This is a genomic window from Pseudogulbenkiania subflava DSM 22618, assembly GCF_900177275.1.
Classification (GTDB): domain Bacteria; phylum Pseudomonadota; class Gammaproteobacteria; order Burkholderiales; family Chromobacteriaceae; genus Pseudogulbenkiania; species Pseudogulbenkiania subflava.
In genome coordinates this window covers 57672-115342 of the sequence record NZ_FXAG01000005.1, presented here as the reverse complement: position 1 = coordinate 115342, position 57671 = coordinate 57672, and the positions used below count along the sequence as shown (strand labels likewise).

The 57671-nt window shown below is 63.8% G+C and carries 41 protein-coding genes and 2 pseudogenes (2 of these 43 cut by a window edge); 29 read left to right on the top strand and 14 right to left on the bottom strand.

Annotation, left to right across the window (positions count from 1 at the left end; translation table 11 throughout):
- From B9N72_RS06525 to B9N72_RS06510, 4 genes are all read right to left on the bottom strand, one after another.
- Positions 1-1153 carry the 5' portion of a coniferyl aldehyde dehydrogenase gene (locus B9N72_RS06525; RefSeq protein WP_085275621.1) on the bottom strand. 281 nt of this gene lie to the left of the window's left edge, so only the first 1153 of its 1434 coding nucleotides appear in the window; its start codon is at positions 1151-1153; its stop codon lies off the left edge, out of view.
- 162 nt (positions 1154-1315) lie between these two features.
- Positions 1316-1648: a hypothetical protein gene (locus B9N72_RS06520; RefSeq protein WP_085275738.1), complete on the bottom strand. Its 333-nt coding sequence runs from the start codon at positions 1646-1648 to the stop codon at positions 1316-1318.
- Positions 1649-1847: 199 nt separating this feature from the next.
- Positions 1848-4853, bottom strand: coding sequence for a DNA translocase FtsK (locus tag B9N72_RS06515; protein WP_085275620.1), 3006 nt, complete (start codon positions 4851-4853; stop codon positions 1848-1850).
- Between the two features lie 377 nt (positions 4854-5230).
- A complete protein-coding gene (locus B9N72_RS06510; RefSeq protein WP_085275619.1) occupies positions 5231-6124 on the bottom strand; it encodes a LysR family transcriptional regulator in 894 nt (297 codons plus the stop codon).
- 506 nt (positions 6125-6630) lie between these two features.
- On the opposite strand from B9N72_RS06510, the gene B9N72_RS06505 reads away from it, so the two are divergent.
- A complete protein-coding gene (locus B9N72_RS06505) occupies positions 6631-7623 on the top strand; it encodes a TRAP transporter substrate-binding protein (RefSeq protein ID WP_085275618.1) in 993 nt (330 codons plus the stop codon).
- Between the two features lie 185 nt (positions 7624-7808).
- Here B9N72_RS06505 and B9N72_RS06500 read toward each other — a convergent pair.
- Positions 7809-8744: pseudogene (locus B9N72_RS06500) on the bottom strand (LysR family transcriptional regulator).
- 224 nt (positions 8745-8968) lie between these two features.
- On the opposite strand from B9N72_RS06500, the gene B9N72_RS06495 reads away from it, so the two are divergent.
- From B9N72_RS06495 to B9N72_RS06470, 6 genes are all read left to right on the top strand, one after another.
- Positions 8969-9622, top strand: a complete 654-nt coding sequence (locus tag B9N72_RS06495; protein WP_085275617.1) for a hydrolase — start codon at positions 8969-8971, stop codon at positions 9620-9622.
- 207 nt (positions 9623-9829) lie between these two features.
- Positions 9830-11680, top strand: coding sequence for an amidohydrolase (locus tag B9N72_RS06490; RefSeq protein ID WP_085275616.1), 1851 nt, complete (start codon positions 9830-9832; stop codon positions 11678-11680).
- Between the two features lie 19 nt (positions 11681-11699).
- Positions 11700-11927: a XapX domain-containing protein gene (locus B9N72_RS06485; RefSeq protein WP_085275615.1), complete on the top strand. Its 228-nt coding sequence runs from the start codon at positions 11700-11702 to the stop codon at positions 11925-11927.
- Positions 11924-12079 carry a DUF1427 family protein gene (locus tag B9N72_RS06480; protein WP_085275614.1) on the top strand — a complete coding sequence of 52 codons (156 nt, stop codon included), beginning with the start codon at positions 11924-11926 and terminating at the stop codon, positions 12077-12079. The genes B9N72_RS06485 and B9N72_RS06480 overlap by 4 nt, the downstream gene beginning before the upstream one ends.
- A complete protein-coding gene (locus tag B9N72_RS06475; RefSeq protein ID WP_085275613.1) occupies positions 12076-12516 on the top strand; it encodes a DoxX family protein in 441 nt (146 codons plus the stop codon). Before B9N72_RS06480 ends, B9N72_RS06475 begins: the two co-directional genes overlap by 4 nt.
- Positions 12497-13201 carry a YoaK family protein gene (locus B9N72_RS06470; RefSeq protein ID WP_085275612.1) on the top strand — a complete coding sequence of 235 codons (705 nt, stop codon included), beginning with the start codon at positions 12497-12499 and terminating at the stop codon, positions 13199-13201. The genes B9N72_RS06475 and B9N72_RS06470 overlap by 20 nt, the downstream gene beginning before the upstream one ends.
- A gap of 55 nt (positions 13202-13256) precedes the next feature.
- On the opposite strand, the gene B9N72_RS06465 is transcribed toward B9N72_RS06470, so the two are convergent.
- Positions 13257-14147: a LysR family transcriptional regulator gene (locus tag B9N72_RS06465; protein ID WP_085275611.1), complete on the bottom strand. Its 891-nt coding sequence runs from the start codon at positions 14145-14147 to the stop codon at positions 13257-13259.
- A gap of 95 nt (positions 14148-14242) precedes the next feature.
- On the opposite strand from B9N72_RS06465, the gene B9N72_RS06460 reads away from it, so the two are divergent.
- The 4 genes from B9N72_RS06460 to B9N72_RS06445 all read left to right on the top strand — a co-directional run bounded on the left by B9N72_RS06460 (position 14243) and on the right by B9N72_RS06445 (position 19902).
- The gene (locus B9N72_RS06460) at positions 14243-15709 is read left to right on the top strand and encodes an NADH-quinone oxidoreductase subunit L (protein WP_085275610.1); all 1467 of its coding nucleotides are present in this window, start codon (positions 14243-14245) and stop codon (positions 15707-15709) included.
- Complete coding sequence (locus tag B9N72_RS06455) at positions 15706-18081, top strand: YbcC family protein (protein WP_085275609.1); 2376 nt, start codon at positions 15706-15708, stop codon at positions 18079-18081. Before B9N72_RS06460 ends, B9N72_RS06455 begins: the two co-directional genes overlap by 4 nt.
- A gap of 61 nt (positions 18082-18142) precedes the next feature.
- Complete coding sequence (locus tag B9N72_RS06450; protein WP_085275608.1) at positions 18143-19123, top strand: L-threonylcarbamoyladenylate synthase; 981 nt, start codon at positions 18143-18145, stop codon at positions 19121-19123.
- Between the two features lie 350 nt (positions 19124-19473).
- On the top strand, positions 19474-19902 hold the full coding sequence (locus B9N72_RS06445; RefSeq protein WP_085275607.1) for an HIT family protein: 429 nt from the start codon (positions 19474-19476) through the stop codon (positions 19900-19902).
- Between the two features lie 222 nt (positions 19903-20124).
- Here the strand turns inward: B9N72_RS06445 and acnB are convergent, their stop codons facing one another.
- The gene (gene acnB, locus B9N72_RS06440) at positions 20125-22716 is read right to left on the bottom strand and encodes a bifunctional aconitate hydratase 2/2-methylisocitrate dehydratase (protein ID WP_085275606.1); all 2592 of its coding nucleotides are present in this window, start codon (positions 22714-22716) and stop codon (positions 20125-20127) included.
- 186 nt (positions 22717-22902) lie between these two features.
- Between acnB and gcvA the strand changes: the two genes are divergently transcribed.
- The 7 genes from gcvA (at position 22903) to B9N72_RS06405 (ending at position 33069) form a co-directional block, all read left to right on the top strand.
- Positions 22903-23805 (top strand): transcriptional regulator GcvA, encoded by a 903-nt coding sequence (gcvA, locus tag B9N72_RS06435; RefSeq protein WP_085275605.1) that lies wholly within the window; start codon positions 22903-22905, stop codon positions 23803-23805.
- Between the two features lie 71 nt (positions 23806-23876).
- Positions 23877-26684, top strand: a complete 2808-nt coding sequence (acnA, locus tag B9N72_RS06430; protein WP_085275604.1) for an aconitate hydratase AcnA — start codon at positions 23877-23879, stop codon at positions 26682-26684.
- Positions 26685-26956: 272 nt separating this feature from the next.
- On the top strand, positions 26957-27511 hold the full coding sequence (locus B9N72_RS06425; RefSeq protein ID WP_085275603.1) for a TRAP transporter small permease subunit: 555 nt from the start codon (positions 26957-26959) through the stop codon (positions 27509-27511).
- Complete coding sequence (locus B9N72_RS06420; RefSeq protein ID WP_085275602.1) at positions 27508-29016, top strand: TRAP transporter large permease; 1509 nt, start codon at positions 27508-27510, stop codon at positions 29014-29016. The genes B9N72_RS06425 and B9N72_RS06420 overlap by 4 nt, the downstream gene beginning before the upstream one ends.
- Before the next feature lie 77 nt (positions 29017-29093).
- Positions 29094-30179 carry a TRAP transporter substrate-binding protein gene (locus B9N72_RS06415; protein WP_085275601.1) on the top strand — a complete coding sequence of 362 codons (1086 nt, stop codon included), beginning with the start codon at positions 29094-29096 and terminating at the stop codon, positions 30177-30179.
- Between the two features lie 225 nt (positions 30180-30404).
- Positions 30405-32624 (top strand): putative bifunctional diguanylate cyclase/phosphodiesterase, encoded by a 2220-nt coding sequence (locus B9N72_RS06410; RefSeq protein WP_234985896.1) that lies wholly within the window; start codon positions 30405-30407, stop codon positions 32622-32624.
- Positions 32625-32787: 163 nt separating this feature from the next.
- On the top strand, positions 32788-33069 hold the full coding sequence (locus B9N72_RS06405) for a hypothetical protein (RefSeq protein ID WP_008952908.1): 282 nt from the start codon (positions 32788-32790) through the stop codon (positions 33067-33069).
- On the opposite strand, the gene B9N72_RS06400 is transcribed toward B9N72_RS06405, so the two are convergent.
- Positions 33060-33452 carry a cupin domain-containing protein gene (locus B9N72_RS06400; protein WP_085275599.1) on the bottom strand — a complete coding sequence of 131 codons (393 nt, stop codon included), beginning with the start codon at positions 33450-33452 and terminating at the stop codon, positions 33060-33062. The genes B9N72_RS06405 and B9N72_RS06400 overlap by 10 nt on opposite strands.
- Positions 33453-33629: 177 nt before the next feature.
- Positions 33630-34799, bottom strand: coding sequence for an acetylornithine deacetylase (gene argE, locus B9N72_RS06395; protein WP_085275598.1), 1170 nt, complete (start codon positions 34797-34799; stop codon positions 33630-33632).
- 196 nt (positions 34800-34995) lie between these two features.
- Between argE and B9N72_RS06390 the strand changes: the two genes are divergently transcribed.
- The 4 genes from B9N72_RS06390 to msrB all read left to right on the top strand — a co-directional run bounded on the left by B9N72_RS06390 (position 34996) and on the right by msrB (position 38543).
- Positions 34996-36360, top strand: coding sequence for a deoxyguanosinetriphosphate triphosphohydrolase (locus B9N72_RS06390; RefSeq protein WP_234985895.1), 1365 nt, complete (start codon positions 34996-34998; stop codon positions 36358-36360).
- A gap of 123 nt (positions 36361-36483) precedes the next feature.
- Positions 36484-37359, top strand: coding sequence for an AEC family transporter (locus B9N72_RS06385; protein WP_085275597.1), 876 nt, complete (start codon positions 36484-36486; stop codon positions 37357-37359).
- Positions 37360-37392: 33 nt separating this feature from the next.
- Complete coding sequence (locus tag B9N72_RS06380) at positions 37393-38040, top strand: histidine phosphatase family protein (RefSeq protein ID WP_085275596.1); 648 nt, start codon at positions 37393-37395, stop codon at positions 38038-38040.
- A 107-nt stretch (positions 38041-38147) separates the two neighbouring features.
- On the top strand, positions 38148-38543 hold the full coding sequence (msrB, locus tag B9N72_RS06375) for a peptide-methionine (R)-S-oxide reductase MsrB (RefSeq protein ID WP_085275736.1): 396 nt from the start codon (positions 38148-38150) through the stop codon (positions 38541-38543).
- Between the two features lie 581 nt (positions 38544-39124).
- Here the strand turns inward: msrB and istA are convergent.
- Positions 39125-39727, bottom strand: a pseudogene (istA, locus tag B9N72_RS21690) (IS21 family transposase); the annotation flags it as partial.
- A 267-nt stretch (positions 39728-39994) separates the two neighbouring features.
- Here istA and B9N72_RS06365 point away from each other — a divergent pair.
- The 6 genes from B9N72_RS06365 (at position 39995) to B9N72_RS06340 (ending at position 49623) form a co-directional block, all read left to right on the top strand.
- Positions 39995-42088, top strand: a complete 2094-nt coding sequence (locus tag B9N72_RS06365) for a TonB-dependent receptor (RefSeq protein WP_200810889.1) — start codon at positions 39995-39997, stop codon at positions 42086-42088.
- A gap of 212 nt (positions 42089-42300) precedes the next feature.
- Positions 42301-43506 carry an ATP-grasp domain-containing protein gene (locus tag B9N72_RS06360; RefSeq protein ID WP_085275594.1) on the top strand — a complete coding sequence of 402 codons (1206 nt, stop codon included), beginning with the start codon at positions 42301-42303 and terminating at the stop codon, positions 43504-43506.
- Positions 43503-45320: an IucA/IucC family protein gene (locus tag B9N72_RS06355; protein WP_085275593.1), complete on the top strand. Its 1818-nt coding sequence runs from the start codon at positions 43503-43505 to the stop codon at positions 45318-45320. The genes B9N72_RS06360 and B9N72_RS06355 overlap by 4 nt, the downstream gene beginning before the upstream one ends.
- Positions 45317-46489 carry an MFS transporter gene (locus tag B9N72_RS06350; RefSeq protein WP_085275592.1) on the top strand — a complete coding sequence of 391 codons (1173 nt, stop codon included), beginning with the start codon at positions 45317-45319 and terminating at the stop codon, positions 46487-46489. Before B9N72_RS06355 ends, B9N72_RS06350 begins: the two co-directional genes overlap by 4 nt.
- Before the next feature lie 75 nt (positions 46490-46564).
- The gene (locus tag B9N72_RS06345; RefSeq protein WP_085275591.1) at positions 46565-48391 is read left to right on the top strand and encodes an IucA/IucC family protein; all 1827 of its coding nucleotides are present in this window, start codon (positions 46565-46567) and stop codon (positions 48389-48391) included.
- Positions 48382-49623: a type III PLP-dependent enzyme gene (locus B9N72_RS06340; protein ID WP_085275590.1), complete on the top strand. Its 1242-nt coding sequence runs from the start codon at positions 48382-48384 to the stop codon at positions 49621-49623. Before B9N72_RS06345 ends, B9N72_RS06340 begins: the two co-directional genes overlap by 10 nt.
- 60 nt (positions 49624-49683) lie before the next feature.
- Here the strand turns inward: B9N72_RS06340 and B9N72_RS06335 are convergent, their stop codons facing one another.
- Entirely contained in the window at positions 49684-50826 is a 1143-nt protein-coding gene (locus B9N72_RS06335; protein ID WP_085275589.1) for an ATP-binding response regulator, read from the bottom strand.
- 42 nt (positions 50827-50868) lie between these two features.
- Positions 50869-55176 (bottom strand): response regulator, encoded by a 4308-nt coding sequence (locus B9N72_RS06330; protein ID WP_085275588.1) that lies wholly within the window; start codon positions 55174-55176, stop codon positions 50869-50871.
- 335 nt (positions 55177-55511) lie between these two features.
- On the opposite strand from B9N72_RS06330, the gene B9N72_RS06325 reads away from it, so the two are divergent.
- The gene (locus B9N72_RS06325; RefSeq protein ID WP_085275587.1) at positions 55512-56153 is read left to right on the top strand and encodes a response regulator; all 642 of its coding nucleotides are present in this window, start codon (positions 55512-55514) and stop codon (positions 56151-56153) included.
- Positions 56154-56177: 24 nt separating this feature from the next.
- On the opposite strand, the gene B9N72_RS06320 is transcribed toward B9N72_RS06325, so the two are convergent.
- Together B9N72_RS06320 and B9N72_RS06315 are read right to left on the bottom strand one after the other, a co-directional pair.
- A complete protein-coding gene (locus B9N72_RS06320) occupies positions 56178-57128 on the bottom strand; it encodes a hypothetical protein (protein WP_085275586.1) in 951 nt (316 codons plus the stop codon).
- Positions 57112-57671, bottom strand: partial view of a response regulator gene (locus tag B9N72_RS06315; RefSeq protein WP_085275735.1) — the 3' portion only. It continues 10 nt past the right edge of the window; only the last 560 of its 570 coding nucleotides appear in the window; its start codon lies beyond the right edge, outside the window; it ends in the stop codon at positions 57112-57114. The genes B9N72_RS06320 and B9N72_RS06315 overlap by 17 nt, the downstream gene beginning before the upstream one ends.

Sequence of the window (57671 nt, the reverse complement as noted above, 5' to 3'; positions counted from 1 at the left end):
GGTAGAGCGCGAGGGGGTGAGGCCGCTGGTTGACATAGGCGATGGCGGTCTCGATGGAGTCGTATTCGATCAGCGGCAGAATGGGGCCGAAAATCTCCTGCCGCATCAGCGCGGCCTCGGGTGGGCAATCCCACACCAGCGTCAGCGGGAAGGCGCGGTGAACGCGCCAGTCTCCGGGCGGCGGATTCACTTGGCGTATCTGCGCACCTTTTGCCCGGGCATCGTCGAGCAGCCCTTCCAGACGCTGCAGCTGGTCCGAGTTGATGATAGTGGTGTAGTCGGGGTTGTCGACCCAGTGCGGGTAGCGTCGAGCCGCCTCGCTTTCGATGGCGTCGTGCAAGGCCTGGCGCTCGCAGGCCGGAACCAGCACGTAATCCGGCGCCACGCAGGTCTGGCCGGCGTTGAGCAGCTTGCCGGCCACGATGGCGGCCGCGGCACGCGTCGGCGAGAAGCCCGGGGCGACGATGACCGGGGATTTACCGCCCAGCTCCAGCGTCACCGGCACCAGGTGGTCGGCGGCGCCCTTCATGACCTGCCGCCCCACCTCGGTGGAGCCGGTGAACAGCAGGTGATCGAAGGGCAGTGCACTGAAGGCCCGGGCCACGTCGATGCCGCCGTTGACCGTCTGCACCCATTCGGACCCCAGGTAGCGTTCCAGCAGGCTGGCCAACAGCTGGCCGGTGCGCGGGGTGAATTCGGACATCTTGATCATCACCCGGTTGCCGGCGGCCAGCGCACTCACCAGCGGGCCGAGCGCTAGGTACAGCGGGTAATTCCATGGCACCACGATCCCCACCACGCCGAGCGGCTGCGGTTCGACCCAGGCCTGCCCGGGCCAGAACCAGAATGCCACGCCGCGGCGCTGGCGCTTCATCCAGCGCGGCAGCTGGCGCTTGGCGTGGCGTATCGCCTCCAGCGTAGGGAACAGCTCCAACACACGTGTTTCCACCTCGCTGCGCCGGCCAAAATCGGCCGATACCGCTTCCGCCAGCGCGGCCTGGTGGACGACCAGCAGGTACGCCAAGGACTGCAAGAGCTTGAGCCGCTGCTGCAACGTCGAAACGTCCCGCTCGCGGCATAGCTGGCGCAGTGCCTCGAGCCGCCCTGGCATGGTCAGCGCCTCGTCAACCACATGGCTTCTATTGACGTCCATGCCTCGCCTCCGATCAACCAAACGATTGTTTGGTTTATTGGCACGTTGCGAGCCTATCACCGCGAAGGGGCAGGGTGATATCCAACACGGAGAAACCGCCCCGGAATCATCCTAAATGAGGCTTGCCGGGTTACCACCTTTCGGCAGCGGACTACGGCGCCATCAGTCCGTCTCGCCCAGACTTTTCTGCAGGCGGCGGGCAAACACAGTCATTTCCTTGACCGCCTGAATATCGCCCTTGGCCTGAGCGACGGCGATGCCTTCCTGATAGACCGCCAACGCCTCTCGCTCCTGACCGGCCGAGGCCAGCACCTTGCCCAGGAGTTTCCAGGCCGCCGAGTAGTCGTGCTGCATCACCAGCGCCGCTCTCAGGTGCTTTTCGGCTTCGGCCCAATCTTGCGCATGCACGTACTCGTTGGCGATACCGAAGCGCAATAGCGCTCCATCGCGCGGGGTATCGAGCAATTTCAACAGGTTTTGCAGTATTGGTGACATGGCCATCCCTCCGCTGGTTGAATGCTTCCCATGATCTCATATCCGCCCTGCCCTGGAGCGGGACGGCGAAAAGCGGGAACCGCCGGCTCCTTCACCGCTTGCCTCCTGCCATGCCGGCCCGGTCAGCATTTGCCACGTTGGACATAAAACGACAAAAGCGCCACCGAAGCCGCGCTTTTGTCATGGGGAAAAGCCTGGGCTAGAAAGAGCGGTCAGGCACCAGCACGGTACGGTTACCGTTGCTCTCCATCGCGCTGACGATGCCGGCCGCCTCCATCTCTTCAATCAGGCGCGCGGCGCGGTTATAGCCGATACGCAAATGGCGCTGTACCGACGAGATCGACGGCTTGCGCGTGCGAAGCACGATCTCGACCGCCTCGTCATACAGTGGATCGGTTTCCGCCGTGCTCTTGCCACCGGTTTCGCCGGCGGCGGCTTCCTCCGCCTCCGCTTCGCCGGTGAGCAGCCCCTCCACGTAATCCGGCTCGCCGAATTGCTTGAGATGTTCGACCACGGCGTGGACTTCCTCGTCGGTGACGAAGGCGCCGTGCACCCGCTGCGGGTAGCCGGTGCCCGGCGGCAGGAACAGCATGTCGCCCTGGCCCAGCAGGCTTTCCGCGCCCATCTGGTCGAGAATGGTGCGGCTATCGACCTTGCTCGACACCTGGAAGGCGATGCGGGTCGGGATGTTGGCCTTGATCAGGCCAGTGATCACGTCCACCGACGGGCGTTGCGTGGCCAGGATCAGGTGGATGCCGGCGGCGCGCGCCTTCTGCGCCAGTCGGGCGATCAGTTCTTCGATCTTCTTGCCGGCGACCATCATCAGGTCGGCGAACTCGTCCACCACCACCACGATGAACGGCAGCGGCGCCAAGGGCTCCGGCGTTTCGGGGGTCAGGCTGAACGGGTTGGTGAGCTTGTGACCGGATTCTTCGGCCTCGCGTACCTTCTGGTTGAAGCCGGCCAGATTGCGGACACCCAGCGCGCTCATCAGACGGTAGCGCTTCTCCATCTCGCCGACGCACCAGTTGAGCGCGTTGGCGGCGAGCTTCATGTCGGTCACCACCGGCGCCAGGAGGTGCGGGATGTCGTTATACACCGACAGCTCCAGCATCTTGGGGTCGATCATGATGAAGCGCACTTCGTCCGGCGTGGCCTTGTACAGCATCGACAGGATCATGGCATTGACGCCGACCGACTTGCCGGAGCCGGTGGTGCCGGCGACCAGCAGGTGCGGCGCCTTGGCCAGATCCATGACCACCGGCTGACCGGTGATGTCCTTGCCCAGCGCCAGCGTCAGGCGCGAGCCGGAATCCTGGAACACGTTGGCCGAAAAGATTTCCGAGAGCCGGATCATCTGCCGGCGCGGGTTGGGCAGCTCCAGCCCCATGCAGGTCTTGCCGGGAATGGTCTCGACCACGCGGATCGACGCCAGCCCCAGCGCGCGCGCCAGGTCCTTCACCAGGTTGACCACCTGGTTGCCGCGCACGCCCACCGCCGGCTCCACCTCGTAGCGGGTGATCACCGGCCCGGCGTAGGCATCGACCACGCTGACCTTGACCTTGAACTCGGCGCATTTTTCCTCGATGACGATCCCCCGCTCGAGCAACAGCTCTTCGTTCTGAGGTTCTTCGAAACCGTCGGCAGGGTTGAGCAGCTCCAGCGGCGGCAGGCAGACCTCGCCATAGATCACCGGCAAGGGATGCTTGTGAAGCACGGGTGCCGCGGGCGCGCGGGCGGGTTCCACGTCAGGCCAGATCGCATCCTCGGCACCGATCTCGACCGGCTCGGACACGGGATAGACTGGCGCGGCTGTGGCGTCGGTAACGGGCTCGGCTTTCGGCCAACCTGGTGCGGCCGCGGACGCAGTTGCCGAACGCTCGCTGATCATTTCCCAGACCAGGCCGGATATCGGCCGCTGCGGCGTCTCGGGCGGCGTGGCGGCAACAGGTTCCGGCTCGTCCTCCTCGACCACAGCAGCCGCCGGCTTTGACACCGCGCTCCAGGCTGGTGCGGTAACCTCCGGTTGCCTCGACGCCGCAGGATCGAGCCGGGGGGCGGGCTCGTCGGAAACTGCCTTCATCTTCATGATGGGCGCCGAGGCGGCGACCGGCGAGGAGGAGTCCACCGCCGGCACGGAGGCCGGCGCCGCAGGGGCCGGTGCGGGCTCACGTACAGCCGGTTCGCATTGTGGCGTGGGTTCCGTCACAACCTCTGTCGCCGGGGCCGGCGGCGGCGTTACGGCGACAAACTCGGGCGCGGCCGGAGCACTCGGCGTGCTGGCCTGAGCGACATCGGCACTATGCCGAGTCGCCGAAGGCGGCTCCATCGCGGCCGGCGGCATGACGGGTACGCGTGGCGCGGCAACCGGGGCCGGCCGTGCCAGGGGTGGCGTGGCGATCACCGGTTTCGGTGGCATCACGACGGGACGCGGGCTGGCCGGTGCCGGGACACCCTTGAGCGGTTTGGCCACCGGGGTGAAATGCTGCGGCGGCTTGTCGCCATGAATCTGGCGTAATTGGGCCCTCACCTCGTCGGCACCGATCAGCGGCAACTCCGAGGCTGCGGAATCGAATCCGGCGCGGAGACGCCCCGCCCCTTTCAGATCGTTCTCGCGCTGGCGCCGTCGCACCCCGGCGTGCAGGTTATGCTGCACGTCGGCCAGCCCGATCACCGGCAGCGCCGGGTTGGCCGGTTCCGCCTGGCGGCGGCGGGCGGGCGTCTGAAAACGGGGCAGCTCGACATGGGGCAGATTCTTGTCGGGTGCGGGTGTTCGGGTGCCGCGGCGAGCCGCTGCGATCGACTCGGAACGGGGTGCCACGGCGTCGTCGGCCGTGGGCTGCAGCTGCCCAGCCTCGGCTTGCCGACGCGGGGGAGATTGAAAACGCGGCAGCTCGACTTGGGGCAGGCCCGGGTCCGGCATCGACGGAGTGCGGCGCACAGCAGGCGCGGATTCGGGGCGGGGCGCGACGGCATCCGGTGCCGACGCCGGTCGGGACTCCGCCGCGGCCGGGGAGGAGGATTGATTCGGGCGCGGCACCGGCTCGAACAAGGTCGTGTCATCCCATTCCTCGGCACGCCGGTCGTCACCGATGTCGAACAGACGATCAAACCAGTGCGTGAGCTTTTCCAGCGGCAACCTGCCACTACGCACCAGCCAGGCACCCGCCACCACCACACACAGCAACAATAGGACCCACACCATCAAATCCAGCTTTCCGTCTTGTCTTGAAGCGTAAACGCAAATTGTACCCGCTTTTGCCACGACATCGTGTTCGCAAGGGTTGAGCACCCCTTGCCGGCACAGGCCGCCGCACGCGCTCTCGCCTCTCCCGGCGCCGACGACGGCACAAACAAAAGGGCCCGGCAACGCTGGCGGGGCCCAAAGAGGAGAAATCTGATTTCAGCATAGCCACTGGCGCGCGCTATGCCACCCTTCTAATTCGATTTTTGATCTACTTCGACGCCGGCAGGACTTCAGGCCCGTGACGATAGCCATGCCGGCGCTCATCTCAACCCGCGCCCAGCCCGGAAAACCGGCGTTGTCGCGGCTCCGGACCGCACCTGTCGTGGCGCAACACCCTAACCACTCGCCGTGGATTCGCGCACCATCTGGTAGAGCGCGCCGGCGGCCGGTGAGAATTCGGCCGTTTTACGCGCGATCAGCACCAGGCCCCTGGCGATCACCGGATCGACCAGGGACAGCACGCGGATGCGCGGGTAGGCATCGCTTTGCAAGGCCAGGCGTGGCAACACGGCGGCCCCCACCCCTTCCGCCACCAGCCCCAGCGCAGTGGAAACACGCTGCACCTCGTACACCGACTGCAGAGCAAGGTTCTGGGCCTCCAGGGCGCGGTCGAGCAAGGGGCGGTTGCCGCTGAACTGGCCGATCGAAATCAGCGGATAAGGCTCCAGCTCTTTCCAGGACAGCTGCGTGCGCTCGCTCAAGGGATGGTCGTCACGACAGATCAGGACGAAGTCGTCCTCCAGCAGCGGGACGCTGCTCAGTTCGGCATGGTGCGAGCCGGCGATGGTGATGCCGAACTCGGCCTCGCGCTGCAACACGGCGCTGGAAACCCCGGCGGAGGTGTGGTCGAGAATCTTGATGCGATTGTCCGGGAATTTGGCCGAATAGGCCTGGATGATCCGGGGCAGGAAGCGCACCCCCACCGTCGGCACGCAAGCGATGGTGACGCTGCCGCGCTTGAGCTTGCCGGTATCACGGATTTCACCCAGCGAGCTGGCAAGCTCACCCAGCAAACGCTTCGCATGCGGTAGAAAATCCTCGCCGACACGAGTCAGGGCCACCGAGCGCGTGGTGCGCTCGATCAGCTTCACGCCCAGGTACTCCTCGAGATTCTGCAGCCGTCGGGTGATGCCGGCCTGGGACAGGAACAGGCTTTCGGCGGCGGTCTGGAAGCTGCCGCTCTCGGCGATGGCGATGAAGGCTTGCACACCGATCGTGTCGATTTTCATGATCAAAAGTCAATAATCTTTTATATCAATTCATTTTACTCACAGCCATCGGCTGCGCACAATCCGGACATTGCCTCTGTCACTACGGGCGGAGAACACTCTGCTCCGCCCAGGCGGCGAGCCAGTGCGATCATCCCGTTTCCACAGTGTGACTCCTTAAGCCGCCCCGTAATCCGGGCGGCTCTTTTTTTGTCCATGACGCGGGGACACACCTCCGCAGCCACCTCGGATATCGCCGCGCCAGCCGCTGCCGGTACGGGATTTTCCTCGACTCGCCAAACACACAAAAACTCATCAATACAAGACAATAATGTATTTAACAAATGAGAATTCTCTGGCGACAATGCCCTCACCGAAGCGCCCAAGCAGGGATGCCCCCTTGGACTAAGGGTTGACCGACCACCCGCCCCGCGCGACGCCATGAAAAGAGCCTGAACGGCAGACACGACCACGATCGATGTTGGCCGACGGCCAGGAAGCCTACAACGTCAAGGAGAGACAGATTCATGAAGCGCCTGATCACCACGCTGGCCATCGCCGCCGCCTTTAGCGCAACCGCCCCGGCCTTTGCCAGCGCCCCCATCGTCATCAAGTTCAGCCACGTCGTCACCCCCGACTCGCCCAAGGGCCAGGCTGCCGAGTACTTCAAGAGGTTGGCCGAAGAACGTACCAAGAGCCGGGTCAAGGTCGTCATCTACCCCAACAGCCAGCTGTACAAGGACAAGGAAGAACTGGAAGCGCTGCAACTGGGCGCCGTGCAGATGCTGGCGCCGACCACCAGTAAATTCGGTCCGATGGGGATGAAGGAGTTCGAGGTGTTCGACCTGCCCTATCTCTTCATGAACGAAGACCAGGTGCACAAAGTGACGCGCGGCCCGGTAGGCCAAGCTCTGCTGAAAAAGCTAGAACCCCGCGGGCTCAAAGGGCTGGCGTTCTGGGACAACGGTTTTCGCGTGTTCAGCGCCAACAGGCCGGTCCGCACACCGCAGGACATCAAGGGTCTGAAGATTCGCATCAACTCGTCCAAGGTGAACACCGCCATCGTGCAGTCGGTCGGCGCTCTGCCCCAGACCATGGCGTTGTCCGAGGTCTATCAGGCCTTGCAGACCGGCGTGGTGGACGGTGCCGACGGCAACATTTCCAATCTGTACACCCAGAAGCAGTTCGAAGTGCAGAAATACATGATCAACACCCGCCATTCCTATAGCGGGTACGCCGTGGTGGTCAACAAATCGTTCTGGGACGGCCTGCCCGGGGACATCCGCACCACGCTGGAAGGGGCGATGAAGGACGCCTCCGAATACAACGACAAGATGGCCGAGAAAGACACCGCCGCTGCCCTGAGCGCCATCAAGGCTTCGGGCAAGACGCAAATCTACGAGCCCACCGGGGCCGAGAAAGCCGCCTGGGTGAAGGCGATGCAGCCGGTTCAGAACGAGATGGCCGCGCGCATCGGCACCGACACCGTCAAGGCCATCCACACCGCCCTTGCCAAGTAAGCCGATACAAGCGCGACAGACATCGGGCTCCTGCCGGAGGGCGGAGCCCGATGTCCTCTCCCCCGTTGGCCGAAGAGGCCTGCCCTACCCGCCATCTCCGAGTCCATCGTCCTCTGCCAGCGCTATTACGATCGCCAACCGATCAGTACCTCGTTGCAGCCAGCCCGGCAGAAGCTAGCCGTCGTTTACGGGGACAGAGGCGTGGCCGCCAGCGTCTTGACGATCAAGGCATCGTTGATGAAATCCCCCTGCGAGAGCTTCTCGATCCACCACTGCACACCAAGCCCGGCATCGCCGGTATTCCAGGCGGCAAAGAACTGCTTGATCGGCCGCGGCTCTTTCACCGCCTTGACCTTGAGCTTGCCCAGATTGGCACAGTGCTGAACCAGACAGCCTGGTAAGAAACCGCAACCGAGCCCGGCCAGTACGGCTTCCAACTTCGCCTCGAGATTGGGCACCAGCAGGAAATCCTGCCCGATTTGCAGATCGAGCGGGCGCGATTATCGTTGCCGCGACGTGTCCTGGATTTCGACCTGGCGATACTGCCCGATTACCGAGCGGTCGAGCGGCTCCACGGCATCGGCGAGCGGATGCCCAGGGGCAACGGCGAAGGCGGACTGCACCTGGCCGATGGAACAGCTCGAGAAGCCGGGCAGATTGGGTGCGTGATCCAGCGCGCCGATGGCGAAGTCCGCTCTGCCGTCCAGCAGCGCCTCCCACGGCCCGCCCGAAACCTCGTGGCTGAACAACAGACGGGTTTGCGAGTTTTCCCCGTAAAAGGTCGTGATATACGGCAGCAAGATGCGGAACGGCAGGATGACGTCCACGGCGATGCGCAGCTCGCTCTCCCAGCCTGCTTCGATTTTCTTGGCGCGGCGCTCCAGTTCGATCGCCCCGCGCAGCAGACGCCGTCCGTCTTCCAGCACGGCCTGCCCGGTGGGCGTCAGCTTGGCCTTGAGCCCGGTACGGTCGAACAAGGTGACGCCCAGGTCTTCTTCCAGCTTGCCGATCATGTAGCTGATCGAGGACGGCACCTTGAACAAGGCTTCCCCCGCCGCGGCAAAAGAGCCGTGCCGGTCGATCGCATCCAGCACTTCCAGCGCTTCCAAACTCAGTTTCATCACTCGTTTTTCCTCACAGGCCAGCTGACAGCGTAGCGCGCCGGCGGCCGGCTTGCCATGGGGTTCGAAAAATGTGATCAGGCCGATCGAAACTATCCGCTTGTGCTATTTGGGCTAGAAAACTAGCTTACGAGAGCAAGACGCCGCCGCCGGACATCCCTCCGGCGCACCTGTCTTGCGCGACTGTCACCCATCCATCGAGAAGCCTCTATCAGGAGACGATCATGCCTATCGCCAAAGCTCAGCCTGGCCAGACCTTGCTTGACCCGAGCAACCACACCCTCATCATGATCGACCACCAATCGCAGATGGCCTTTGCGACCAAGTCGATCGACGCCGTCACCCTGCGCAACAACGCTGCCCTCGTGGCAAAGGCGGCCAAGGAATTTCATGTACCGACCATTCTGACCACCGTGGCGGAGAAGACTTTCTCCGGCCCGCTGTTCGATGAAATCAAATCGGTATTTCCCGGCGAGCCGGTGATCGACCGCACCACCATGAACACCTGGGAAGACGGCCGCATCGCCGAGCGGGTGAATGCGATCGGCAGAGACAAGATCGTGCTGGCCGGCCTGTGGACCTCGGTATGCATCGTCGGCCCGGCCTTGTCGGCGCTGGATCAGGGCTTTCAGGTCTACGTGATCGCCGATGCCTGTGGCGACGTCTCCGACGAGGCGCACGAGCGCGCCATGGAGCGCATGGTGCAACAAGGCGCCCGCCCGATGACCTCGTTGCAGTACCTGCTCGAACTGCAACGCGACTGGGCGCGCGGGGAAAGCTACAACGAAACTGTAGCCACCTCGATTGCGCATGGCGGCGGCTATGGTCTGGGCCTGATCTATGCCAAGACCATGTTCGGCGGCGGCGAAGGCCACTGATAGCCGCTAACAAAATCCTCCCTGCGTTGTTGCGCTCGCGTGCGAATCTTTGATTCGCCCAGCAAACGCTTGCCGTACGACTTGTACTGTCTGCGGCGGCGCGCCTAGCAGAGACCGCTTCGCTGAATTTTGTTAATGGCTCTAAGCAACAGTTGGTAACCCCCACCAGGGCCGGCCAGTGGCCGGCCCCCGCCAGGAGACTCACCCATGAGCGCGGATCTGATTCTGTTCAACGGCCGGATTCACACGGTGGATCGTGAACACCCCCAGGCCACGGCTGTGGCCATAAAAGGCGACACGTTCCTTGCAGTCGGCGAAGCCGACGAGGTGATGCAGCACCGTTCGGGCACCACCCGGATGGTGGACTTGGGGGGCCGGACAGTGATCCCAGGCCTGAACGACTCCCACCTGCACCTGATCCGCGGTGGCCTCAACTACAACCTGGAGTTGCGCTGGGAGGGCGTGCCGTCGCTGGCCGACGCCTTGCGCATGCTGAAGGAACAGGCCGACCGCACCCCCAACCCGCAATGGGTGCGCGTGGTAGGCGGCTGGACCGAGTTCCAGTTCGCCGAGAAGCGCATGCCCACGCTGGACGAGATCAACGCGGCGGCACCCGACACCCCGGTGTTCGTCCTGCACCTGTACGACCGCGCCCTGCTCAACCGCGCCGCCCTGCGCGCGGTGGGCTACAACAAGGACACCCCCAACCCGCCGGGCGGGGAGATCCAGCGCGACGCGGCCGGCAACCCCACCGGCATGCTGATCGCCCGTCCCAACGCGATGATCCTGTACGCCACGCTGGCCAAGGGGCCGAAACTGCCGCTTGAGTATCAAGTCAACTCGACGCGCCAGTTCATGCGCGAGCTGAACCGCCTCGGGCTCACCAGCGCCATCGATGCCGGCGGCGGCTTCCAGAACTATCCGGAAGACTACGATGTCATCGCCGAACTGGCGAAGAACAAGCAACTGACCATCCGCATCGCCTACAACCTGTTCACCCAGCGCAAGGGGCAGGAGCTGGAGGACTTCCAGCAATGGACCACCATGGTCAGCCCCGGCCAGGGTGACGACTTCTTCCGCCACAACGGCGCCGGCGAGATGCTGGTGTTTTCCGCGGCCGACTTCGAAGACTTCCTCGAACCGCGCCCGGACCTCGCGCCGCAGATGGAAGACGAGCTGGAGAAGGTGGTGCGCCACCTGGTGGCCAAGCGCTGGCCGTTCCGCCTGCACGCCACCTACGATGAATCCATCGGACGCATGCTGGACGTGTTCGAGAAGGTGAATCGGGATATCCCGTTCGATGGGCTGCACTGGCTGTTCGACCACGCAGAGACCATCTCCCCGCGCAATATCGAACGCGTGCGCGCCTTGGGCGGCGGCATCGCCATCCAGCACCGCATGGCGTTCCAGGGCGAATATTTCGTCGAGCGCTACGGCGCGGATGCGGCCAAACACACCCCGCCCGTTGCCCGCATGCTCGACATGGGCATCCCGGTCGGCGCGGGCACCGATGCCACGCGGGTGGCGAGTTACAACCCATGGACGGCGCTCTACTGGCTGGTTACCGGCTGCACGGTGGGCGGGCTGCCGCTGTATGACGAACCGAACCGGCTGTCGCGCGAAACCGCGCTGGAACTGTGGACCGCCGGCAGCGCCTGGTTCTCCAGCGAGCAAGACAAGAAAGGGCGGATCAAGGCCGGCCAGCTGGCCGACCTTGCCGTGCTGTCTGCGGACTACTTCAGCGTAACGCCGGAAGCCATCAAGGGGATCGAATCGGTGATGACCGTCGTGGGCGGCAACATCGTCTACGGCGCCGGTGAATTCACCCCGCTAGCCCCGTCCGCGCTGCCGGTCCTGCCGGATTGGTCCCCGGTCAGGGCCGTACCGGGCCATTACCGCGCCGCCCCGACACAGCAGCGCACTCCGCTGCCGCACCAATGCCACGGCGCTTGCGGTGTGCACGGCCATGCGCACGACAAGGCGCGCAAGTCAAACGTGCCGGTGTCCGACTTCGCCGGATTCTGGGGTGCGTTCGGCTGCAGTTGCTTTGCCTTCTGAGGCATGAAGGAGCATCGCCATGAACTATTGGAAGATTCTGCTCGGCCTGGCGCTGTCGTTCCTGATCGGGTTCGGCTGCCGGCTGACCGGCATCCCGGCGGCGTCGCCGCCGGTCCTGTCCGGTGCCCTGCTGGTTTTCATGATGAGCACCGGGTACTGGCTAGTCGACCGCTACCTGGCCACCCGCCCCGCGCAGGAAAAGAAACACTGCGGCGGGCATGACTTGGAAAAAAGGAACGAAGCATGACCGCGCTGTTGATCGGTTCCATCCTGGGCATCGCAGTCGGCGGCCTGTGCCGCTGGCTGGATATTCCCTCCCCCGCGCCGCCTTCCCCCGTCGGCGCCCTGCTGGTAGTCGCCATGACAGCTGGCTATGTGATGGCAGGGGCCTTCATATGACCCGCCACCGGAATAATGGCGGAGCCCATCCTGCCAGATTCGTCGACCCGGCGCGCCTGCCGGGGCCGGACGCCGGCCTGCTGTTCCTGCGCCTGGCGGGCAGCGCCTTGCTGCTCTACGTGCACGGCTTGCCCAAGCTGATGCACTTCAGCGCCGAACTGCAGCACATCGACGACCCCTTGCACCTGGGGCACGGGGTGACGCTGGTGCTGGCGCTGTTTGCCGAAATCGTGTGCCCACTGCTGATCGCCGCCGGCTGGCTGACGCGCCTCGCCACCCTGCCCATCTTGTTTCTGCTGTTCGTTTCCATGGCCTTGGTGCATCCGGATTGGGATGTGGCCACCGGCCAGTTTGCCTGGCTGCTGGTCATCGTGTTCGGCACGATCGCACTGGCCGGCCCGGGGGAGTATTCGATCGATGGCCATCAGCAGCGTTAGCAAAGGCGCCACGTCGCGCATCTCGTGGACCAGCGTGGGGCTGGGCTTTACCGCCGGCTATGTGGACACGCTGGGCTTCGTGGCGCTGTTCGGCCTGTTCACCGCGCACGTCACCGGCAACTTCGTGCTGATCGGCAGCGAACTGGCGCGGCCCAGCCACGGCGTGTTGATCAAGTTTCTCGCCTTCCCCGCCTTCGTGGCCGGAATCGCGCTGACGAGAGCGATCGTGCGTCAGCAAGAACAACGAGGCACATCCCCGCTGCCGTGGCTCTATGGCATGCAGATGGCGCTGTTGGCGGGCTTCATGCTGATGGGCCTGTACGCCTTGCCGCTCAGCGACAGCCGCTCCACGGCGGCGCTCGTTGCCGGCATGTTCGGCGCCGCCGGCATGGGGGTGCAAAACGCGGCGAGCCGGCTGGCGCTGAGCAAGCTCACCCCCACCACGGTGATGACCGGCAATGTCACCCAGTTGGTGATCGACCTGCTGGATCTGACCTGCCCCACCCCCGACCCGGCCGTCAGGGAGCGTATCGTCAAGTTCCTGTGGCCCATTCTTGCCTTCGCCGTCGGCGCTATCGGCGGCGCCTTCGGCTACGTCAACCTGTCGTTTTGGGCTTTGCTGCTGCCCATCGGCATTCTTGCAGCGCTGATGTTCGACGCCAGGGGAAACGATCCCAGGGGGTGAAACATGACGGACAGCCTGCAGCCGAAGGAGGTGTCGGCTCGGCCGCGTCCAGTATCTAGCCAGGTATCGAGAACTGCTGAAACAGGTCTTTCAAGTGCGGGGTTTCAAACCGGCGCCGCACCGTAATGGCGTAGAACGTTTCTTCCACGCCATGGACCGAACCGTATTTCTCCAACAGGCCCTTGTTCAACTCGTCCTTGACCACAATCGCGGGAATCAGCGCCACCGCACCCGAGTCACGCGCCAGCAAGCGCAAGGCGGCCATGTCATCCACTTCGGCGCGAATCCGCGGTTCGATGCCCAATTGTTCGCACAGCAGGTCGAAGCGGACCCGAATTTCGCTTTTCGCGCTTGGCACGACCAACTGGTGACGCGTCAGGACATTGACCAGCTCAAAGCCGTCCGTCACCAGCCCCGGCGGCCCGATCAGGCACACCTCCTGCCGCGCCAGGGTGCGGCAGCGCCAGGGGTGCTTGTCGTCCGCGATGACCGGACGGTTGCTCAGCACCACATCCAGCTCATAGGCGCTCAGCCGGTTGAGCAACTCTTCCAGCCCGCCCGCCTCCAGGTTCAGCTTGACGGCCTGCTTGCTCAACACCGGGTGCAGAAAGCTTTCCAGAAAATTTCGCGACAAGGTGGAAACGCTGCCAATGCGCAGTTGCCCACCCTGCCCCACATCCTGGCTGGCGGTCGCAGACAGCAACTCGTTGCCCAGCGCGAAAATCGCTTCGGCGTAGCGCAGCACGGAAGAGCCCATTTCCGTCAGCAGCAGCTTTTTGCCTTCGCGCAAGAACAGCGGCGTGCCGAGTTGCTCTTCCAGCTGGCGTATTTGCGCTGACAGCGCCGACTGCGAGATATGCAGACGTTCGGCTGTTCTGGTGAGGTGGCCCTCGGCCGCCACGCGCCAGAAGTAATAAAGGTGGTGATAGTTGAGGCGGTTTATCATTCTATAAAATAGATTGATTTGTGCGGATTAATGTATTTTACCGAACATAATTTGGCGGGCATAGTGCCGGTGTCTCAATTCGGCATGGTGTCCTTATGTTGTTGCTCTCCGAGCATGCGTTGATTGCCTTGCTGTGGCTGCTGCCGGCCATCGGCAAGCCATCGCTGGTTCGTCACTGGTGGCTGGCTCAAGCCAGCGCCGCTGCCGGCGCCCTTGCCGCCGTCCTGCTGATGGCGGTGAATGGGGTCCAGCCCGGCTTGCTGTTTCAATTGCTGATCCAGTTGCTGGCCTGGGTGATCCTGCGGTTTTCCGTCCGCTATCTCAGCGGCGAACAGGGCCAGGGCCGCTACCTGAAAGCGATTGGCTGGCTACTCGTCGGCGCGACCCTGGTAGTGGCCAGCCGCGACTGGCCGACCTTGCTGGGCGGCTGGCTGCTGACCAGCAGGGCGCTGCACACCTTGCTCACTTTCTATCCGTCCCGCCCTCAGGCCGGCATTGCCGCCCGGCGCGAGGCGGTGGCCAGCCGGCTGGCTGAACTGTGTCTGTTACTGGGTGCGCTGTTGATCACTTGGGCGGTCGGCTCCCTGCATTTTGCGGAGGCGGCGCAGCCGCTGGCCGAGCCGGTACGGCAAGCGGCGCGGGCACTGGGCGCCGTGCTGGTGGTGTGCTGCGTGTTGCTGAAAACCGCTCAACTGCCGTTCCATGGCTGGCTGACCCAGGTCATGGAGGCCCCCACGCCGGTGTCGGCGCTGTTGCATGCTGGCGTGGTCAATCTGGGCGGCATGGTGCTGATCAAGCTGGCGCCGCTCTGGAGCGTAGCGCCCGCCACGGCCTGGCTACTGACGCTGTGGGGCGGGATGACCGCCGGCCTAGCCTGCTGGGTGATGCAAACCCGTATCAGCATCAAGCTGCGCCTGGCCTGGTCTACCTGCGCGCAGATGGGATTCATGTTGCTGGAATGCGGCCTGGGGCAGTATTCGCTGGCCCTGCTCCATCTGGTGGCTCACTCGATTTATAAAGCCCACGCCTTCCTCAGTTCCGGCAGCCAAGTGCGCACCACCATCCGTCAACCAGCCTCGGTACTGGCCAGCAGCGCCTGGCGGCATCTGGCCAGTGGCATCGCCGGCACCGCACTGTTGGTTCTGAGTCTGCAAGCCTGGTCGCATGCCCTTGCCCACCCCCTGCAGCCGCCGCTCTTGCTGGTCGTGATCATCGGCCTGGGGCTGGCTCCGCTGTGCCAGCGGCTGCACGGATGCGTGCTGGCCTTGACGCTGTGCCAGGTCTACCTGTTGCTGCATAGCCTGTTCGCCAGCCTGCAGACCGACCATGCTGGCGCGCCGCTACTCTGTCAGGCGCTGGTTGCATTGTTCTTTGCCGCGCTCTACCTGCTGCAAGGCTGGCTGGCACGCCACCCCGGCCACGGGCTGAGCCAGCGGCTCTACGCCTTGGCGTTCGGCGGTTTGTATCTGGATGAATGGTGGGTGCGCGCCACGCTACGCTCCCGCCTGGCGCTGCCGGGCAATCCAACCCTTTCCGGCGCTCAGGGAGGCCCCCCCTCATGACAAAGCCCGATCTTGACTGGCAGACGGCGGCAATCGAAGCGGCCAACCGCATCGCGCCAAGCTGGCCGCTGGACAGCCTGCTGGCCAGCTCGCCCTACTGGGGCTTGCGTGACATGCCCTTCGCCCAGGCACACCACTATCTGCATCGTCTGGCGGGCAGCGGCCTGCATCTCGACGAGGCGCATTACCGCCGGCAATACGACAGCGGCCTGATCAGCCCTCGGCATCTGGCCGCCGCCATGCGGGAGCACGGCGAAACCCTGTCGCCGGACGAGTGGCTGCACGGCGCGGCAAACAAGCCTGGCCCGGAAAACACAGCGCTGCTGCTGGGCGATTTGCGCGTCGACCCGGCCGGCCATGCCGGGTTGCAGACCTGGCGCCAGGTGGTGACGCAGCAGATCAGCCAATGCTGCGCCGCCTGGTTCGACCACGACCAGGCCGACTGGCAGCCGAATCGCCAGCGCAGCCTGTACCGCTCGTGGCTGGAGGAAATGGCGATTCAGCCAGTACCGAGCCCCGACGCCAGGCTCAAGCAACGGCTGCAACAGGCGATCGCAGGTTTGCCGAAGGAGCATGACCAGCTGTTCCGCCATGCGATGGCACAGCTACAGCCCGCCAGCCCTTGGCTCAGCGACTGGTTTTATGTCCTGTTGCTGCGCAACAGCGGCTGGGCGGCTTGGTGCCGCTACCAGCTGTGGCAGGCCGAACTGGCCGGCAAGCGCTGTTCGCTGCTGCAAGAGCTGCTTGCCATGCAATTGGCCTGGGAGTGCCTGCTCGACGATGGCGAACGCGAAGTCGGCAGCCGCTGGCAGCGCTGGCAAGCCGCCTGGTCCGTGCCGACGCCAGCAACGCAGGCCTGCGACCGTGAGCTGATCTGGCAACGCGCTGCCGAGCTTGCCGCCCATGCGCCGCTGCTGGCAGCCCTGCCCCACCAGGACGCGCAAGCCGGCGGCATCGGCCGCGAACTGCATGCGGTGTTCTGTATCGATGTCCGTTCCGAGCCGATGCGCCGGGCGCTGGAACAGGTGATGCCCGATGCCAGCAGCGCCGGTTTCGCCGGCTTTTTCGGGCTGCCGCTGGCCATCCGCTTCGCCGGAGAAACCCGCCCCCAGCCCCGCCTGCCCGGCCTGCTGGCGCCAAGCTGGGAGGCGCTGGCGCCGCCGGTGGAGAAGGGACTCGAAGAGTGGGGCCACTTCCAGCGCGCCCCGCTGTCTTCCTTCACGCTGGTGGAAAGCGCCGGCCTGACCAAGGCCGGCAAGCTGCTGCGCAAGGCGTTTCCGAGCAAGACGCGCGCCACGTTGGCCGAAGTGGACCCCTGGCTGAACGGCGAGGACAAGGCCATGGTGTCGGTAGGCCGCCAGCTAGACACCGAAACCATCGTCTCCGTGCTGACCACCCTGCTGCCGGCCATGGGGCTCGGCACCGACTTTCCCCGCACCGTACTGTTGATCGGGCATGCCAGCCACAGCAGCAACAACCCGCAAGCCTCGGCCCTGCAGTGCGGCGCCTGCGGCGGGCACGGCGGGCATCTGCACGTGCTGTTGCTGAGCGACTGGCTGCAGCGTCCGGCGGTGCGCGCAGGCCTGGCCTCGGCCGGCCTGGCGATTCCATCCGACACCGTGTTCCTGCCGGTGCTGCATCTGACCCATAGCGATGAGCTGCACATTCTGCCGGCACGCTCGCAAGACCCGGCCTTGCGCCAGCGCGCCGAAGCGCTGCGCCCCTTGCTCGATCAGGTGGAACGACGCGCCCGCGCCCGCCGTGCCGGCATCGATGGCGTGCCGGACAACCTCGACGATGACGCGCTGCTGGCGCTGCTGCGGCAAAAGGGGCATCACTGGGCGGAAACCCGGCCCGAATGGGGGCTGACCAACAATGCCTTCTTTATCGCTGCCCCGCGCGCGCGCACGGCACAACTGGACCTCGGCGGACGTGCCTTCCTGCAGGAATACGACTGGCAGCATGATCCGGATGCCCGGCTGCTTACCGGCATCCTGGCTGGGCCGCTGGTGGTGGCGCACTGGATCAACATGCAGTACTTCGCTTCCGTGGTGGACCCCAAGCGGTTCGGCAGCGGCAACAAGCTGCTGCATAACGTGGTAGGCGGCCGTATCGGGGTGTTTGAAGGCAATAGCGGCGACTTGCGCATCGGTCTTTCCTGGCAGTCCGTGCATGACGGCAGCCGCTGGCGGCATGAACCCTTGCGCCTGGCGGCCTGCATCGACGCGCCCGCCGTTTTGATCGAACAGGCCCTGGCGCACCAGCCAGACGTGGCAAGACTCGTCGCCAACCGCTGGTTGCATCTGTACCGCATCGCCGAAGACAAACTGGAACAATGGCGCGATGGCGACTGGCATGCCGCCGAGCTGTGAAGCCGCCGGGCAGACTGCTGCGCAGGCCTGCCTCCTGTCTGCAACCCTTGAGAACCCAAGCATGGACTACCTGAACGCCCACCCCGAAGATATCGACCGCGCCGCCCGCCTGCTACGCGAAGGCCGCTTGGTCGCCCTGCCGACCGAGACGGTGTACGGCCTGGCCGCCTGTGCCGAAGACACGCAGGCCATCGCCAAGGTCTTCAGCGCGAAAGGCCGGCCGGCCGACCATCCCCTCATCGTCCACCTTCCCGACCTCTCCCATCTGACACGCTGGGCCTGCCGGATACCGCCCGTGGCGTTCCGCCTGGCTGAGGCCTTCTGGCCCGGGCCGCTCACCCTGGTGCTGCCTGCGGCTCCAGCCGTTCCCTCGCTGATTACCGGCGGTCAGGACACCATCGCGGTGCGCTGGTCGGCGCACCCGCTGTTCCAGGCAGTGCTCGACAAGCTGGGATGCGCGGTAGTCGCGCCTTCGGCCAACCCCTTCGGCCATATCAGCCCCACCAGTGCCGCGCATGTGCTCAAACATATGGAGGGCCGTATCGATGCCGTGCTGGATGGCGGCGATTGCCGCGTCGGCGTGGAATCCACCATCCTGGACCTGTCCGGGCCGGAGGCGAGAATCCTGCGCCCCGGCTGCATCAGCGCCAGTCAACTGGCCGGCTATCTGCCGCTGGCGCAGCGCCACAGCGCACCCGCCCCCAGAGTGCCCGGCGCGCTGGACTCCCACTACGCGCCCCGGCTGCCATGCCACCGCTTCGAGAATAACGACCGAGCCCGTCTGGCGCAGGACGCGCCGAGCGGAAAATGCGCCTTCATCGGGTTTCGCGCGTTGCCGATGAGCACGCACCGCAGCTATCTGCTGCCAGCCGATCCGGCGGCCTACGCCAGCCAGCTCTACGCCGTGCTGCATCAGGCGGAATCGAGCGGCAGCGAGAGCATCCTGATCGAGATGCCCCCCGACACACCGGAATGGCTCCATGTTCGTGATCGCTTGCTGCGAGCCAGCTCCAGCTTGGGCTCTCCAGAGCGATGCCGCTGAGTGCCGCGCTTTGTGTACCCCCCGCAAGCCGCACCCTTGCGGGCGGAATGCTGCCCGGCACTCGCCGAACTGGCCGCTGCCCAGCGGATGCTGCCTTGCTGGACGGTCATGGCGCAGTTGGCCGAACCGGCGCAACTCGGCCTCGAGGCCGCCTTCGTCAACCACAGGCCGCAACAACAGCAAGCCGGCGCCGGGTTGAGCGGCCGGCACCTGGCCAGACGACGACAGGAGGCGGGCGCGGAGTGTGCGCCGGGGAGCCGGTTTCGGGGCCTGATGGCAAATCACTCCGGACGCTCGACCACGCCCGGCCTGCACTACAATGAACCCTGGCTCATCGAACGGAAAACATCATGTCTTACGATCCCAACAACGTATTTGCCCAAATCCTGCGTGGCCAAGCCCCATGCATCAAAGTTTTCGAAGACCAGATGACGCTCGTGTTCATGGACATCATGCCCCAGGCAGAAGGTCATCTCCTCGTTATCCCCAAAGAACCCGCATCGCAGATTTTCGAACTCTCCGACAATGCGGCGGCGGCCTGCATGCTGACCGCACGCAAGGCGGCCATCGCGGTCAGGGCAGCCCTGAACCCTCCCGGCATGATCCTGGCTCAGGCGAACGGCAGCGCGGCCGGTCAGACCGTACCTCACTTTCACATCCACGTGATTCCGAGGCACAGCGGGGAATTCCTCGCTCCGCACGCAGCGCGGCGGGAAGATACAGACAAGCTGAAAGAGCTCGCCAAACGAATCATTGCCGCCTGGCCCGAACTCGAATAGAGCAATTGACTGGGACTACGGCTCTCTCCTGCCCCGCCAGGGAATAGCGCAACGGATTGGCACCGTCACGATTGTTGATGACACCGGAAGCGAGCGGAGCATGCGCCAAAAAAATGCCCCGCACTAGGCGGGGCATTTTTTCACATCGGAGGGATCCGTGGGGACATCGCTCAGCGGCAAACCGCCGCAGAGAACACCACCACACGGAGAACCTCGCCGTGCTTAGACATTGACCGTGCCGGCCACTTCCTTGAACTCGTCGATCTGGTCGAAGTTCATGTAGCGGTAGACGTCGGCAGCCTGCTTGTTGATGACGCCGATGTCGGCCATGTACTCTTCCTTGCTCGGGATGCGACCCAGCTTGGAGCAGATCGCAGCCAGTTCCGCCGAGCCGAGATACACGTTGGTGTTCTTGCCCAGACGGTTCGGGAAGTTACGGGTCGAGGTCGACATCACGGTGGCGCCTTCGCGCACCTGGGCCTGGTTACCCATGCACAGCGAGCAGCCCGGCATTTCGGTACGGGCGCCGGCCGTGCCGAACACGCCGTAGTGACCTTCGTTGGTCAACTGCTGAGCGTCCATCTTGGTCGGCGGGGCGACCCACAGCTTGACCGGGATGTCGCGCTTGCCTTCCAGCAGCTTCGAAGCGGCACGGAAGTGACCGATGTTGGTCATGCACGAGCCGATGAACACTTCGTCGATCTTGGCGCCGGCTACGTCGGACAAGGTCTTCACGTCGTCCGGGTCGTTCGGGCAGGCCACGATCGGCTCGTGGATGTCGGCCAGATCGATTTCGATCACGGCGGCGTACTCGGCATCGGCATCCGGCTGCAGCAGTTCGCCGCTGGCGATCCACTGTTCCATGGCCTTGATGCGGCGCTCCAGGGTGCGGGCGTCGGCGTAACCGTCGGCGATCATCACCTTCATCAGGGTGATGTTCGACTTCATGTACTCGACGATCGGGTCCTTGTTCAGGTGCACGGCACAACCGGCGGCGGAGCGCTCGGCCGAGGCGTCGGACAGTTCGAACGCCTGCTCGACCTTGAGGTTCGGCAGACCTTCGATTTCCAGGATGCGGCCAGAGAAGATGTTCTTCTTGCCAGCCTTGGCCACGGTCAGCAGGCCTTGCTTGATGGCGTAGAGCGGAATCGCGTTGACCAGGTCACGCAGGGTGACGCCCGGCTGCATTTCGCCCTTGAAGCGCACCAGCACCGATTCCGGCATGTCGAGCGGCATCACGCCGGTCGCAGCGGCAAAGGCTACCAGACCGGAGCCGGCCGGGAAGGAAATGCCGATCGGGAAACGGGTGTGCGAGTCACCGCCGGTGCCGACGGTATCCGGCAGCAGCAGACGGTTAAGCCAGGAGTGGATCACGCCGTCGCCCGGACGCAGGGCAACGCCGCCGCGGGTGGAGATGAAGGCCGGCAGTTCCTTGTGCATCTTCACGTCCACCGGCTTCGGATAGGCGGCAGTGTGGCAGAACGACTGCATCACGAGGTCGGCGGAGAAGCCCAGGCAAGCCAGATCCTTCAGCTCGTCGCGGGTCATCGGGCCGGTGGTATCCTGCGAGCCGACGGTGGTCATCTTCGGTTCGCAGTAGGTGCCCGGACGCACGCCCTGGCCTTCCGGCAGACCGCAGGCGCGGCCAACCATCTTCTGGGCCAGCGAGAAGCCCTTGCCGGAATCGGCCGGCGCTTGCGGCAGGCGGAATTCGGTGGAGGCCGGCAGACCCAGCGCCTCACGCGCCTTGCTGGTCAGACCTCGGCCGATGATCAGATTGATACGGCCACCGGCGCGCACTTCGTCCAGGATCACGTCGGACTTGAGCGCGAAGTCGGCAATCTTCTCGCCGTTCTTCTCGATCTTGCCCTGGTACGGGTAGATGTCGACCACATCGCCCATCTCCATCTTGGAGACGTCGACTTCGATCGGCAGCGCGCCGGAGTCTTCCTGGGTGTTGAAGAAGATCGGGGCGATCTTGCCGCCCAGGCACACGCCGCCGAAGCGCTTGTTCGGCACGAACGGGATGTCTTCACCTGTCGCCCAGATCACGCTGTTGGTGGCGGACTTGCGGGAAGAACCGGTACCGACCACGTCGCCAACGTAGGCAACCAGGTTGCCTTTCTTCTTCAGGTCTTCGAGGAACTGAACCGGGCCGCGCTTGCCGTCTTCTTCCGGCTTGAAGGCTGCATCCGGACGGGTGTTCTTCAGCATGGCCAGGTAGTGCAGCGGGATGTCCGGGCGGGACCAGGCATCCGGTGCCGGCGACAGGTCGTCGGTGTTGGTTTCGCCCGGCACCTTGAACACGGTCACGCTGATCTTCTCGGCCACGGCCGGACGGCTGGTGAACCACTCGGCGTTGGCCCAGGATTCGACCACTTCACGTGCGAACTTGTTGCCGGCGTCCATTTTCTCCTGCACGTCGTGGAAGGAGTCGAACATCAGCAGGGTTTTCTTCAGGCCGTTGGCGGCGATCTGGGCCACGGCAGCATCGTCGAGCAGGTCGATCAGCGGCTTGATGTTGTAGCCGCCCAGCATGGTGCCGAGCAGTTCGGTGGCTTTTTCGCGGGAGATCAGCGCACAGGCCACGTCGCCGTCGGCCACGGCGGCCAGGAAGGACGCCTTGACCTTGGCGGCGTCATCCACGCCCGGCGGTACGCGGTGGGTGATCAGCTCGACCAGGAAATCTTCTTCGCCCTTGGGCGGGTTTTTCAGGAGCTCGACCAGCTCTTCGGTCTGTTTGGCGGAAAGCGGCAGCGGCGGAATGCCGAGAGCGGCACGCTCGGCAACATGTTGGCGGTAAGCTTCAAGCATCGTTCTTAACCTTTACGCTGGAGATGTTGGTGATTGAGTCGGCCGGCAATAGGTATGACTCCTGCCAGCTAGCGCCCTGGGGAGATCGCATTCTCTCCCCTATTTTTTGATGCTGGAAGATTACGCGGTCTGGCCCACGCTTACAAACGAGTAATCGCCACAGCGCCTGTGAGTTAAAATCACAGTATGAATACCTATCCTCCTCTCAATGCCTTGCGCATTTTCGAAGCGGCAGCAAGGCTGGAAAGCTTCTCGGCCGCGGCCAACGAGCTCTTCATCACCCATGGCGCTGTGAGCAAGCAGATCAAGCAGTTGGAAGAATGGCTGGGCGTGAAGCTGTTCGACCGCACCGGCGGGCGGGTCAAGCTGAGCGATACCGGCTGGCGCTATCTGATCCAGGTGCAGGACGGGCTCGACCTGATCGCCAACGCCACCTCGCAGCTGTTGCAGCCGGACCGGCTGCGGCGGCTCACGGTCAACTCCACCCCGACCTTTGCACGGCACTGGCTGCTTCCCCGGCTGACCCAGTTTCGCGACGCCTACCCGGACGTGGAACTGCACCTGGTCACCTCCGACCGTGACATCAGCCGCCTCGACGCCCCCTTCGACATCGCCATCCGGCGCGGCCCCGGCGACTGGCCAGGCCACATCGCCAAGCCCTTCCTGGAAGAGTGGGAGCAGCCGCTGTGCAGCCCGGCGCTGCTGGAGCGGGCCCCCGTTGCCAGCCCCGCCGACCTGGCCCGCCACACCCTGCTCTACGCCGACACCCGCCCGACCGCCTGGCAGCGCTGGCTCACGCTGGCCGGGGTACCGGATCTGAAGCCGGCCAGCACGCTGCACTTCGATCGCTTCTCCCTGGCGCTGGAGGCGGCCATGGACGGGCTGGGCGTAGTGCTCGGGCCGATGCCGATGGCGCAAGACGAAATCGCCCGCGGCCGCCTGACCACGCCGCTGCCGAGCCCCATCGTACCGGTACGGGCCTACTGCTGGGTCGCACCACGCACCGCCGTGGACGACCCGACCGTCAGCGCCTTCTGCCACTGGCTGGAAACCTGCGCCGCCGGGCTCAACGTGCCGCCGGCCACCTGAAGGCGGCGAAATCACGTCGATTGGCCATAATGAAAGGTACGTTTTAGCGGCGCAACCAGCAGGGAGAAACCATGGACAATAATCCGTTCAATACCCTCAAGACCATCGAGACACACCCCGGCAACCCACTGCTCTACCATTCGTTGCCGGCCCTGGAGGAGGCAGGACTGGGCGCGGTGTCGCGCCTGCCGGTGTCGATCCGCATCGTGCTGGAGTCGGTGCTGCGGCATTGCGACGGCAAGAAAGTCACCGAGGCACATGTGCGTCAGCTAGCCGCCTGGCAGCCGAACGCCCCGCGTACCGACGAGATTCCCTTCGTCGTCGCGCGCGTGGTGCTGCAGGACTTCACCGGCGTACCGCTGCTGGCCGACCTGGCGGCGATGCGCAACGTGGCCGACGAGATGGGCAAGAATCCGAAGCTGATCGAGCCCCTGGTGCCGGTCGACCTGGTAGTGGACCACTCGGTGATGATCGACCACTACGGCGGCCCGGACGCGCTGCGCCTCAACATGGAACTCGAATTCGAGCGCAACCGCGAGCGCTATCAGTTCATGAAGTGGGGCATGCAGGCGTTCGACACCTTCAAGGTGGTGCCGCCGGGCATCGGCATCGTGCACCAGGTCAACCTGGAATACCTGTTCCGCGGCGTGCAGATCCGTGACGGCGTGGTGTTTCCTGACACGCTGGTGGGCACCGACAGCCATACCACCATGATCAACGGCGTCGGCGTGGTCGGCTGGGGGGTGGGCGGCATCGAGGCGGAGGCGGCCATGCTGGGTCAGCCGGTGTACTTCCTGACGCCGGACGTGGTGGGCGTGGAACTCACCGGCAGGTTGGCCGAAGGCATCACCGCCACCGATCTGGTGCTGACTGTGACCGAACTGCTACGCCGCCAGAAAGTGGTCGGCAAGTTCGTCGAATTTTACGGTGAAGGCACCGCCAGCCTAACCGTGACCGACCGCGCCACCATCGCCAACATGGCCCCGGAGTACGGCGCCACCATGGGCTTCTTCCCGGTGGACGAGAAGACGGTCGATTACCTGAAGAAGACCGGTCGCAGCGACAGCGAAGTAGAGCACTTCGAGGACTATTTCCGCGCCCAGGGGCTGTTCGGCGTGCCTAAGGCGGGCGACATCGACTACAGCATGACGCTGCGGCTCGATCTTTCCAGCATCGTGCCGTCGCTAGCCGGGCCGAAACGCCCGCAGGACCGCATCGAACTGGCGGCGATGAAAGAGAATTTCACCCACCTGTTTTCCTTGCCGGCGGCACAGAACGGCTTCAACAAGCACGCCGACGAGCTGCCGCTGCGTTATCCCACCCACGCCGCAGCCGGCGATGATGCCCCGGTGCCGGCGGTGCGCCACCAGATCGAGATGGTCGACGACCACCCCATGCTCGACCGCAGGGAGCCGGGAGAAGACACCGAATCCGAAACGCCGGCCATGGATATCGGCAGCGGCGACGTGCTGATCGCCGCCATTACCAGTTGCACCAATACCTCCAACCCCAGCGTGCTGCTGGCCGCCGGGCTACTGGCGCAAAAGGCCGTCGCCAGGGGGCTGAGCGTCCACCCGCGCGTCAAGACCAGTCTCGCGCCGGGCTCGCGCGTGGTCACCGACTACCTGGGAACGGCCGGTCTGCTGGAACCGCTGGCCCGGCTCGGCTTCAACGTCGCCGCCTACGGCTGCACCACCTGCATCGGCAACGCCGGCGACCTGCGCCCCGAGTTCAACGAGGCCATCACCCGCCACGACCTGATCTGCGCCGCGGTGCTGTCCGGCAACCGCAACTTCGAGGCCCGCATTCACCCCAACCTGCGCGCCAATTTCCTCGCCTCGCCCCCGCTGGTGGTGGCGTTCGCGCTGGCCGGGCGCGTCACCATCGACATGACGCGCGAGCCGCTGGGCATCGGCCGGGATGGCCAGCCGGTCTACCTCAAGGACATCTGGCCCAGCTCGGAGGAAGTGGCCGCGCTGATGCCGCGCGCCATGGATCCGGACACTTTCCGCCGCCGGTACGGCGATTTCACCCACGACCACGACCTGTGGAACGCCATCGCCGCGCCACTCGGCAACGTCTACAGCTGGCCGAAGTCGACCTATATCGCCCGACCGCCGTTCTTCGACGGCTTCTCGATGCAGCCCGGCAAGGTCGGCGATATCCGGGGTGCGCGCGCCTTGCTGATGCTGGGCGACTCGGTGACCACCGATCACATCTCCCCGGCCGGCTCATTCCGTGACAGCACCCCGGCCGGACAGTACCTGTTGGCTGAAGGGGTAGCGAAAAAAGACTTCAACAGTTACGGCAGCCGGCGCGGCAATCACGACGTCATGATCCGCGGCACCTTTGCCAACGTCCGCGTCAAGAACCTGATGCTGCCGGCCAAGGACGACGGCAGCCGGGTCGAAGGCGGCTACACCCTGTTCGACGGCCACCAGACCACGGTTTACGACGCGGCGATGAAGTATTGCCATCGCGACACCCCGACCATGGTGTTTGCCGGCGAGGAATACGGCACCGGCTCCAGCCGCGACTGGGCCGCGAAGGGCACCCAGCTGCTGGGCGTCAAGGCCGTGGTGGCCAAGAGCTTCGAGCGCATCCACCGCTCCAACCTGGTCGGCATGGGGGTCTTGCCACTGCAGTTCCAGAATGGGGACAGCTGGGAAAGCCTGGGCCTCGGCAGTGACGACAGCTTCGACATCGTCGGCATCGAGCAGGGCCTCAAGCCTCAACAGGAACTGACGCTACGCATCACCCGCCCGGACGGGAGCCGGCGCGACGTCATCTTGCGCTCTCGCATCGATACCCCGATCGAGGTCGAATACTACCTCCACGGCGGCATCCTGCCCTACGTATTACGGGAACTGATGCAGTAACCCCCGCCCGCCCGCTCCGCTGAACCACCAGGCGGTGCGCCCCTTGTCCGAGTCCGGGCACGGGTCGCACCGCTTTTTCCATCCCCTTCCTTCGCTCGCGACAGGGCAACCTGGCACCGCCAAGGGTAAACCCGCATACCTAAACGCCTTCTCAAAGACTATTCCATGTGCTTAGATAGCCCGAACCGGCACAGACCGGCACAACGCTCGCCATAACAATAAGGTTCCGCCCACCGGCGGCGGCATCAGGAAGAACTACAAAGGAGACTTACGTGCACTCGTTGCTCGCCTTGTCACGTCTCATCGACGGGATTACCGCACGCATCGGCCGTTCCGCCTCATGGATCGTGCTGGTCGTCGTACTCATCAGCGCCGGTAACGCCGTTATCCGGAAACTGTTCAACGTCAGCTCCAACGCCTTTCTCGAAATCCAGTGGTATTTGTTCTCGGCCATGTTTCTTTTGGCTGCCGCCTATACCCTGCAACGCAACGAGCACATTCGCATCGACCTCCTGGCGGGCCGGCTCTCCAAGCGCGGCCAGGCGGTGCTCGACATCGTCTGCACCGTGCTGTTCCTGCTGCCGATGACGGCCATCATCGCCTGGTACGGCTGGCCGATCTTCATGGACGCCTTGCGCAGCGGAGAGATGTCGTCCGACCCAGGCGGGTTGATCCGCTGGCCGGTTCTGATGCTGATCCCGATCGGCTTCACGCTGCTGTTGCTGCAGGGGGTATCCGAGATCATCAAGCGAGTGGGTTTCCTCCAGGGGCTGGCTCCCGATCCGACCGAGCAGACGCTGGATCCGCACAAGGAGGAACACGTATGAACCTGGAAATGATGGCTCCCGTGATGTTCGGGTCGCTGATCCTGTTCCTGCTGATCGGCTACCCGGTGGCTTTCGCGCTGGGTGCGGTTGGCCTGCTGTTCAGCTGGATCGGCATTCACTTCGATCTGCTGCGCCCCGAGCTGCTGCAAGCCCTGCCGCGCCAGGTGTTCGACATCATGAAGAACGACACCCTGCTGGCGATCCCCTTCTTCACCTTCATGGGGCTGATCCTCGAGCGCAGCGGCATGGCCGAAGACATGCTCGACACCATCGGCCAGTTGTTCGGCCGCATCCGTGGCGGGCTCGCCTTCGCCGTGATCTTCGTCGGCGCCCTGCTCGCCGCTACCACCGGCGTGGTGGCCGCCTCGGTGATCTCGATGGGGTTGATCTCGCTGCCGATCATGCTGCGTTACGGCTACGACAAGCGCATCGCCACCGGTGTCATCGCGGCCTCCGGCACGCTGGCGCAGATCATCCCACCCAGCCTGGTGCTGATCGTGCTGGCCGACCAGTTGGGCACCTCGGTGGGCGACATGTACGCCGGGGCGATGGCGCCGGGCCTGCTGTTGTGCTTGTTCTACGCGGTGTTCATCTTCGCCGTGACGATGGTGCGGCCACACTGGGCGCCGGCCCTGCCCGCCGAGGCGCGCACCCTGCACGGGCTGGCGCTGGCCAGCCGCGCCCTGTTCGTGATGGTGCCGCCGCTGCTGCTGATCTTCCTGGTGCTGGGCACCATCTTCCTCGGCATCGCCACCCCGACCGAGGGCGGCGCCATGGGGGCGGTCGGCGCACTGATTCTGGCCCTCCTCAACCGGCGCCTGAGCGTATCGCTGCTCAAGCAGGCCATGGACTCCACGCTGAAGCTCTCCACCTTCGTGGTGTTCATCCTGATCGGTGCCAGGGTATTCCGCATCGCCTTCCTTGGAGTCGATGGCGACCGCTGGGTCGAACACCTGCTGACTTCGCTGCCGGGTGGCCCGACCGGCTTCCTGATCGTGGTCAACCTGCTGGTGTTCTTTCTGGCCTTCTTCCTCGATTTCTTCGAGATCGCCTTCATCCTGGTGCCGCTCTTGGCTCCAGTGGCCCAGAAACTGGGGATCGACCTGATATGGTTCGGCGTGATTCTGGGGGTCAACATGCAGACCTCGTTCATGCACCCACCGTTCGGTTTTGCCTTGTTCTACCTGAAGAGCGTGGCCCCCAAGGAAATCAAAACCACCGACATCTACTGGGGAGCCATCCCCTACGTCGTGATCCAGCTTCTCATGGTGGGCCTGATCATTGCCATGCCGGCGCTGGTGACGTCGTTCGTCGGCCATGAAGCGCTGACCAGTGCCAGCGAGGCCGAAGCCACGATGCAGCAGATGGGCGACACCACCTCCCCGGCCTCAGCGGGAGCCATCGAGATTCCTTCCTCCCCCGAGGAAAGCTCGGCCCCTGCAGGTGAAACCGCCAGCGACTCGAGCGCCGAGCTGCTCAAGCAGCTGACCGGCGAAGGCAAATGAGACCAGGAATATTCCTTCAGCAGGGGCGGCCCGACTGCTCCACTGATGACAGCAGTGCACAACAAAGGAGATATAACGTGGAACGACGCTCATTTCTGAAGAAAGCCGGCGCCACCGGTCTTGCTGCCGCGGCCGTGTCGGCTCCTGCTCTCGCCGCCGACGCTCCCACCATCCGCTGGCGCCTGGCGTCGAGCTTTCCGAAGAGCCTGGATACCATCTACGGCGGCGCCAATACCCTGGCCAACCGCATCAGCCAGCTCACCGGCGGCAAGTTCCAGATCCGGGTGTTCGCTGGCGGGGAGATCGTGCCGGGCACACAGGTGCTCGATGCCGTGCAGAACGGCACCGTGGAATGCGGGCACAGCTGCGGCTACTACTATGTCGGCAAGAACAAGGCCTTCGGTTTCGATACCTCGGTGCCGTTCGGCCTGACCTCGCGCCAGCAAGCCGCCTGGATGTACTACGGCAACGGCCTCAAGCTGCTGCGCGAGCTGTACGCCCAATACAACATCGTCAACTTCCCGGGCGGTAACACCGGCACACAGATGGGCGGCTGGTTCCGCAATGAAGTGAAGTCGCTGGCCGACCTCAAGGGCCTGAAGATGCGCATCCCGGGCCTGGGCGGCGAAGTCATGGCCCGCCTGGGAGCCGTACCGCAGACCATCGCCGGCGGGGATATCTACCCGGCGCTGGAAAAAGGCACCATCGACGCCACCGAGTGGGTCGGCCCGTACGACGACGAGAAGCTCGGCTTCTACAAAGTGGCCAAGCACTACTACTACCCGGGTTTCTGGGAGCCGGGCCCGCAGATCACCTTCTTCGTCAACACCAAGGAGTGGGCCAAGCTGCCGAAAGAATACCAGGCGGCCTTCGAAGCGGCGGCAGCCGAAGTCAACATCCTGATGCAGGCCGAATACGACGCCAAGAACCCGCAGGCGCTGGTGAGCCTGTTGCAGAAAGGCGTCAAGCTGCACAAGTATCCATTGGACATTCTCAAGGCGGGACAGAAAGCTGCCTTCGAGATGTACGAGGAAGAAGCGGCCAAGAACCCCATCTTCAAGAAAATCTATACCGACTGGAAGAAATTCCGCACGCTCGAACACGGTTGGTTCAACCTGGCGGAAGCGTCGATGGAAAGCTTCATGTACAGCAACCGCAAGTAGACCAGCCCGCCCTGCCCCGGGTGCGCCAAGCCCTCGCCGAGATACGGTGAGGGCTTTTTTGCGGTTGTTTCACCCATCCCGCAGACGTAAAGGCAAGCCCGCACGGCAGGTCTTCCGCCTTGCCGGTGACCGTCGAACACAGTACAGCCTGCCGCACCGTCATCCGCTTACCGGCCACGATTTCGCTAACGAGTCCGCAAGTATCCCGGATAGATGCAGTAGAATGTGGCTGATTCGGGCACGGTATTTTACCGCCGCCGACGAGTCGCTCAGCCACCTATCCAACCCATGGTTTATCCCGACCGGGACAGATCCACCCCTTGTGATTGCCACCTGATGGAAGCCTCCCGCCTCAATGCACTGACCGAAGACCTGCTGCGAGAGGCGGACAGCCTGTTCCTCGAACTCCTTCACAACGATCTGGTCGGGGTGTATATCATCCAGGACAACCGCTTCCTCTACACCAACACCCATCTGGCCGAACTTTTCGGCTACACGCAGGCGGAGTTGTGCGGAACACTCGGACCGATGGACCTGACGGCGCCAGAGTTTCGGCATATCGCCAAACGAGCCATCGACCGCCGGATCAACAACGAAGCAACGACCAGCCGCTATTCATTCGACGGTCTGTGCAAAGATGGCCGCCGTATACAGGTCGAGGTTTTCGGCATCCGTACCGAGTTTGCCGGCCGGCCGGCGATCATCGGCATGATGATCGACAATACCGACCGCCGCCAAGCCGAACGCGCTGTGGAAGAGCAACTGAACTTCACCTCCCAGCTCATCGAAACCATCCCCAGTCCTGTGTTTTACAAAGACGAGGCGGGACGCTATCTGGGCTGCAACGAGGCGTTCGAGCGCTATATCGGACTCCCGCGTGAAGAGCTCATCGGCAAATCGGTTTTCGGCATCTCCCCCCGCCACTTGGCCGAACGCTACCACGCCGCCGACCAAGCCCTGTTCGACGCCCCCGGCACCCAGACCTACGAGGCCGAAGTGCAGTCCACCGACGGGGCACTCAAGAACGTCGTGTTCTACAAGGCGACCTTCAACAAGTCGGGAGGTCAGCTTGGCGGCCTGGTGGGCGTCATTCTCGACATCACCGACCGCAAACGAAGCGAGAAAACCATCTGGCGCCAGGCCAATTACGATATTTTGACCGAGCTGCCGAATCGCCGCCTTTTCCTCGAGCGGCTACAGCAGGGCATCGAGCACGCAAAAGGCTCGGGCAGCACGCTGGCACTGATGTTCATCGATCTCGACCGCTTCAAGGAGGTCAATGACATGCTGGGGCATAAGGTGGGAGACCAGCTGCTGTCGCAAGCCGGCCAGCGCATTGCCGACTGCGTGCGCGAGGCGGGCCTGGTAGCCCGCTTGGGAGGTGACGAATTCACGGTCATCCTCGAGAACCTGCCGCAACCGACGCTGATCGAGCAGGTAGCCCAATCGATCATCGAAACACTGAGCAGACCATTCCAGTTGGGGGCTGACGTGGCCTATGTCTCGGCCAGTATCGGTGTCACCCTGTATCCCAAAGACGCGCAGGACATGGATACGCTGCTGATCAACGCCGACCAGGCGATGTACCACGCCAAGGCCTTGGGCAAAAACCGTTTCTGCTACTTCGTACCGTCGATTCAGGCAAAGTTTGCGGAACGGCTCCAACTCGGCCATGACCTGCGCAGCGCCATGGCCCAGGACCAACTGGACGTGTACTACCAGCCCATCGTCGATCTCGCCACCGGGCAAATCGTCAAGGCGGAAGCCCTGGTGCGCTGGCTCCACCCGCGCCGGGGCTGGATCAGCCCGGCGCAGTTCATCCCGATTGCGGAGGACATCGGCCTCATCAACGAGATCGGCGACTGGGTATTCCGACAGGCCACGGGCATGGCCAAGCGCTTGTGGGAGTCTGGCCGCAACGGAACCACCTCGGGGATGTCGCTGCAGATCAGCATCAATAAATCGCCACGCCAGTTTTTCACCGGCCACGCCCATGAAACCTGGATCGACCATCTGCAGGAAATCGGCCTGCCTGCCGAGTGCATTGCCATCGAAATCACAGAGGGGCTGTTGCTGGACGAGCGTCCGGACGTCACCAGCAAGTTGCAACAATTCCGCAGGGCGGGCATCCAGGTCTCGCTGGACGATTTCGGGACCGGCTACTCAGCCATGGCGTACCTGAAGCGGCTCGATATCGACTACCTGAAGATCGACCAGTCCTTCGTGCGCGACATGACGTCCACCCCCAGTGACCAGGCCATCACCGAAGCCATCATCGCCATGGCCCACAAGCTTGGCCTCCGGGTGGTGGCGGAGGGGGTCGAGACGAGGGAGCAACGGGATTTATTGAGCGCGGCAGGCTGTGATTTTGGCCAAGGCTACTGGTTTTCCAGGGCGCTTCCCGAGGACGAGTTTTTCAAGCTCCTGCAGCGCTGGCCAGACTGATGCCCACCCGCCAATGAGGCCCGGCACCACGAGAACGGCGGCCGGGGCCCGGCCCAGGCAGCGCCCGGAGGTTCGGGCGCTTTTTGCGTTTGCCCCACTCCCTGACTAGGCTGGAACAGGAAGGCCGGCTTCGGCCAACCATGATCAAAGGGGTGTTGTCGTTATGAAAAAAGCCATCCTGCTGTTCTGGCCATCGTTCCTGATCGCCGGTTTCGCCACCATGATGTTCTTCTCGATCTTCGATCCCTACGAACTGAGCCTGCACGGTGCCCGGCTGTTCGCCGACAAGCTGACGGCCTATTCGGTATTCTTCCTCATCGCCTGGTCGTTCGGTGCACTCAACACCGCGATCGTGCTGCTGCTGGAAAAGCCGGTGCAGGACGTCAACCGCTTCTGTCCCGTGCCGCCGCCCTCTGCCAGCATGGGCGATCCGGATCAGGCGTGAGAGGCGCTGCGCTCCACCACGACAAAATACTTGCGCACCGGCTCGATCACCTCGAACACCCCGGTAAAGCCGGCGGGAATGACCGCGGCCTCACCGGCACGGACGTCCACCGCCTGCCCATCGGCCTCGTGCAGCCGGACGTGACCTTCGATCACGGCAAAGAACTCGTCCTTGTGCTCGGCAAAGACAATGCGCCAGGCCCCTTTCTCGCATGACCAGATGCCGGCACTCACTTCACCGGTCGGGTTCTCGAAATGGCTCCAGGTCAGGCGACGCGGATTGCCGGACAACAGCCTGTCCGAACGCGGATAGTCGACGGACGGCTCGACGGCGGGATGGTTGAACAGGGTGATGCGTTTGGGTGCGACGACGTGATCGGTCATGATGCTCTAAGGGAGTGGTTCAGACTGCGGCGACACAGTCTCGCGCCGCGCGGCAGAGTCTAACGGCAAAACCGCAAGGCTGCCAAACCGGCATTTGTCCATCCCACCGGGCGAGCGCGGCCAGGACAATCCCGCCCGCGGGCTGCAAGCAAGTCGGTCAGTCAGTCAGTCAGTCAGTCAGTCAGGAGAGCACAGCAAATCGCCCAGTCTGGCAAGCCACTCGCTGCAGGCGTAGAGCTGTTCGACCTCGACGTATTCGTCCGGACGGTGGGCTTGCCGGATCGAGCCCGGACCACACACTACGCTCGGCATGCCGGCCGCGTGAAACAGGCCCGCCTCGGTGGCGTAGGCCACACCTTCCCCCTGACAGCAGCCGGTCAGCGTCTCGACGTACTGCATCACGGCGCTCTCCGGCACCGCCTCGAACGCCGGGCAGTACACGGTGGGTTCGATGGTGATGTCGCTCTCCTCTGCCACCGCACGCATCTCTTCCAGCAGGTTGGAAGCGTAGTCGCGCACCGAGTCGACGTAGCGTTCCGGCTGGTCGCCCGGCAGCCAGCGACACTCGAACACGAACTCGCAGTCCTTGGGGACGATATTGGGCGCGGTGCCGCCCTGAATGGTGCCGGTCTGCAAGGTGGTGAACGGTACATCGTACAGGGTATGGCGATGCCCGAACGACGCCTCGGTGTCGGCCAGCTTGCGGATGTGCGTGATCAGCCGGGCCGCGTACTCGATGGCGTTGACCCCGTACGGCGTCAGCGAGGAATGCGCGGCGCGGCCGCTCACGTGGCAGCGGTAATGGGCAATGCCCTTGTGCGCGACCACCGGCTTCATGTCGGTCGGCTCGCCGATGATGCAGCCGGCCACCTTGATGCCGGATTGCTGCAGGTCGTCGATCAGTCCTCGAACGCCGAGACAGCCGACTTCCTCATCGTAGGACAAGGCGATGCCGACCGATTGGGTCAGGCGGCCGGAGTCGGCCAGCTCGAGGAAAAACGGCACCTTGGCGAGTACGCAGGCGATGAAGCCCTTCATATCGGCCGAGCCGCGGCCGTACAGCTTGCCTTCGCGCTCGACCAGTTCGAACGGCGGCGTCTGCCACGCCTGGCCATCGACCGGCACCACGTCGGTGTGCCCGGACAGCACCACGGCCGGCAGCTCTGGGTTCCCGATTTGAGCGAACAGATTGGCCTTGCTGCCATCGGCATTGAAGGTCAGCCGCGACGACACGCCAAACGAGTCCAGATAGCGCTGCACCCAGCGGATCAGTTCGAGGTTGGAATGGCGGCTGGTGGTGTCAAACGCCACCAGCGTGGCGAGCAGGTCACGAACGGAAGCGGTCATGCGATTTCCAGGAGCAAGATGTGTCCTAAGCATAATCCAAGCGCGCCTCCTTGCACCATGCCCAACAGGTCGACTTCACGGAGGTCGCGGGGTTGGCCGAAGACCGGGTTGCCGCCAGGCTTGCCGCTGCCATCGCCGCTGCGCCCGGCACCGGCAAGCTGTTATGATCATGACAAACCACTGCGCGCACACTGCCATGACCAAGCCACACCGCATGAAATGGGAACACCTGCTATCGGCCCGGCGCTTCAAGCAGATCGACGGCGAGGTACGCCCCACCCGCACCCCCGCGACCAGCGAGGGCGCCTCTGGGCTGCGCAGCGACTTCCACATCGACCACGACCGGGTAGTCTTCTCTGGCGCCTTCCGCCGCCTGGGGCGCAAGACCCAGGTCCACCCGCTGGCGCAGAACGACCACACCCACAACCGACTGACGCATAGCGTCGAGGTGGCCAGCGTCGGGCGCAGCCTGGGCAACCGTGCAGGGGTGATGATGCAGCACGCCGGCCAACTGCCCGCCGGCTACACCCCGCACGACATCGGGGCGGTGGTGCAGGTGGCCTGCCTGGCGCACGACATCGGCAACCCGCCGTTCGGTCACACCGGCGAGGACGCCTTGCGCGACTGGTTCCGCGACGAGCGCCACGCCCCGCTGATGGTGGACCTGAGCCCGGCCGAGCGGCGCGACGTCGAAACCTACGAGGGCAACGCGCACAGCCTGCGCATGCTCGCCACGCTCGAAATGTACGCCGGAGAAGGCGGCATGCGACTCACCGCGGCGGCGATCGGCGCGCTGATCAAATACCCGTGGACCTCCAGCGCCGAGCCGGCCTACCTGCGTGACAAGTTCAACATCTACCAGACCGAGCTACCCTACTTCCGCCAGATTGCCAGCGAACTCGGGCTGATCGAACGCGGCCCCGACCAGTGGGCGCGCCACCCGCTGTCCTACCTGATGGAAGCCGCCGACGACATCTGCTACGCCATCCTCGACCTCGAAGACGCGGTCGAGATCGGCATTCTCGACTATTCCGAGTTCGAGAATCTGTTCACCAAGTTCGCCGAGGTCGACAAGCTCTGGGCCACCCCGTCGGTGCGCCAGAAATGCGCCATGCTGCGCGGCATGGCCATCGGCCGCTGCGTGGCCGAGGTGGCGGAAAAATTCATGCTGCACCAGGACACGCTGTTGGCGGGCGCCTTCCAGGGCAAGGACCTGATCGACGTGTGCGCGCCCGAAATCCGCGAAACCCTGCTGGAGGCCAAACGGCTGGCCAGCCAGAAGGTGTACCGGCACCGCACCAAGCTGGTGACCGAAATCGCCTCCTTCCCCTGCCTCTCCACCCTGCTCGACGTGCTGGTCCCGGCGGTCGCGGCGAAGGTGCGCGGCGAGCGGCTATCGGCACGCCATACGCTGGCGCTCGGACTGATGGCGGAAACCCCCTTCACCGACAAGGACACCCCCTACCTTGCCTACATGAAGGTGCTGGACTTCGTCGGTGGCATGACCGACAACTACGCCGCCAACCTGGCACGTGAAATCTCCGGCGTCGGCATTCTCTGACCGGCTCTTTCGGCCAACCTTGACGACAAGGCTGGCCGAAGCACGGCAAGCCATGGCTTACCCTTGCTTGTCCGGTCAAGACATTTGACCAATAATGGCACCATCCCACCCCGCCTGAGTCCCATGTTCGAACGCATCATCACCATCATTCTTCCCGTCCTGATCATCGTGCTGATCGGCTGGCTCTACGGCCGCAAGATGCGCCCCGACATGCGCGCCGCGAACACGATCAACATGGACGTCTGCGTGCCGCTACTGGTGTTCTCGGCGCTGGCGGCAAAGGATTTCGATCTCGTCAGCCAGTGGAAGCTGCTGCCGGCCTCCGCTGCAGTGATCCTGCTGTCGGGCCTGCTCGCCTGGCCGGTGGCGCGCGCCACCGGCAACCAGGTGCGCACCCTGCTGCCCCCGTCGATGTTCAACAACTGCGGCAACATGGGCCTGCCGCTCGCCCTGCTCGCCTTCGGCCGCACCGGTTTCAACGCCTTCGTGGTGCTGTTCGTGGTGTCCAACCTGCTGCACTTCACGCTGGGCGCCTTCATCTTCAACCGCCACACCCGGTTCAGCGGCCTGTTGAAGAACCCCATCGTGCTCGCCACGGCGCTGGGGCTGCTATTTGCACTGGCGGGCTGGCATCTGCCCGACGGCCTGATGATCGGCCTCAAGATGCTGGGCGACGCCTCCATTCCGCTGATGCTGTTCGCACTGGGAGTGCGCATGGTGGACGCCAACCTGCGCGACTGGAAGATAGGCCTGCTCGGCGCCGCACTCTGCCCGCTGAGCGGCCTCGCGGCGGCGGCCGTGACCGTACCGCTGCTGCAACTGTCACCGGCGCAGGCCGGCCTGGTCTACCTGTTCGGCGTGCTGCCGCCGGCGGTGCTCAATTTCATGATGGCGGAAATCTACCAGCAGGAACCTGGCAAGATGGCGTCGATCGTACTGATTGGCAACCTGGCCAGCCTCGCCTTCGTACCGTTCGGGCTGTGGCTGGCGCTGGGCTGATCGCAACCCGAACCTGACTGCTAGAATGAATCGATGGACCACACTCCACTGACCCGCTTCTGCTTCGTGCGCCACGGCGAAACCGACTGGAACCGCGAGCGCCGCCTGCAAGGCCAGATCGATACCCCGCTCAACACCACCGGCCAGGAACAGGCGCAAACATTGAGCCAGGCCCTGACGGCCCGGGCACTGCATTTCGACGTCCTCTATTGCAGCGATCTGGTGCGCACCCGCCAGACCGCCATTCCCATCGGACAGGCTACCGGGCTCGACATCAACCTCGATCCCCTGCTGCGCGAGCGTCACTACGGCAACCTGCAAGGACTCACCTATCACGAGGCCGGCGAGGTCATGCCCGAAGCCTACCGCCGCCATCGCAACCGCGACCCGCACGACGTCCCGGAAGGGGGAGAGAGCCTGTACGCCTTCCACGTCCGGATTCAGGCCTTCCTGGAGCGGGCCGTGCTCGAACACCCCGGCCAACGGCTGCTCGTCGTCACCCATGGCGGTGTACTCGACATGGTCTACCGCATCGTCACCGGCAAGCCGCTGACCGAACCGCGCGATTTTCCCATCCCCAACGCCGCCTTCAACTGGATCATCCACCATCAGGGTGCCTGGCAGCTGGAGAAATGGGCGGACAGCGAGCACCTTGGCGGCTCGCTGGATGAATTGCTGTAAGAACCGCCCATTGGCCACGACCAACCGACGCAACCGAAGCGAACAGCGGCCCCGATAGCGAGCCGACGCCACCAGCCTTCGGCCAAGACGCCCCACAGGAGCCCACCATGACCGACAAGATAGTCAAGAGCGACGCCGAGTGGCGCGCCCAACTAACCCCCGAGCAATACCGCGTCACCCGCCAGGCCGGCACCGAACGCCCCTACAGCGGCGAGCACTACTACCGCCACGCCAGCGGCGATTACCATTGCGTCTGCTGCGACGCGTTGCTGTTCCACTCCGACACCAAGTTCGACGCCGGCTGCGGCTGGCCCAGTTTCTGGGAAGAAGCCGTCCCCGGCAGCATCACCCGCATCGAAGATCGCTCGCACGGCATGACCCGCACCGAGGTACGTTGCGCCCGCTGCGACGCCCATCTCGGCCACGTGTTCCCAGACGGTCCGGAACCCACCGGCGAGCGTTATTGCATCAACTCGGTGGCGATCAGCTTCAAAGCGGTCTGAATCGTGTTGACGTAGGGCACCAGTCTTGGTTTCCAGCGCCGACAGGTAATGCCACGGCTCGCAGACCAACTGGTCCCGACCGAAGCGACGGGCATGGTGTGCCTGCTCCTGGCCATCCGCTACGACACGAGTCGTGTCGGCGCTAACGCGCACCGAGACCACCTTGCCAGCCCATTCGGCGGGCACGCTATAACGGTTGCGATCCACACCGATACGCAGGTGCTGGACACGCGTAACAGCTGCTCGACGTAACCGTCGAACGGCATGGTGACCGGTCGCAAGTGGGGGCGTTCCACCTTCAGCACGTCAGCAATGGTGGCATCTTGTGTGGGGTGGCGCCGGCCCGCCAGTTCCTGATAGCGCGTTTCCAGCCACTGGTTCAAGCCGCTGAAGTCAGCAAAGCGGGGGGGGGTGGCGTGAACAGCCACTCGCGGATGTTGCCCACCTGATTCCCCACCTGGCCCTTCTCCCAACTGGAAGCCGGCGCGTGCAGGCGGCCGGCTCGAACAGGTAATGATTCGCCAGCGCCAGGAAGCGCTGGTTGAACTGGCGATCCTTGCCGGCAACACCGCCTCCACTACGGTCTTGAGGTTGTCGTAGACCATTTTGTGCGGCACGCCGCCGAAAAAGGCAAAGGCCCGATTGTGCGCATCGAACACCATCTCCTGGGTCTCGCGCGGATAGGCAACGACAAACATCTGCCGGCTGTAGGTCAGACGGAAATGGGCCAGCTTGATGGTCTGGGTGACACCGCCGAGTACCACATGCTCGTAGCTCCAGTCGAACTGCCCCACCTCGCCGGGTGCGAACGACAGCGGGACAAAAGCCTGGCTTCTGATGATCTTCGTGGCACTGGCATTCCAGGTTCTGACATAGCGCTGGATGCTGTCGTAGGCTCCCCGATAGCCTTCGGGCCTGCAGACATTCGAATAGTCGGCGGGCGGTACGTCGCTGCGCCTTAGGGAGAGACCGGCCGAGCTCAAGCTACTGCTCCAGCGTTTCTTGGAAGGCCCCAGTTGCGGCTTAGGCTGACGTTGACGTTGGTAGGTGGGTTCTGCCGTGGCGTTGAGGTACTTATTGACGGTATTGCAGGAGAGGTTGAGAGAGCGGGCGATGGCACTGATTCTCTCGCCGTTGACCAGATGTCGGCGACGAATCTTGCCGATGGTTTCCAAGCAAAGCACCCCAGGTTGACCTCCACCCAAAGGGCAGAAGTGTGGCACACCAGGGGTGGTCAAAATTGGACGCTGATCACCCTGGAAACCTGGTCACTTTTGCACGCTGTTTTACAGATAGGACGATAGCAGATGGATGGCTTTTGGTGTCATCCAGGCGGCACAGGGGCCATCCGCCATCATGATTTTTGACAATGCGAATGATAAAAATTATCATTATCGTTTTGTTTTACAAAAATTTACAAAATTTTCCGTGTGTAAGGGAACTTAATGGCCATGAAGCGCATTGCTGCTGCCGTCGCGGCAGCCTATCTTCCGCTCGCCCTGCCGGCTTGGGCCGAGACCGAGTTGCCGACCGTCCATGTGGAGGCTTCCGCCGAAGCAGCTCCCGAGACCTCCTACCAGGCCGTCGTCTCGACCACGGCGACCAAGATCAAGGCGCCGCTGCGCGACATTCCGCAGACCGTGAACGTGGTGACCGAGAGCCTGATCGAGGACCAGGCGGCGCATTCGATGCAGGACGTGCTGAAAAACGTCCCCGGCGTCTCGTACAACAACGGCGACGGCCAGCGCGACCAGTTCTACATCCGCGGCTTCAACGCAATGGGCGACATGTTCGTCGACGGCATCCGCGACGACGCACTGTACTATCGCGACCTGTCCAATACCGAGCGTGTCGAGGTGGTAAAGGGACCGGCTGCCGTGTTGTACGGGCGCGGCTCGTCTGGCGGCATCATCAACCGCGTCACCAAGAAACCCACCTCCACCCCTTCGCATGAAATTGAGTTGACGGCGGGCTCGTTCGACCTGAAGCGTGGCGCGATCGATATCAACCAGCCGCTGAGCGATGACGTGGGCCTGCGCGTGACCGGTGCGTTGGAAGACTCCGGCAGCTTCCGCAACCAGGGTTTCGTGGAACGCGAAGCACTGGCGCCGTCGCTGGCCGTGAAGCTCGGCCCCGACACCAAGCTGCTGCTGCAGGCCGAATACCTGAAAGACCGCCGCATCACCGACATGGGCATCCCGGCCGTCAACGGCCGCCCGGCCGACGTGTCGGTCAAGACCTATTACGGTTCCTCTGATGCCCGCGACGACGACTACAGCCAGTCGACTGTCACCACCGGCCGCATCACACTGGACCACAAGATCAACGAGAACTGGTCGCTGCACAATCAGTTCGGCACCTACCGTTATGAGTTGGATCGTCACAATACCAACCCTGCATCGGTCGTCGGCAGCGGCGCCAGCGCACAGGTGCGGCTCAACCGCGGCGACGTGCGCCGCCAAGACGATGGCTGGTTCAACCAGTTTGAGCTAACCCAGAACGCCAGTACCGGCAGTATCAAACACCAGCTGCTATACGGCCTGGAGTTCGGCGAGCAGCAGAAGGATCTCGTCAACAAGAGCCTCACCAATGCCGCCATCGTGTCGTTGTACGACCCGGTACTGGTACGCCCTAATTTCAATACCACGGTGACCGCCAGCAACCTGTTGACGGTGAAGGTGGCCAGTGCCTACGTGCAGGATCTGCTGACCTTCACGCCGCAGTGGAAGGCCTTGGTCGGCGTGCGCTACGACGAGTTCGACCAGAGTCTGGACCAGCGCCGGGCGGGCGAGATCGATCTGCACCGCGTCGACCGCAAGTGGAGCCCGCGTGCCGGCGTGGTGTTCCAGCCGACCGATTGGCAGTCCTACTATCTGTCGTACAGCCACTCGTTCCAGCCGTCGTACGAAACGCTGGTGCTGTCCACCAGCCGTTCCGACATTGAGCCCGAGGAAACGAAGAACGTCGAAGTAGGCACCAAGCTGGATCTGCTGGATGGGCAAGCCAGCTTCTCTGCTGCGCTGTTCGAGCTGACCCGCAGTGGTATCAAAACCACCGACCCGGCTCAGAGCAACAAGGTGGTGCCGGTGGGCGAGCAGCGCACGCGCGGCCTCGAATTGACGCTAACAGGCGAAATCGCCAAGGGCTGGCAGCTGTCGACCGGCTACGCCTACCTCGACGCCGTCATCACGAAGTCGCCCACCAAGACCGATGGCATCCCGCTGGAAGGGAAACGTGCGGCGCTGGTGCCCAAGCACAGCGCGAACGTCTGGCTGATGCATGATCTTGGCCGCGGCTTCAGCGTCGGTGGCGGCGCCAACTACGTCGGCAAGCGCTTCGTCGGCACCAACAATACGGTGAGCCTCGACAGCTACGTCACCTACGATGCCGCGCTGCTGTATAAGGCCAAGACCTATGACCTGGCTCTGAATCTGAAGAACCTGAGCGACGAGAAGTACTTCGTGTCGGGTCATGATTCGAGCAACAACCTCAACGTGCCCGGCGCGCCGCGTAGCGCCGAGCTGACCGCGCGTCTGCGCTTCTAAAGCAAGACCAGCCGCCCCGCCTCCATGGGCGGCATTTTACTTCCTCGTTCCGGCGCCAATCCTGGCGCCGGACCACGCCTCTACGTCCATCCCCTCCGCCGTCCTCGCTGGCCGCTTGCCCCAACAAAAGCTAACGATTATCATTCTTATTTAGTAAGATTTCTAAGTGGAATGTCCGGCCGCGTGCCGGAACTCGAACGACAAGGAACATCATGCGAGAACTGATCCTGCTGGCCCACGTGCCCACCGCCCCGGTCAACGACGGCTTCCTGCCGGCCGCCAAGGCGCTTGGCCTTTCCGTCGTGCTGCTGACCGACTGCGCCGATGCGCACCGCGCGCACTTTGCGCAGGCAGGGCTTGCCGCCTACCCGGATGAAATCGTCGCGTGCGACGTATTCAACCCGTTGTCGGTGATCGAAGCGATCACGAAACGCAATACACGCCCGGCCGCCGTGTTTTCCAACAGCGATCATCTGCAGGCCTCGACCGCCATTGCGGCCACCTACTTCGGGCTGCCGGGTAAAGACTGGCGCACCGCCTACGCGGCCAAGAACAAGGCCGAGATGCGCGCCCGACTGGCCGAGCAGGGCATCGACACGCTATGGCACGCCGTAGTGTGCGACCCGGCGTCGCTGGCCGCTTTGGCCATCCTGCCGCTGCCGTGCGTCGTGAAGCCGCGCGAGGGCGTAGCCAGCCAGCAGGTGAGCCTTGCGCGCAGCCGCTCCGAGCTGGCCGAACAGTGCGCCGTCGTTTGGGCGCAGCATCCCGGCCAAGCGCTGCTCTTGGAGGAGTACCTGGACGGCCCGCTCTACACCTTGGAGACGCTGGGAGACGGTAAAGAGCTGCATGCCCTCGGGGGCTTTCGCGTCACGCTGTCGCCACCGCCGCATTTCGTGGAACTCGAGGCGGTGTGGGGCACCGAACTGCCGGCGGAGGTCGAAGCCAAGGTGCTGGAGACGATCCGGCGCTTCGGCGTCGGCTTCGGCGCCTGCCACACCGAATATGTTCTGACCACGAGCGGACCGCGCCTGATCGAGATCAACTACCGCAACATCGGCGACTATCGCGAATTCCTGCTGTCCGACGCGCTGCAGTTCCCGCTGTTCGAGCAGGTGCTGCGCCTTCATCTGGGTGAATCGCTGCCGGCACTTGCCGTGCCGCCGCGCGCCGCCTGGATCCGCTATTTCACCGCGCAGGAGGAAGGCCGCCTGCGTCAGGCCCCGTCGGCGTTCAAGCACGAAGCCGACGAGATCCGATTGGCCTACCAGCCCCTGCGCCGGATCGGTGACGCGATCCAGCTGACAAACTCCAACAAGGATTACGTCGGCGTGCTGCGTGGCAGCGGCCCCGACACCCACAGCCTGCAAGCCGCCGTCGAGCGTGCCAGTCAGGGGCTCTCGTGGGAGATCGCACAATGACCGCCCTCCTCTCTTCGTCCCCGCTCTCCCGGCAAGGCGTCGACTACGACGCCGACTACGTCTGCACTCGCGTGATCGACACCCTGCTGCGCGAAGACGTGCGCGACTGCGCCAGCCGCGGCGAGCTGCTGAGTGGCGACGCGCTGCCAGCTGGCCTCACTGAGAATGGCGAGGGCGGCCGGTACTGGCTGCGTGTTGCCCACCTCGGCTCGGCCGCGTTGTGGATCCCCGTGGTGCCGACTCGCTACATGCAGAGCTGGCGGCTTGCCCGGCTGCCGCTGCTGCGCGAGGACAGCACTAGCTGCACGCCGTTGTACGACATAGACGCGGTGCTGTCCGCTTTCGCCGACGGGCTGCCGCCCGAGGCCGCCCGCCTGTTCACCGACTACGCCATCGAATGCCGTACCGCGCTGGAACACCGCCGCACAGCGAAGGCCGAACGTGCGCGCTGGTTCGACGAGGCGGATGCGCTGCCGGGCCACAGCTTGCCGCGCTGGGAGCAACGACTGCTGCACCACGATCGGCTGGCCGCCTTCCTCGACCATCCTTACTACCCAAGCGCTCGCGCGAAGCTCGGCTTCGAACCCGGCGACCTCGCCCGCTACGCGCCGGAATTCCAGCCCAGCTTCGAGCTGAACTGGCTGGCGGTTCCGCGCACGCTCTATCATCCGAGCGGCACTGCGCTGCCGCCGGGTTGGCCGAACTTCGAGGACGTCGGCCTGCCTGCCGGCCTCGCCGCGGAACATGCGCTGGTGCCGGTACACCCGTTCGTCTGGCGGCACCATCTCGACGGATTTCTCGCCGAGGCCGGGCTGGCCGGACAGGTGATCCGCGCACCGCGTAGCCACCTCACGGTCACGCCGACGTTGTCGGTCCGCTCGCTGGTGCTGCACGACACGCCCGACTGGCACGTCAAACTGCCCCTGACCATCCGCACGCTGGGCGCGAAGAACATCCGCACCATCAAACCCAGCACTATCACCGACGGCCACCGCATCCAGACCTTGCTCGGCGCGATCGTGGCGCGCGAAACCAGCCTCCATGGCCAGGTGCTGCTCACCAACGAAGAAAATGGCGCTCACGTCGCACAGCGTCCTTTCCTGGGTTTCATCCTGCGCCGTTATCCGGAACAGGCACTGGCGAACGCGACGGCGGTACCGATCGCCGGCCTGCTGGCCGACGCGCCGCACGGCGGGTCGGTGGTCGAGGAGTTGGCGGCCCGCTACTACGACGGCGACCTGGACGCCTGGCTCGACGCCTACATGGAACTCACGCTGCGGCTGCACCTGACCCTATGGCTGCGCTACGGCATCGCGCTGGAGTCGAACCAGCAGAATTCGGTGCTGGTTTACGGTGACGACGGCTTGCGGTTGCTCTTGAAGGACAACGACGCCGCACGCATCGACACCGGACTGCTCGCCCGCCGCTGGCCGCAACTGGCGGACAAGCTGGCCGGCTTGGTGGATGCGCGTATCGCGGTGAGCGACGAGCTGCCCTTGGCGCAGATGTTCACCACCATCACCCTGCAGCTGAACATCGCGGCACTGATCGAGGGCATCGCCGAGCGCCGTGGCATCGATCCCGCCGCAAGCTACGCACGCGTGCGCTATCAGGTCGAAGCCGTGCTGGAGCAATTGGCGGCCGAGGGTGAAAACGTGGCGTTCGCGCGGCAGACGCTGCTTGAGGATGACACGCTGTACCTGAAGTACCTGCTGCGCGCCGCCTCGCTCGAGGAGAAGTCGCAGACCGGCGTCGCCGACGTCAACAAGTTCTACGGCAAGCGCGCGCCCAACTTCCTGAAGGCCGTGCGATGAGCGCGAACACGCGTCACGTGGTAGCGGTGGTGATGCTGTGCCACTTCGTCGCGTCGTTCGCCGCGCTAGGGATGCCACCGTTTTTCGCGCTGATCCTGCAGCACTCGCTGAACAACGACGTCCCCTGGCTCGCCGGCGCGTTCTACGTGGTGCCGACGCTGCTGGCAGCGCTGTCGGCACCGTGGTGGGGCCGGCTGGCCGACCGCTTTGGCAAGAAGCCGCTGCTGCTACGTGCCCAGCTTGGGCTGGCACTGAGCTTCCTCTTGGCCGGCTTCGCAACCAGCACGACGGGTTTCTTCGCCGCGCTGGTATTGCAAGGCGTGCTCGGCGGCACCTTCGCGGCGTCGAACGCGTACCTCGCGACAGTCGCCAGCGGTACGACGCTGACTCGCAGCCTGACCGCGATGCAATGGTCGGCGCGCGCCGCCCTGGTGGCGGCGCCGGCCAGCCTCGGGTTATGGATGGGAGTGGAATCGCCCATCGTGCTGTATCGATGGCTGGCGCTGTTGCCGCTCGCCGCCGCCACGCTTATCGCGCTGTTGCCGGCAGGCAGCATGGCGGCAAGCACCGCCAAGCATACACCGGCTCCCGCCTTGCCCGCGCCGGCCACGCCACGCCAGATCTACGCGCTGCAATTCGCGTTCATCTTCGCCACCGTGGCGACCTTCCCCTACTTCATCTCCGACCTGCAGCAGCGCCTGCCGGTACTGCCCGAGGCGGCCACCGGCGTGCTGTTCGGACTGCCTCACCTCGTCTATCTGGTGGCAGCGCCGCTGCTGTCACGCAGGTTGGGGCTGACGCCATCGCTCGGCCTGCTGGCGGCCGGCTATGGCGTACTGATGCTCAGCCTCGCCGCACAGGCAACGCCGCTGGGTCTGGCGGCCCTGGTCGGCTGGCGGTTGCTGATGGGGGCAGCGATGACGATCGGCTTCATCGGCTTACACGCGCTGGTGGCCAGCGTAGTACACACCGGCAACGCCGGGCGCACCTTCGGCTGGTTCGAGAGCAGTTCGAAGTGGGGCGGCGTCGCCGCCGGGCTCATGGCTGGCGCGGCAGTCGGCGCCGCCGGCACCCGCGCGCCCTTCCTGCTGGGCGCGGCAGCGCTGGCGCCGGCGGTCGGCTACCTGCTTCTCATCGCCCGGCGGATACCGGGCGCACAAACGGCTTGAACCTTCCGGGATGCGGCTGTCGGCCGCACCCGAGCTATTTCTTGGCCGCCTTGAGCGGCGAGTGAAAGGACTATCATGCAATCAAACGTGAACACTGCCGAACGCATCAATCCGGCGGAGCTGGCCGCGCAGCGGCGCTGCCAGGAAACGTTGCTCAACTGCTACTGCCGCGAAATCGCCGGACCCGGCGGACAACTGCGCATCGGCCCGCCATTCGGCCAGAACGACTGGCCGGCGGCAATCCGGATGATGCTGCAGCGCGACCACGGCCAGGTGCTGCAAGTGCAACTGCCGCATACCCACGACCGCCTGCTGACCGTCGTCGAGTCGGCCTCGGTCACCGGCAACTACCGCTACAGCTCGCCGGTGTACCACAAGGCGGAGAATAAGCCGTGGGCCCTGCTCGACTGGGAAGCGCTGGCCGCCTTGCTGCTGCGCGAGATGGCGCTGCAGCACGAGGTCACGCCGAATGTCGAGCTGATGGAACAGATTCGCAACAGCGTGGAAGTCGGCACCGAAGTGCTGGGGTTGCCGGTGCCGGACACGCTGCCCGCCGACCCGCTCGAGGCGTATATCGATTCCGAGCAATCGCTGACTTTCGGCCACCCCTTCCACCCTGCGCCGAAGAGCCGCCAGGGCTTTTCCGACGACGACCTCAAGCGCTATTCGCCGGAGCTGCGCACGCGATTCCCCCTCGCCTGGTTCGCGGTGCGGCACGAGGATGTGGCCCAGCAGTCTCTGCTGGAGGCCAGTTGCGACCAGCTGATTGCGCCGAACGCCCCGCCGGCACCGGATGGCTGCGTGGCGATCCCGGTGCATCCGTGGCAGGCGGGCTTCCTGCGCCAGCACCCGCTGGTGCGCCAGGCACTCGCCAGCGGCAGGCTACAAGACCTCGGCACGCAGGGAGGAGACTTCTATCCTACCTCGTCGATCCGCACGCTGTACCAGCCGGGCAATCCGTACTTCTACAAGCTGTCGTTGAACATTCGCATCACCAACTGCGTGCGCAAGAATGCCTGGTACGAACTGGAGAGCGCGATGCAGGTAAACAGGGTGCTGCGTCCGCTGCAGCCGGAGCTGGCCCGCCTGTTTCCTGGGTTGCAGTTGATGGAGGAACCGGCCTTCCTCTCGGTCGACCTGAAAGACCCCGATGTCGGGCAGAACCGCCAGGTGATCGAGGGCTTCGGGCTGATCCTGCGCCAGAGCGTGGATGTGTTGCGCACGCCCGACAGCGTGCCACTGTTGGCCGGCTCGCTGTTCGGCAATCACTACTACGGTGAAGCACGCACCCAAAAACTGCTCACCGACCTAGCCACGCGTGAGGGCAGCCGCATCGAGGCGATAACGGAGCACTGGTTCTCCGCCTACGTCGAGCAGCTGATCTACCCGGTCTTCTATCTGTTCTTCGCGCACGGCGTGGTGTTCGAACCGCACCTGCAGAATGTCGTGCTGGGACTGGAAAAGGGTTGGCCGAAGCAACTGTTCCTGCGCGACTTCGAAGGCGTCAAACTGACGCCTTCGCGCCACCCGGCCGAGACCATGCCGGACATCAGCGAGCGTGCCCGAGCCTCGCTTTGGTACGAAGAGGAACTGGGCTGGAACCGCATCGCCTACTGCGTGTTCGTCAACAATCTGTGCGAGGTGGTGGCCCAACTGGGTGCGGCACAGCCAGAACTGACGACGCGGCTATGGTCCATCGTGCGCCATCACCTGCACTACTACCAAGCACATTATGGCAACGCCGCCTCCAGCCAGCGCATCAACGCGCTGTTGGCCGGCGCGCCCTTCCCGGCCAAGACCAATTTCAGCAACCGCTTTTTCCAGCGCGCCGACCGTGCCTCGACCTACGTGCCGGTGACCAACCCGATCGCACTGGTCGGTGGGGAGGCTACATGGCTCTGAACGCGAATGCACTGCGCTGGGTGCCGGTGTTCGAGCGGCTGCGCCAGGAAGTGGGCACAGATGACGCTCCCTTGAGCTCCTACCTGTACGACCTGGAAGCACTGCGCTGCCATGCTGGCTCGCTGACGGCGGCGCTGCCTCCTGGCTTCGAGCTGTTCTACGCGATCAAAGCCAACTCCGATGAGCCCATCCTGAAGACACTGGCGCCGCTCACGCATGGCTTCGAGGTCTCTTCCGGCGGCGAGTTGGCCTGGGTGCGCTCGCACTTCGCCGACACTCCGATCATCTTCAGCGGACCGGGCAAGACCAACACCGAATTGACCCAAGCGCTCGACCTCGGCGTCGAGGCGCTGCACGTCGAAAGCCGGCACGAACTGGAACGGCTGGCCTGGCTCGCACGCGAACGCGGCGTCACCGCCCCTGTGCTGCTGCGCGTGAACCTGGCTATCGAGGGATTGCAGGCCACCACACTGATGATGGGAGGCAAACCGACACCGTTCGGCATCGCCGGCGACCAGTTGCCGGACTGCCTGGCGTGGCTGCGCGCCCATCCGGAGATCACCCTGCGCGGGTTTCACTTCCACCTGATGTCACACCAGCTCGATGCCGCCACCCACCTGCGGCTGCTCGGCGCCTATCTGGATCAGGTGAGACGCTGGCGTCATGACTATGACCTCTCCACGCTCGATCAGGTCAACGTCGGCGGCGGTATCGGCGTCAACTACCGCGAGCCGGAACGCCAGTTCGACTGGCCAACCTTCGCCGCAGGACTCACCGAGCTATCGACTCAGCGCGACGGGCTCACCGTACGCTTTGAGTGCGGGCGCTACGTCACCGCGTTCTGCGGCTACTATGCGATGGAGGTAATCGACGTGAAACACGCCTTCGACCGCACCTTCGTAGTCGCACGCGGCGGTACCCACCAGTTCCGAACGCCTTACGCCCAGGGGCACAGCCACCCCTTCCGCGTGCTGCCGGTCGACCACTGGCCCCACTCATACCCGCGCCCCGAAGTACGCGGGACGCGTGTCAGCGTGGTCGGTCAACTGTGCACGCCGAAGGACCTGTTGGCCTACGATGCACCGGTCGAGCACGTGCGCGCTGGCGATCTCGTGGTCTTTCCTTATGCCGGGGCCTATGCGTGGCACATCTCGCACCATGACTTTCTGCGCCACCCGCACCCCAGGCATATCTATCTTCCGGCAGAATCCCCAGCATCGTCTCTCGACTAGCTGCGGCCATTAAAGAGACTCCGACGAAAAAGCGGCCTGGATAAGGCCGCTTTTTGCGCCTCAATCAAGCGGTATCGCTATCGTCAATATCGTGCCTCGGCCCGGCACACTATCGATGTTGAACTCGCCCCCCAGCGTGCTGACCCTCTCCTTCATGCCCACCAGCCCGAACGAACTTGTTTTCTTGACATCTTTCATGCCGACGCCGTTGTCCTTGATCTGAAGGCGAAGCTGACGGCCAACCCTGTAAAGCTCGATGTCCACCCGCGTCGCTTGGGCATGCCGGGTGATGTTCGAGAGCGACTCCTGCAGGATGCGGAACAGTGTAGTGGCGCGCTTGTCGTCCAGGTCGCAGTGAAAATCCTCCTCTTTGGCCCGAATCGAGCACACGATTCCAGTACGCTGCCGAAACTCCTCCAGCTGCCACTCGATCGCTGCCTGCAAGCCCAGATCGAGTACGGGTGGGCGCAGATCGTTGATGATGCCGCGCACGCTCCTGATGGCCGTGTCGATGTGATTCAGGACATCGCCCATCTTCTTGTTGAGTTCGGGGGGCACGGTGCTGGTGCTCTCATACAGCATGGAGATATCGATGCGCAGCGCCAGCAGGCTTTGCCCCAGCTGGTCATGGATTTCCCGTGCGATCCGCTTTCTCTCCTCCTCCTTGATCTGCTCCTGATAGGAAGCGAGCTCGCGCAGCAGCCGCTTCGATTTCTGCAATTCTTCAGCCTGCAACGTCAGCGTGCGCTGGAGGTAGAACAGGTCGACGAACACCCGGATCTTGGCACGCAGCACTTCGGGCACAATCGGCGAGAAAATATAATCCACGGCGCCGGAGGTATAACCGCGGATGCTTTCCGAATCCGTGCTGGCCTCGGCGGTGACGAAAATGATGGGCGTATGGGCGGACTTCGGCCGGCCATGGATCAGGGCGGCGGTTTCGAAGCCGTCCATTTCCGGCATCTTGACGTCGAGCAAGATCACCGCGAAGTCGCGCTGCAAGAGAAGACGCAGCGCCTCGCACCCCGAGGTCGCGGTGGCGACGTCGAGGCCCATATCGTCGATCACCGTGGCCAGCGCCGCCAGCTTGGCCGGATTGTCGTCGACCAGCAGTACGGGGGCCGGCACGCCATCCGGCGGGGCCAGTTGCCCGGATGGAATACCCTGCTTGAAGAGGTGGACGTCTTGTCTCTGCGTAGCCATGTCGGATTCATCCAGGCACGTTGTTCAACGTGCCGATGCCAGTCAGCGATAGAGCCATTTGCGCATCAGCGACAGTAGTTGCGCGGTATCCACCGGCTTGCTGACATAGTCGGACGCACCCGCTTCGATACACTTTTCGCGATCGCCTTTCATCGCCTTGGCGGTCAGGGCAATCATGGGCAGGGCTTCGAATCGTTTGATGGTGCGTATCTGGCGCATAGTTTCGAAGCCATCCATCTCGGGCATCATGATGTCCATCAGGACGATGTCGGTATCGGGCTGCTGTTGCAACAGGTCGATCGCGGTGCGGCCGTTCTCGGCCGAGGTCACCTGCATCTTGTTGGACTCCAGCACGCTGGTGAGCGCAAAGATATTGCGCACATCGTCGTCCACCACCAAAGCTTTCTTGCCTTCGAGACCATCCGGGCCCTCATAGAGTTTTTCCAGCATCGTGCGCTGGTGCGGCGGCAGCGTAGCGACGGCGCGGTGCAGAAACAGCACCGTTTCGTCCAGCATGCGTTCGGGCGACTGGACCTCCTTGATGGCGCTCTTGCCGGCCAGTGCCCGGAGATGTGCCCGTTCCGGTTTCGTCAGTTCTTCCATGCCATGGACAATGACCGGCATATCGCGCGTCGCGTTGCTCTCCCGTAGCGCTTCGAGCAGCTTGATGCCGGACATGTCGGACAGTTTGAGATGGAGCGCCATGCAGTCGTAGCGTTTCTTGCTCAGCCTTTTCAAGGCGGCGCTGCCAGTGCCGGCCGCCTCGATCTGCACCCCATCGCCGCCGACCAGTTCGGCAAGACGGGTGCAACGTTCCTCGTCGCTGTCGACCACCAGCAGATTCTTCGCCTTGCGCTGCGCGAATTTCACGAGGCCCGACAGCGCTTGCCGAATCTCGTCGGCCGTGACCGGCTTGACCAGGCAAGCGAGCGCGCCGTAGCGCAGTCCACGGCTACGGTCATCGTCGGCGACGATGATCTGGACCGGAATGTGACGCGTGGCGAAGTTGCGCTTGAACTGTTCGAGAGTCGACCAGCCATCGATATCCGGCAGATCCAGGTCCAGCATGAGGGCGGCCGGCTTGAAGCGCTCGGCCAGTTCCAGTATCTCCGTACCGCGGGTCGTGACAACGCCCCGGAAGCCGTTCTTGTGCGCGGCATCAAGCAGATTGCCGGCGAATTCGGCGTCGTTCTCCAGCATCAGCAGCAGTTGGTCGCCAGGCTGGATGGATTCGCGGTCGTCGACGATCTGCACCGGCTGGGGGGAGAGGTCGCGCCTGCCCTGCCCCTGGCCGATCTCGACCGATGATTCGTCCAGCGCCGGGCGCTGGGCATCGTAGGTACGCTGCGGCACGAACAGGGCAAAGGTGCTGCCTATGCCGATTTCGCTGGAGATCAGCCGCAGCTCGCCGCCCAGTTGACGGGCCAGTTCACGGCTGATCGACAGACCGAGGCCTGTGCCGCCGTATTTGCGCGAGGTGCCGGTATCGGCTTGCTGGAATGCCTCGAAGATGAGGTTCTGCTTGTCGCTGGAGACGCCGATGCCAGTATCGGAAACCACGAAGGCCACTACCGCCTCGGCGCGGTTCAAGCCGATGTGATCAGCGCTCCACCCGGCCATGGCGGGCGCGATGCCGATCTTGACACCGCCTTTCTCGGTGAACTTGAAGGCGTTGGACAGCAGGTTCTTGACCACTTGCAACAGGCGCTTCTCGTCAGTCCAGATCGAGGGCGGCAAGGTCGGCGCCAGTTCGATCGTGAAGCCCAGAGCCCGGTTTTCGGCAACAGGCCGGAAGGTGCGTTCGATCTGGTCGTGCAGATCGGCAAACGATGCTTCGCCCAGATCCAGACTGACCGTGCCCGACTCGATCTTGGACAGATAGAGAATCTCGTCGATCAGCTCCAGCAGGTCCTTGCCCGCGCTGTAGATGGTCTTGGCATAGTCCACCTGCTTGGCCGTGAGGTTGTGTTCGGCATTGTCGCTGAGCTGCTGGGCCAGGATCAGCAGGCTGTTCAGTGGCGTTCTGAGCTCGTGCGACATGCTGGACAGAAACTCGGACTTGTACTTGGAGGTCAGTGTCAGCTGCTCGGCCTTCTCTTCCAGCGACAGCTTGGTGATCTCGACCTCGCGGTTCTTGCGCTCGACCTCGGCCTTCTGCTCTTCCAGCAGACGAGCCTTGTGCGCCAGCTCCTCGTTGGTCTGTCTCAATTCCTCTTGCTGGCTCTGCAACTCCTGCGCCAGTAGTTGCGACTGTTTGAGCAGCTCCTCGGTGCGCATATTGGCCTCGATGGTATGGAGCACGATGCCGATCGATTCGGCCAACTGATCGAGAAAGGTCTGATGAATGACGCTGTACGGCTTGAACGAGGCCAACTCGATGACGGCCTTGACCTGGTTCTCGAACAGGATAGGAAACACGATGATATTGAGTGGGGCGGCTGCGCCCAGCCCGGAGGAGATGGCGACGTAATTGCTCGGGACATCGGTTATCAGGATGCGGCGCTTCTCGTAGGCACACTGTCCGACCAGGCCCTCGCCGATCCGCCATTCGTCGTTCACATTGATATTATGCTTGTATGCGTAGGCCGATAGCAGCTTGAGCTTCGGCTGATCGGTCTGGCCCTCGTCCATCATGTAGAACACACCATGCTGGGCGTTGATGAGCGGGGCGAGTTCGGACAGCACCATCTTCGACACCGCCACCAGGTCGCGCTGGCCCTGCAGCATGCGGGTGAATTTGGCAAGGTTGGTCTTGAGCCAGTCCTGTTCCGCGTTCTGCCGTGTTGTATCACGCAGGTTGCGGATCATCTCGTTGACGTTGTCCTTCAATTCCGCCACCTCGCCCTTGGCTTCCACTTGCACCTTGCGGGTCAGGTCGCCCTTGGTCACGGCGGTGGCCACGTCGGCAAGCGCGCGCACCTGGTTGGTCAGGTTGGCCGCCAGGTTGTTCACGTTGTCGGTCAGATCACGCCAGGTGCCGGCCGCGCCGGGCACGTTGGCCTGCCCGCCCAACTTGCCCTCGACGCCGACTTCCCGTGCCACCGAGGTGACCTGCTCGGAGAATAGCGCCAAGGTATCGGTCATGTTGTTGATGGTGTCGGCCAGTTCGGCGATCTCACCCTTGGCTTCCACGGTGATCTTGCGGCCAAGGTCGCCCTTGGCCACCGCCGTCGTCACGTCGGCGATGTTGCGCACCTGGTTGGTCAGATTGGCCGCCATGCTGTTGACCGAGTCGGTCAGATCGCGCCAGGTGCCAGACACGCCGCGCACCTCCGCTTGTCCGCCGAGTTTGCCTTCGGTGCCGACCTCGCGCGCCACGCGGGTTACCTCGGCGGCGAAGCTGTTGAGCTGATCCACCATGGTATTGATGGTGTTCTTCAGTTCCACGATCTCGCCCTTGGCTTCTACGGTGATCTTGCGGCCGAGATCGCCCTTGGCCACCGCCGTGGTCACGTCGGCGATGTTGCGCACCTGGTTGGTCAGGTTGGCCGCCATGCTGTTGACCGAGTCGGTTAGATCTTTCCAGCGGCCCCCCGCGCCGGTCACCCTGGCCTGGCCGCCGAGCTTGCCTTCAGTGCCCACCTCGCGCGCCACCCGCGTCACTTCGTCGGCGAAGGTCGAGAGCTGATCGACCATGGTGTTGATGGTGTTCTTGAGCTCGAGAATTTCTCCCTTGGCCTCGACGGTGATCTTCTTGCCGAGGTCGCCACGCGCCACCGCCGTAGTCACCTGCGCGATGTTGCGCACCTGGGTGGTCAGGTTGGCCGCCATGCCGTTGACCGACTCAGTCAGGTCGCGCCAGGTGCCAGACACGCCGCTTACCTTGGCCTGGCCGCCGAGTATCCCCTCAGTACCGACTTCACGCGCCACGCGGGTTACCTCGGAGGCGAAAGAGCCCAGCCGTGTCACCATGGTGTTGACGATCTGGGCGGACGTGAGGAACTGGCCACGCAGTTTCAGGCCGTCGAGATTCATCGGCACCTGCTGCCCCAGGTCGCCCTCGGCCACCGAGCCGATGACGCGGATCATCTCGTTCATCGGGCTGATCAGATCGTCGGCCAGCGCGTTGCTCGAGTCGACGATCTTGCGCCACGAGCCCTTCATCATCGGCAACTCGATACGCTCCTCGACCTTGCCTTGCTTGCCGACCAGGCGCGCTACGCGTTCGAACTCGGCCGTGGTATCGGCCGCCATGTCGATGATCTCGTTGAGCGTATCGGCGATCTTGCCCGGCATGCCGGTCCAGTCTTCCGGCATGCGCGTGGTGAAGTCACCCCGGCGAAAGGCCTTCAGCGTTGTCAGCAAGGTGTTCATGTCCAAAACTTCCATCGAAGCCGTCTTGGTCATCATGGTTCTGTCCCATCAAAATGGATGTCGCGCTTGGGGGCGATACCCAGGGCGTGCACAGCCGTCGCCATAGTCGCGTTGCCGGAAGGCGCCAGCTGTTCAGCGTTGACGCTCTCGCACATCACGCTCCTGGATTGCCTTTGACGCAACAAACAGCAGGGTGTTCTCGGGCCACAAAACAAAGGCTTTATTTTCAAAATATTAGCAAGACTTGATGACCACCCCCGGATAGAAGGCAGCACCCCGTTTCATGCCTTGCCCCTTACTGGTGGTGGGGGTATGGTGGAATGGCGCAAGCGCACAGCCTTGCATTCATCAGGTGTCCTGGGGATATTCAGATGAGCGACAAAAGTATCAGAGCCTTGCTGGTCGACGATCACAGCATCATCCGTAACGGTGTGCGGCGCATGCTGGAGACCGTGGACGACATCACCGTGACCGGCGAGGCGGAAACGGCACAAGACGCGATGCGCCAGGTGCGAGAGAACGACTTCGACGTGGCGCTGATCGATATCGGCCTGCCCGACAAGAATGGCCTTCAACTACTCAAGTTAATACACGCAGAAAAGCCCGATATCGCAGTGCTCATGCTGAGCATGCACTCGATCGATGCCTATGCGGTACGCGCGATGAAGTATGGCGCCGCGGGGTATCTCACCAAGGATATTGCGGCAGGCACTCTGGTGGCCGCCGTACGCAAGGCCGCCGGCGGCGGCAAGCACATCAGTCCTGAACTGGCCGAGAAACTGGCCGAGACTCTCGGCAGGAAGGAAACCGCCCCCCACGAGGCGCTATCCGACCGGGAACTGGAAGTCCTGAAGCTGCTCGCAGAGGGCGAAAAGCTGGTCCGCATCGCGGAAATCCTGCATTTAAGCCCGAGTACCATCACGACTTACCGGGCCCGTATCCTGGAAAAAACGGGCTTGGACAGCAACGTGAAGCTGGCCCGCTATGCGCTCGAACATGGTCTGTTGACCTAGGGCTCCGAGCGCCCTGTGCGACGACTACCCGGCCAGGATTTCTGCTGACGCGAGACGCCGATAAAGGGGGGCCGGCAGTGGCAACGATTCGGCAGGAGGGAGCCCGAGAGGAGTCCGCCCGGTTTCGCTGCCGGCGGCATCCCGCTGGACCAGCTCACCGGCATCGAAGTCGTACTCCCAGTGCCCCACCTCGTTCCACTTGTGGAGAAAGTAGGTATAAAACGGCACAAACAGCCCCTGCCCCGGGTCGGCATGTTGCAGCCCGAACACGTACTCATGCTGGTCCTTCAGCGCACGGCCGGCATGGCAATGCTGTACCCAGACGCAATCGTCGACGACGACAAGCTTCCAGAACGGGTCATGATCGTAGAACTTCAGCGATACCTTCTTGCCTGCTTTCCGACACTCGTCCAGGAGGGCAATGCTGGCGGTCATTTCTTCTTGAAAGGTCGACAGCGTGACCTCTCCCGGCAGCGACTCGACCCGCTTCCTCGCCGCCTCGCTGTTCGGGTTGAGCAGCATGACGCGTATCTCGTACGCGGTCGAGAGTACATCCTTCAGCAGGCTTTCCGGGTCGATCAAGGTATCGTGCCCGGTCAGCGAGAGAATGCAGACGTCGCGTGCCACCGGCAAGGACCGCACAAGGTGGCGTTCGTGCAGGGCCGATAGCCAACTCTTGCGGGGATGCCGCGTGAAGACCAGGGAAGCCATCTTGGCGCTGGCCAGGCGGCGATGGTTGTCCCACGCGCGTTTCCACAGGTTGAACAATACCGTCAGGATGGAGGCGAGCAGGATTTCCGTGGCCAGCAGCACGTTCGGATTCAGTTCCATCCGAGGCCACCATACATACAGGATGTAACGCGCGGCATCCGGCGTGGCAAACGCAATGGCCACGGCAAGCAAGGTGATAAGGCCATGCGTCAGGATATGCCGCAGCAAAGTCCATACGTCGTGTTCTTTAGTGGTGTGTTCCATAGACCGTTCGCCTCCATTTCGGGATTTCTCTTTGCAGGTTGGGCGTGGTGTCGATCTGTCCGGCGAGGCCCTCCAGCATGCAGCGCATGCAACGCATGGCGCACAGTCCGTGGCCCTTGTCGTAAAAGGCATAGGCGCCGGCCTTGGTGAAATATTTCCGATGCGCGAGGTCGGTGCAGTTGCTGACCACGATGACTTCCGACATCGGATATTCGGCGACATAGCGCCGATGGGTCAGGTCCGCGCAATTGCTGACCACGATGACTTTCGTCATTGGATACTCGTCGGCGATTACTCGCAGTATTTCCATGCCCTCGCTTTCACTGACGTGGATATCCAGCAAGAGCACGTCGGGCGGTGCCCGCCTGATCGCGGCGATGGTGGCAGAGGCGCAGTTGAACTCCCCCGCCAGAAACAGCCCCGGAATGCTGGCAGCCACTGAACGCCACAGTGCGCGCACAACATCGGAATCCTCGACGACGAACAGGCGCGTAGGACGCAAAGCGCGGACGGGCGTCGGTGTAGTCAATGTTTCGGTGTCAA

Coding starts and splice junctions, on each gene's coding strand:
- B9N72_RS06405 (WP_008952908.1), top strand. CDS start 32,788: ATGAAAAAAGCCATCCTGCTGTTCTGGCCATCGTTCCTGATCGCCGGT.
- B9N72_RS06490 (WP_085275616.1), top strand. CDS start 9,830: ATGAGCGCGGATCTGATTCTGTTCAACGGCCGGATTCACACGGTGGAT.
- B9N72_RS06475 (WP_085275613.1), top strand. CDS start 12,076: ATGACCCGCCACCGGAATAATGGCGGAGCCCATCCTGCCAGATTCGTC.
- B9N72_RS06510 (WP_085275619.1), bottom strand. CDS start 6,124: ATGAAAATCGACACGATCGGTGTGCAAGCCTTCATCGCCATCGCCGAG.
- B9N72_RS06420 (WP_085275602.1), top strand. CDS start 27,508: ATGAACCTGGAAATGATGGCTCCCGTGATGTTCGGGTCGCTGATCCTG.
- acnB (WP_085275606.1), bottom strand. CDS start 22,716: ATGCTTGAAGCTTACCGCCAACATGTTGCCGAGCGTGCCGCTCTCGGC.
- B9N72_RS06390 (WP_234985895.1), top strand. CDS start 34,996: ATGACCAAGCCACACCGCATGAAATGGGAACACCTGCTATCGGCCCGG.
- B9N72_RS06380 (WP_085275596.1), top strand. CDS start 37,393: ATGGACCACACTCCACTGACCCGCTTCTGCTTCGTGCGCCACGGCGAA.
- B9N72_RS06460 (WP_085275610.1), top strand. CDS start 14,243: ATGTTGTTGCTCTCCGAGCATGCGTTGATTGCCTTGCTGTGGCTGCTG.
- B9N72_RS06515 (WP_085275620.1), bottom strand. CDS start 4,853: ATGGTGTGGGTCCTATTGTTGCTGTGTGTGGTGGTGGCGGGTGCCTGG.
- B9N72_RS06450 (WP_085275608.1), top strand. CDS start 18,143: ATGGACTACCTGAACGCCCACCCCGAAGATATCGACCGCGCCGCCCGC.
- B9N72_RS06350 (WP_085275592.1), top strand. CDS start 45,317: ATGAGCGCGAACACGCGTCACGTGGTAGCGGTGGTGATGCTGTGCCAC.
- B9N72_RS06345 (WP_085275591.1), top strand. CDS start 46,565: ATGCAATCAAACGTGAACACTGCCGAACGCATCAATCCGGCGGAGCTG.
- B9N72_RS06320 (WP_085275586.1), bottom strand. CDS start 57,128: ATGGAACACACCACTAAAGAACACGACGTATGGACTTTGCTGCGGCAT.
- B9N72_RS06455 (WP_085275609.1), top strand. CDS start 15,706: ATGACAAAGCCCGATCTTGACTGGCAGACGGCGGCAATCGAAGCGGCC.
- B9N72_RS06385 (WP_085275597.1), top strand. CDS start 36,484: ATGTTCGAACGCATCATCACCATCATTCTTCCCGTCCTGATCATCGTG.
- B9N72_RS06355 (WP_085275593.1), top strand. CDS start 43,503: ATGACCGCCCTCCTCTCTTCGTCCCCGCTCTCCCGGCAAGGCGTCGAC.
- B9N72_RS06520 (WP_085275738.1), bottom strand. CDS start 1,648: ATGTCACCAATACTGCAAAACCTGTTGAAATTGCTCGATACCCCGCGC.
- B9N72_RS06360 (WP_085275594.1), top strand. CDS start 42,301: ATGCGAGAACTGATCCTGCTGGCCCACGTGCCCACCGCCCCGGTCAAC.
- B9N72_RS06335 (WP_085275589.1), bottom strand. CDS start 50,826: ATGGCTACGCAGAGACAAGACGTCCACCTCTTCAAGCAGGGTATTCCA.
- B9N72_RS06465 (WP_085275611.1), bottom strand. CDS start 14,147: ATGATAAACCGCCTCAACTATCACCACCTTTATTACTTCTGGCGCGTG.
- B9N72_RS06470 (WP_085275612.1), top strand. CDS start 12,497: ATGGCCATCAGCAGCGTTAGCAAAGGCGCCACGTCGCGCATCTCGTGG.
- B9N72_RS06480 (WP_085275614.1), top strand. CDS start 11,924: ATGACCGCGCTGTTGATCGGTTCCATCCTGGGCATCGCAGTCGGCGGC.
- gcvA (WP_085275605.1), top strand. CDS start 22,903: ATGAATACCTATCCTCCTCTCAATGCCTTGCGCATTTTCGAAGCGGCA.
- argE (WP_085275598.1), bottom strand. CDS start 34,799: ATGACCGCTTCCGTTCGTGACCTGCTCGCCACGCTGGTGGCGTTTGAC.
- B9N72_RS06330 (WP_085275588.1), bottom strand. CDS start 55,176: ATGATGACCAAGACGGCTTCGATGGAAGTTTTGGACATGAACACCTTG.
- B9N72_RS06505 (WP_085275618.1), top strand. CDS start 6,631: ATGAAGCGCCTGATCACCACGCTGGCCATCGCCGCCGCCTTTAGCGCA.
- B9N72_RS06325 (WP_085275587.1), top strand. CDS start 55,512: ATGAGCGACAAAAGTATCAGAGCCTTGCTGGTCGACGATCACAGCATC.
- B9N72_RS06400 (WP_085275599.1), bottom strand. CDS start 33,452: ATGACCGATCACGTCGTCGCACCCAAACGCATCACCCTGTTCAACCAT.
- B9N72_RS06340 (WP_085275590.1), top strand. CDS start 48,382: ATGGCTCTGAACGCGAATGCACTGCGCTGGGTGCCGGTGTTCGAGCGG.
- acnA (WP_085275604.1), top strand. CDS start 23,877: ATGGACAATAATCCGTTCAATACCCTCAAGACCATCGAGACACACCCC.
- B9N72_RS06485 (WP_085275615.1), top strand. CDS start 11,700: ATGAACTATTGGAAGATTCTGCTCGGCCTGGCGCTGTCGTTCCTGATC.
- B9N72_RS06365 (WP_200810889.1), top strand. CDS start 39,995: ATGAAGCGCATTGCTGCTGCCGTCGCGGCAGCCTATCTTCCGCTCGCC.
- B9N72_RS06495 (WP_085275617.1), top strand. CDS start 8,969: ATGCCTATCGCCAAAGCTCAGCCTGGCCAGACCTTGCTTGACCCGAGC.
- msrB (WP_085275736.1), top strand. CDS start 38,148: ATGACCGACAAGATAGTCAAGAGCGACGCCGAGTGGCGCGCCCAACTA.
- B9N72_RS06445 (WP_085275607.1), top strand. CDS start 19,474: ATGTCTTACGATCCCAACAACGTATTTGCCCAAATCCTGCGTGGCCAA.